The sequence below is a fragment of the Winogradskyella marincola genome (genome assembly GCF_029624125.1).
Taxonomy (GTDB): domain Bacteria; phylum Bacteroidota; class Bacteroidia; order Flavobacteriales; family Flavobacteriaceae; genus Winogradskyella; species Winogradskyella marincola.
In genome coordinates this window covers 1-57,671 of the sequence record NZ_JARSBN010000004.1, presented here as the reverse complement: position 1 = coordinate 57,671, position 57,671 = coordinate 1, and the positions used below count along the sequence as shown (strand labels likewise).

51 protein-coding genes and 1 riboswitch (1 of these 52 running past the window's edge) are annotated in these 57,671 nt (G+C 33.7%); of the genes, 30 read left to right on the top strand and 21 right to left on the bottom strand.

From position 1 onward, the window contains the following. Positions 1 to 2,865 carry the 3' portion of a choice-of-anchor I family protein gene (locus P7122_RS08135; RefSeq protein ID WP_278005293.1) on the top strand. 1,485 nt of this gene lie to the left of the window's left edge, so the window shows 2,865 of its 4,350 coding nt (coding positions 1,486-4,350); its start codon lies beyond the left edge, outside the window; its stop codon occupies positions 2,863 to 2,865. Positions 2,866 to 2,936: 71 nt separating this feature from the next. Continuing rightward, positions 2,937 to 3,935 carry an App1 family protein phosphatidate phosphatase gene (locus P7122_RS08130; RefSeq protein WP_278005292.1) on the top strand — a complete coding sequence of 333 codons (999 nt, stop codon included), beginning with the start codon at positions 2,937 to 2,939 and terminating at the stop codon, positions 3,933 to 3,935. On the opposite strand, the gene P7122_RS08125 is transcribed toward P7122_RS08130, so the two are convergent. The 4 genes from P7122_RS08125 to P7122_RS08110 form a co-directional block, all read right to left on the bottom strand. Next, entirely contained in the window at positions 3,932 to 4,546 is a 615-nt protein-coding gene (locus P7122_RS08125) for a deoxynucleoside kinase (protein ID WP_278005291.1), read from the bottom strand. The genes P7122_RS08130 and P7122_RS08125 overlap by 4 nt on opposite strands. Before the next feature lie 3 nt (positions 4,547 to 4,549). Then, a complete protein-coding gene (locus tag P7122_RS08120) occupies positions 4,550 to 5,332 on the bottom strand; it encodes a hypothetical protein (RefSeq protein ID WP_278005290.1) in 783 nt (260 codons plus the stop codon). Positions 5,333 to 5,469: 137 nt separating this feature from the next. Beyond that, positions 5,470 to 6,153: a response regulator transcription factor gene (locus P7122_RS08115; protein WP_278005289.1), complete on the bottom strand. Its 684-nt coding sequence runs from the start codon at positions 6,151 to 6,153 to the stop codon at positions 5,470 to 5,472. Then, on the bottom strand, positions 6,146 to 7,708 hold the full coding sequence (locus P7122_RS08110; protein ID WP_278005288.1) for a sensor histidine kinase: 1,563 nt from the start codon (positions 7,706 to 7,708) through the stop codon (positions 6,146 to 6,148). The genes P7122_RS08115 and P7122_RS08110 overlap by 8 nt, the downstream gene beginning before the upstream one ends. A gap of 134 nt (positions 7,709 to 7,842) precedes the next feature. On the opposite strand from P7122_RS08110, the gene P7122_RS08105 reads away from it, so the two are divergent. The 3 genes from P7122_RS08105 to P7122_RS08095 all read left to right on the top strand — a co-directional run bounded on the left by P7122_RS08105 (position 7,843) and on the right by P7122_RS08095 (position 12,508). After that, positions 7,843 to 8,691 (top strand): GLPGLI family protein, encoded by an 849-nt coding sequence (locus tag P7122_RS08105; protein ID WP_278005287.1) that lies wholly within the window; start codon positions 7,843 to 7,845, stop codon positions 8,689 to 8,691. A gap of 112 nt (positions 8,692 to 8,803) precedes the next feature. Beyond that, positions 8,804 to 9,703, top strand: coding sequence for a GLPGLI family protein (locus tag P7122_RS08100; RefSeq protein WP_278005286.1), 900 nt, complete (start codon positions 8,804 to 8,806; stop codon positions 9,701 to 9,703). A gap of 21 nt (positions 9,704 to 9,724) precedes the next feature. Beyond that, on the top strand, positions 9,725 to 12,508 hold the full coding sequence (locus tag P7122_RS08095) for a carboxypeptidase regulatory-like domain-containing protein (RefSeq protein ID WP_278005285.1): 2,784 nt from the start codon (positions 9,725 to 9,727) through the stop codon (positions 12,506 to 12,508). A 78-nt stretch (positions 12,509 to 12,586) separates the two neighbouring features. Here P7122_RS08095 and P7122_RS08090 read toward each other — a convergent pair whose 3' ends face one another. The 3 genes from P7122_RS08090 to metK all read right to left on the bottom strand — a co-directional run bounded on the left by P7122_RS08090 (position 12,587) and on the right by metK (position 17,771). Continuing rightward, on the bottom strand, positions 12,587 to 14,407 hold the full coding sequence (locus P7122_RS08090; RefSeq protein WP_278005284.1) for a peptidase associated/transthyretin-like domain-containing protein: 1,821 nt from the start codon (positions 14,405 to 14,407) through the stop codon (positions 12,587 to 12,589). 138 nt (positions 14,408 to 14,545) lie between these two features. After that, the gene (locus P7122_RS08085; RefSeq protein ID WP_278005283.1) at positions 14,546 to 16,369 is read right to left on the bottom strand and encodes a carboxypeptidase-like regulatory domain-containing protein; all 1,824 of its coding nucleotides are present in this window, start codon (positions 16,367 to 16,369) and stop codon (positions 14,546 to 14,548) included. A gap of 148 nt (positions 16,370 to 16,517) precedes the next feature. Next, a complete protein-coding gene (gene metK / locus P7122_RS08080; RefSeq protein ID WP_278005282.1) occupies positions 16,518 to 17,771 on the bottom strand; it encodes a methionine adenosyltransferase in 1,254 nt (417 codons plus the stop codon). Positions 17,772 to 18,144: 373 nt separating this feature from the next. Beyond that, positions 18,145 to 18,269: riboswitch (SAM riboswitch) on the top strand. A gap of 283 nt (positions 18,270 to 18,552) precedes the next feature. Between metK and P7122_RS08075 the strand changes: the two genes are divergently transcribed. The 9 genes from P7122_RS08075 to P7122_RS08035 all read left to right on the top strand — a co-directional run bounded on the left by P7122_RS08075 (position 18,553) and on the right by P7122_RS08035 (position 30,043). Next, positions 18,553 to 19,845, top strand: a complete 1,293-nt coding sequence (locus P7122_RS08075; protein WP_278005281.1) for an O-acetylhomoserine aminocarboxypropyltransferase/cysteine synthase family protein — start codon at positions 18,553 to 18,555, stop codon at positions 19,843 to 19,845. Between the two features lie 96 nt (positions 19,846 to 19,941). Beyond that, positions 19,942 to 20,958 (top strand): alpha/beta fold hydrolase, encoded by a 1,017-nt coding sequence (locus P7122_RS08070; RefSeq protein WP_278005280.1) that lies wholly within the window; start codon positions 19,942 to 19,944, stop codon positions 20,956 to 20,958. Beyond that, positions 20,921 to 22,003, top strand: coding sequence for a homoserine dehydrogenase family protein (locus P7122_RS08065; protein WP_278005279.1), 1,083 nt, complete (start codon positions 20,921 to 20,923; stop codon positions 22,001 to 22,003). The genes P7122_RS08070 and P7122_RS08065 overlap by 38 nt, the downstream gene beginning before the upstream one ends. After that, positions 21,996 to 23,177, top strand: coding sequence for a trans-sulfuration enzyme family protein (locus tag P7122_RS08060; RefSeq protein ID WP_278005278.1), 1,182 nt, complete (start codon positions 21,996 to 21,998; stop codon positions 23,175 to 23,177). Before P7122_RS08065 ends, P7122_RS08060 begins: the two co-directional genes overlap by 8 nt. Then, the gene (locus tag P7122_RS08055; RefSeq protein ID WP_270005445.1) at positions 23,177 to 24,190 is read left to right on the top strand and encodes a homocysteine S-methyltransferase family protein; all 1,014 of its coding nucleotides are present in this window, start codon (positions 23,177 to 23,179) and stop codon (positions 24,188 to 24,190) included. The genes P7122_RS08060 and P7122_RS08055 overlap by 1 nt, the downstream gene beginning before the upstream one ends. Positions 24,191 to 24,193: 3 nt before the next feature. Further along, positions 24,194 to 26,881, top strand: a complete 2,688-nt coding sequence (gene metH, locus P7122_RS08050; RefSeq protein ID WP_278005277.1) for a methionine synthase — start codon at positions 24,194 to 24,196, stop codon at positions 26,879 to 26,881. Between the two features lie 81 nt (positions 26,882 to 26,962). Continuing rightward, positions 26,963 to 27,916 (top strand): methylenetetrahydrofolate reductase [NAD(P)H], encoded by a 954-nt coding sequence (gene metF / locus P7122_RS08045; RefSeq protein ID WP_278005276.1) that lies wholly within the window; start codon positions 26,963 to 26,965, stop codon positions 27,914 to 27,916. A 250-nt stretch (positions 27,917 to 28,166) separates the two neighbouring features. Further along, complete coding sequence (locus P7122_RS08040; protein ID WP_437130087.1) at positions 28,167 to 29,261, top strand: acyloxyacyl hydrolase; 1,095 nt, start codon at positions 28,167 to 28,169, stop codon at positions 29,259 to 29,261. Positions 29,262 to 29,299: 38 nt separating this feature from the next. Then, positions 29,300 to 30,043 (top strand): head GIN domain-containing protein, encoded by a 744-nt coding sequence (locus P7122_RS08035; RefSeq protein WP_278005274.1) that lies wholly within the window; start codon positions 29,300 to 29,302, stop codon positions 30,041 to 30,043. Between the two features lie 58 nt (positions 30,044 to 30,101). Here P7122_RS08035 and P7122_RS08030 read toward each other — a convergent pair whose 3' ends face one another. The 3 genes from P7122_RS08030 to P7122_RS08020 form a co-directional block, all read right to left on the bottom strand. After that, entirely contained in the window at positions 30,102 to 30,536 is a 435-nt protein-coding gene (locus tag P7122_RS08030; protein WP_278005273.1) for a hypothetical protein, read from the bottom strand. A 69-nt stretch (positions 30,537 to 30,605) separates the two neighbouring features. Then, a complete protein-coding gene (gene gldA, locus P7122_RS08025; protein ID WP_278005272.1) occupies positions 30,606 to 31,499 on the bottom strand; it encodes a gliding motility-associated ABC transporter ATP-binding subunit GldA in 894 nt (297 codons plus the stop codon). Between the two features lie 221 nt (positions 31,500 to 31,720). Continuing rightward, on the bottom strand, positions 31,721 to 32,452 hold the full coding sequence (locus P7122_RS08020; RefSeq protein ID WP_278005271.1) for a T9SS type A sorting domain-containing protein: 732 nt from the start codon (positions 32,450 to 32,452) through the stop codon (positions 31,721 to 31,723). Between the two features lie 326 nt (positions 32,453 to 32,778). On the opposite strand from P7122_RS08020, the gene P7122_RS08015 reads away from it, so the two are divergent. Genes P7122_RS08015 through P7122_RS08000 form a run of 4 tightly spaced genes read left to right on the top strand, consistent with a single transcriptional unit; the run spans position 32,779 to position 36,713 of the window. Then, entirely contained in the window at positions 32,779 to 33,606 is an 828-nt protein-coding gene (locus P7122_RS08015; protein ID WP_278005270.1) for a prephenate dehydratase, read from the top strand. Continuing rightward, positions 33,603 to 34,745, top strand: a complete 1,143-nt coding sequence (locus P7122_RS08010) for a pyridoxal phosphate-dependent aminotransferase (RefSeq protein ID WP_278005269.1) — start codon at positions 33,603 to 33,605, stop codon at positions 34,743 to 34,745. The genes P7122_RS08015 and P7122_RS08010 overlap by 4 nt, the downstream gene beginning before the upstream one ends. Positions 34,746 to 34,749: 4 nt before the next feature. Beyond that, positions 34,750 to 35,601 (top strand): prephenate dehydrogenase, encoded by an 852-nt coding sequence (locus P7122_RS08005; RefSeq protein WP_278005268.1) that lies wholly within the window; start codon positions 34,750 to 34,752, stop codon positions 35,599 to 35,601. 29 nt (positions 35,602 to 35,630) lie between these two features. After that, positions 35,631 to 36,713 (top strand): bifunctional 3-deoxy-7-phosphoheptulonate synthase/chorismate mutase type II, encoded by a 1,083-nt coding sequence (locus tag P7122_RS08000; protein WP_278005267.1) that lies wholly within the window; start codon positions 35,631 to 35,633, stop codon positions 36,711 to 36,713. Between the two features lie 52 nt (positions 36,714 to 36,765). Here P7122_RS08000 and P7122_RS07995 read toward each other — a convergent pair whose 3' ends face one another. Beyond that, complete coding sequence (locus P7122_RS07995; protein ID WP_278005266.1) at positions 36,766 to 37,254, bottom strand: hypothetical protein; 489 nt, start codon at positions 37,252 to 37,254, stop codon at positions 36,766 to 36,768. An 81-nt stretch (positions 37,255 to 37,335) separates the two neighbouring features. Here P7122_RS07995 and rsgA point away from each other — a divergent pair, with 81 nt between their 5' ends. The 8 genes from rsgA (at position 37,336) to rlmN (ending at position 46,675) form a co-directional block, all read left to right on the top strand. After that, complete coding sequence (gene rsgA / locus P7122_RS07990) at positions 37,336 to 38,286, top strand: ribosome small subunit-dependent GTPase A (protein ID WP_278005265.1); 951 nt, start codon at positions 37,336 to 37,338, stop codon at positions 38,284 to 38,286. Then, entirely contained in the window at positions 38,283 to 38,735 is a 453-nt protein-coding gene (gene dtd / locus P7122_RS07985; RefSeq protein WP_278005264.1) for a D-aminoacyl-tRNA deacylase, read from the top strand. Before rsgA ends, dtd begins: the two co-directional genes overlap by 4 nt. Positions 38,736 to 38,869: 134 nt before the next feature. Further along, positions 38,870 to 40,777: a DUF3858 domain-containing protein gene (locus P7122_RS07980; protein ID WP_278005263.1), complete on the top strand. Its 1,908-nt coding sequence runs from the start codon at positions 38,870 to 38,872 to the stop codon at positions 40,775 to 40,777. Between the two features lie 2 nt (positions 40,778 to 40,779). Then, complete coding sequence (locus P7122_RS07975) at positions 40,780 to 42,726, top strand: DUF3858 domain-containing protein (protein ID WP_278005262.1); 1,947 nt, start codon at positions 40,780 to 40,782, stop codon at positions 42,724 to 42,726. Continuing rightward, positions 42,726 to 43,052 carry a nucleotide pyrophosphohydrolase gene (locus P7122_RS07970; protein ID WP_278005261.1) on the top strand — a complete coding sequence of 109 codons (327 nt, stop codon included), beginning with the start codon at positions 42,726 to 42,728 and terminating at the stop codon, positions 43,050 to 43,052. Before P7122_RS07975 ends, P7122_RS07970 begins: the two co-directional genes overlap by 1 nt. Before the next feature lie 30 nt (positions 43,053 to 43,082). Continuing rightward, a complete protein-coding gene (locus P7122_RS07965) occupies positions 43,083 to 44,324 on the top strand; it encodes a 3-phosphoshikimate 1-carboxyvinyltransferase (protein WP_278005260.1) in 1,242 nt (413 codons plus the stop codon). 151 nt (positions 44,325 to 44,475) lie between these two features. Then, positions 44,476 to 45,525: a tRNA preQ1(34) S-adenosylmethionine ribosyltransferase-isomerase QueA gene (gene queA, locus P7122_RS07960; RefSeq protein WP_278005259.1), complete on the top strand. Its 1,050-nt coding sequence runs from the start codon at positions 44,476 to 44,478 to the stop codon at positions 45,523 to 45,525. A 103-nt stretch (positions 45,526 to 45,628) separates the two neighbouring features. Then, complete coding sequence (gene rlmN, locus P7122_RS07955; protein WP_278005258.1) at positions 45,629 to 46,675, top strand: dual-specificity RNA methyltransferase RlmN; 1,047 nt, start codon at positions 45,629 to 45,631, stop codon at positions 46,673 to 46,675. A 42-nt stretch (positions 46,676 to 46,717) separates the two neighbouring features. Here the strand turns inward: rlmN and P7122_RS07950 are convergent, their stop codons facing one another. Continuing rightward, positions 46,718 to 47,971: a T9SS type A sorting domain-containing protein gene (locus tag P7122_RS07950; protein WP_278005257.1), complete on the bottom strand. Its 1,254-nt coding sequence runs from the start codon at positions 47,969 to 47,971 to the stop codon at positions 46,718 to 46,720. Positions 47,972 to 48,102: 131 nt separating this feature from the next. On the opposite strand from P7122_RS07950, the gene P7122_RS07945 reads away from it, so the two are divergent. The 4 genes from P7122_RS07945 (at position 48,103) to P7122_RS07930 (ending at position 51,727) form a co-directional block, all read left to right on the top strand. After that, complete coding sequence (locus P7122_RS07945; protein ID WP_278005256.1) at positions 48,103 to 49,080, top strand: polyprenyl synthetase family protein; 978 nt, start codon at positions 48,103 to 48,105, stop codon at positions 49,078 to 49,080. A gap of 120 nt (positions 49,081 to 49,200) precedes the next feature. Beyond that, on the top strand, positions 49,201 to 49,764 hold the full coding sequence (locus tag P7122_RS07940) for an RNA polymerase sigma factor (RefSeq protein WP_278005255.1): 564 nt from the start codon (positions 49,201 to 49,203) through the stop codon (positions 49,762 to 49,764). Continuing rightward, complete coding sequence (locus P7122_RS07935; RefSeq protein WP_278005254.1) at positions 49,751 to 50,539, top strand: hypothetical protein; 789 nt, start codon at positions 49,751 to 49,753, stop codon at positions 50,537 to 50,539. The genes P7122_RS07940 and P7122_RS07935 overlap by 14 nt, the downstream gene beginning before the upstream one ends. An 87-nt stretch (positions 50,540 to 50,626) precedes the next feature. Next, positions 50,627 to 51,727, top strand: coding sequence for a hypothetical protein (locus P7122_RS07930; protein ID WP_278005253.1), 1,101 nt, complete (start codon positions 50,627 to 50,629; stop codon positions 51,725 to 51,727). Positions 51,728 to 51,972: 245 nt separating this feature from the next. Here the strand turns inward: P7122_RS07930 and P7122_RS07925 are convergent, their stop codons facing one another. The 9 genes from P7122_RS07925 to P7122_RS07885 form a co-directional block, all read right to left on the bottom strand. Beyond that, a complete protein-coding gene (locus tag P7122_RS07925; protein WP_278005252.1) occupies positions 51,973 to 52,365 on the bottom strand; it encodes a hypothetical protein in 393 nt (130 codons plus the stop codon). Positions 52,366 to 52,532: 167 nt separating this feature from the next. Next, on the bottom strand, positions 52,533 to 53,285 hold the full coding sequence (locus tag P7122_RS07920; protein ID WP_278005251.1) for a DUF7079 family protein: 753 nt from the start codon (positions 53,283 to 53,285) through the stop codon (positions 52,533 to 52,535). Positions 53,286 to 53,420: 135 nt separating this feature from the next. Then, positions 53,421 to 53,780 (bottom strand): hypothetical protein, encoded by a 360-nt coding sequence (locus P7122_RS07915; protein ID WP_278005250.1) that lies wholly within the window; start codon positions 53,778 to 53,780, stop codon positions 53,421 to 53,423. 137 nt (positions 53,781 to 53,917) lie between these two features. Beyond that, the gene (locus tag P7122_RS07910; protein ID WP_278005249.1) at positions 53,918 to 54,829 is read right to left on the bottom strand and encodes a hypothetical protein; all 912 of its coding nucleotides are present in this window, start codon (positions 54,827 to 54,829) and stop codon (positions 53,918 to 53,920) included. A gap of 97 nt (positions 54,830 to 54,926) precedes the next feature. After that, positions 54,927 to 55,232 carry a hypothetical protein gene (locus tag P7122_RS07905; protein ID WP_278005248.1) on the bottom strand — a complete coding sequence of 102 codons (306 nt, stop codon included), beginning with the start codon at positions 55,230 to 55,232 and terminating at the stop codon, positions 54,927 to 54,929. Then, entirely contained in the window at positions 55,233 to 55,604 is a 372-nt protein-coding gene (locus P7122_RS07900; RefSeq protein WP_278005247.1) for a hypothetical protein, read from the bottom strand. It abuts the gene before it with no gap. A gap of 189 nt (positions 55,605 to 55,793) precedes the next feature. After that, positions 55,794 to 56,291, bottom strand: a complete 498-nt coding sequence (locus tag P7122_RS07895) for a hypothetical protein (protein WP_278005246.1) — start codon at positions 56,289 to 56,291, stop codon at positions 55,794 to 55,796. 133 nt (positions 56,292 to 56,424) lie between these two features. Continuing rightward, positions 56,425 to 56,895 (bottom strand): hypothetical protein, encoded by a 471-nt coding sequence (locus tag P7122_RS07890; protein ID WP_278005245.1) that lies wholly within the window; start codon positions 56,893 to 56,895, stop codon positions 56,425 to 56,427. A gap of 154 nt (positions 56,896 to 57,049) precedes the next feature. After that, positions 57,050 to 57,463, bottom strand: a complete 414-nt coding sequence (locus tag P7122_RS07885; protein WP_278005244.1) for a hypothetical protein — start codon at positions 57,461 to 57,463, stop codon at positions 57,050 to 57,052. Positions 57,464 to 57,671: the final 208 nt, after the last annotated feature.

Here is a 57,671-nt window from a genome sequence, read left to right as displayed (position 1 = left end):
GATGCTGTAACGTTGTGGATGGGAGATCCATTAACTACAATGCCAGTAGCTTCAGGTTCGTATCCAGATACAGCTTCAAACGACGGACAATCTTACGACTTAGAACTTTCTGAATTTAGTATAGTTGGCAATGCAAGTTTTGCAGTAGAAACGATGGCTTTAGGTGGAAGCGCAAGTGATGTTCCAAATATTGCTTCGCCAGGTAATGTGCCACCTGCAGCGCCAAATTTAGTGATTACAGAAATTTTCTCGGGTCAGGAAGGCGATGATTTAACAGCAGACTGGTTTGAGATTTATAATACAGGTACTGTTGCTTGGACGTCTGGTATAAATGACGATTTGTACTACGATGACGATTCGGCTGATGCTAGTGCTGCAGACCTTATTCAAGGTGTTTCGGTTATTCCACCAGGTGGATATGCTATTGTATTAATTACGGACAATACTGGTGGAGAGGTTGATACTTTTATTACCGTTTGGAGTGAAGTTTTAGACCTTACAGGTGTTGAAGTGGGTTATACTGATGGTGCTGGCCTTGGTGGAGGAGGTGATGCGGTTAACTTATGGTTAGGAGACCCAACATTGTCTATGCCAATAGATACGGCTTCTTATCCAGATACAGCTTCAAACGATGGTCAAACTTACGATGTACAGCTCAATGCGTTTAGTACAGTTGGAAACGCCAACAATGCTGTAGCAACAAACGCTTTAGGTGGAGATTTAATGGATGTTCCTAATATTGGTTCGCCAGGAAATGCTTCAGCAACAGGAACGTCTATACAAGTTGAATTTACAGAAGTTTACGATTCTGTTATGGAAAATGATGGTAGCATTACTTTAACGGTTTCAATTTCTGAAGCACCAACAGCAGATGTTACTGTAGATGTTGATGTAATGGTTGGTGGCACAGCAGTTGAAGGTGCCGATTTTACCTTAGCTTCTGCACAAACTTTAACTTTCCTTTCAGGAAGTACAGATAACCAAACTATAACAATTCCTATTTTAGATAATACTGAAGATGGAAGCGATTTATACTTTATGGTAAATCTTCAAAATGCTGTAGGTGCTTCCATAGGAAGTGAATCAGAATTTTCAGTTTATATTTTAGATGATGATACGGTTGTGCCAACCGAAAATACTTCAGTTTTAGATGCTAATTATTTAACAAGCTATTTGGTTGATGCAAGTGGTACAGCAGAAATTACAGCTTACGACCCAACGTCTCAGCGTTTGTTTGTAACTAACAGTTCTAGTATCGAAGTTCTGGATTTTTCAGACCCAAGTAATATTTCTTCAATTTCATCTATAAGCTTACCACCAAATACAAGTGGAGTGCAAAGTGTAGCGGTTAGTAATGGTATATTGGCTGCGGCAATTTCGGCAAATCCTACAACAGATTCTGGTTTTGTAATGTTTGCAGATACAGATGGTAACAATCAAGTTATTGTTACAGTTGGTGCTTTGCCAGATATGATTACGTTTACACCGGACGGCACAAAATTACTTTCTGCCAATGAAGGTGAGCCAAATGGTGACTATTCAATAGATCCAGAAGGAAGTGTTTCAATTATTGATGTTACAGGTGGTTTAGCTGGTATAGACCAAAGTGATGTAACAACGTTAAACTTTAATGCTTTTGATGCTCAATTGGCAACATTATTGGCAGATGGTGTTAGAATTTTTGGACCAGGTGCAACAGTATCTCAAGACTTAGAACCAGAATATATTGCTGTTTCAGATGATAATTTAATGGCATATGTTGCGCTTCAGGAAAACAATGCGTTAGCAACTGTGGATCTAACTACAAATACAATTGTAAGTGTGTCCTCTTTTGGTGTAAAAGACCATAGTCTGGTAAACAATTCCTTAGATACAAGTGATGAAACCGATTTCATCTTTAATGCTTCCTGGCCAATTTATGGTGTGTATATGCCAGATGCCATCGATTATTTTAATATCGGCGGAACAGGTTACATCATCACGGCAAACGAAGGAGATGCTAGAGAGTATAACGGATTTGAAGAAGAGCGTAAGCTAGGTGATGGCGATTATGTTTTAGACCCAACAATTTTTAGCAATGCAGATATACTTGCCATTGACACCAATCTTGGAGATATAGGAATTACAAATGCATCTGGTAATACGGATGGCGATTCTTATTATGAAGAAATTCACGTATTTGGTGGTCGTTCTTTCAGTATTTTTAATGCGAGTACAGGAGATATAGTTTCCGATAGCGGTAATGATTTTGAAGTCATTACAGCAGCACATCCTACTTATGGTGCAATTTTTAATGCAAGTAACAGTAACAACGGATTTAAAAACAGAAGTGATAACAAAGGTCCAGAGCCAGAAGGTGTTTTGGTAAAGGAAATAGATGGTTCTTATTATGCATTTGTGTTGTTAGAGCGTGTAGGAGGAGTTATGATTTACGATGTTACAGTACCAACAGCACCAGTTTTTCTTCAATATCTTAACAATAGAGATGCCGTTGCTGGTGGTTCAGAAGGAGGAGATTTAGGACCAGAAGGCATTGTGTTTGTAGATGAAAGCGATAGTCCTACAGGTACAGCGCTAATCATTGTATCTAACGAAGTAAGTGCAACGTTGTCTATCTATTCTTTAGATAATGTTACTTTAGGTTTAGAAGAACACAACTATAATAATAACTTTAGTATGTTCCCAAATCCTGCAAATACGAAAGTGAATTTTAGTAAAGCAGATGATTACAAACTTTACGACTTTTCTGGTCGTTTGGTAAAACAGGTTAGCAATGCTTCATCAATTAATGTTGAAGGGTTAGCACCAGGAATGTATATGATCAATAATTCAAAAGGCTTATCTAAAAAGTTATTGGTAAAATAAAAACAAGAAATTTTAAGCTTAAGCCTCATCAATTGATGAGGCTTTTTTATTTTTACGTAACAAGATTATTGATGTTTAAGAAAGATCCATTACAAATCATTGCATTTCAGGGTTATGGCACAGATACGCATTTTTATGCGCGTGGCAGAGCATTAGAAGATGAGTCTATTGATCTCGAAAATCAAAATACTTGGCATCTTATTATTAACACCTGGAAACGGTTTGAAACAGATGAAATTAAGAACGTAGGCATCAATATAAAGTTACCTGACGGAAAGATTTTAAAAGGACAAACTGATAGAGATGGTTATTATAAAGTAGAAGCTAATTTAGATGCATTGGCAAAGCTTGCTAATGATGAAGGTTGGTTGCCTTTTGAATTATCTTACAGCGATGTCAATATCAAGAGAACCATTCAAAACAATAATAGGTTTCCTGGCGAAATATTAATACCATCAACCAAAGCTCAATTTGGTGTTGCCAGTGACATAGATGATACTATTTTGCATACAGGAGTGGTAAGCACTTTAAAATGGAAAGTGATTTATAACTCTGTATTTAAGCACGCCAAAAACAGAATCCCTCTAGAAGGTGCTGCGGATTTCTATCATAAATTACACAGAGGTGCATCTGGTAAAAATGCCAATCCAATATTTTATGTAAGCCATAGTCCTTGGAATCTCTATCGCTATCTTGAATTATTTTTAAAGCAAAACAACTTTCCAAAAGGCCCAATTTTATTGAGATCTATGAGTAATTTGCTAAAACGTAAAAAGCAAGATGAAAAGCCTCAAAAACAAAAAGAGATTCTTAATCTGCTAAAAACCTATCCAGATTTACCATTTATACTAATTGGAGATAGTGGCGAGCACGATCCAGATATCTATATGGAAATAGCAGAAGAATTTCCTGATAGAATTTTAGCCATATATCTGCGTAGCGTTAAGCACAAAAAGCGAATGCTTCGTGTAAAAGGGCTTATAGAAAACTATAAAACAACAGAAGTGTTATTGGTAGAAAGTAGCGATCAGGCGACTAAACACGCTAAAAAACACGGATTTATCTCTTAAAATAATCCGTTAATTTCAGCATCAATTTTATTGATGATACCACCTAAATCTTCAGGATTAGCCACAAAGTCTAAATTATCAACGTCTATAATTAGTAAGTTGCCTTTGTTATATTTTGTAATCCAAGCTTCATAACGTTCGTTAAGGCGGCTTAGATAATCAATACTAATCGTGTTCTCATAATCACGACCACGTTTATGAATTTGAGCTACTAAATTAGGAATAGAACTTCTTAGATAAATTAGTAAATCCGGACCTTTTACAAAAGATTCCATCAATTCAAACAACGATGAGTAGTTCTCAAAATCGCGATTGGTCATTAAGCCCATAGCATGCAAGTTAGGAGCAAAAATATGAGCATCTTCATAGATAGTTCTATCTTGAATGATGTCTTTGCCACTATCATGGATTTGATTTACTTGTCTAAATCTGCTGTTTAAGAAATAAACTTGCAGGTTAAAGCTCCAGCGTTCCATCTGGTTGTAAAAATCGTCTAAATAAGGATTGTCTACAACGTCCTCTAATTGCGCCTCCCATTTGTAATGTTTAGCCAATAATTTTGTGAGCGTGGTTTTACCAGCACCTATATTTCCTGCAACAGCAACATGCATAATTTATTCTTGTTTTAGTTGGTAATGACGTAGAATTTTGTCGTGGTAAAGATACAAGGTTTCATTGGTTACCAAAAACTGATTTATTAACAAATTTGGATGTTTTAAAGGTAGTATGTCATCACTGTTTTTAGATAATAAAAAGAGATTGTTCTCCTTTTTTAAAACCAGGTGAGCCTTACTGAATGCTAGACTTTCATAACCAATATTAGGATGCTTCGAAATTAAACTTCCAAAATAATTATAGATATAAAGATACTTTTCTGTAAGCATGTAGCAGTTGTTGTAGTCGCTTTTTAAATCTAAAACTTCAGACTGCACAGGTACTGTTTTCTGCTTTAATTTATTGGTTTTATAGTCGTACAATTCTAATTGTTGTAAATCTTGATTAAAAATCCAAAGCGTATTATCATATCCAGTAGATACAAAACTTACATTCTTATAATTTTGAAGCGTATTAAAGTCTATTTTATAAACCTCTGCCAAACGATTATCTAAGATTACAACAGTATTAAAATCTTTGTAAAAAAGATTTATTTTTAAAGGATTAAAGGTGTTGGCTGTTGTAATTTCTCCAAGCTGGAAGTTGGCGTAAGTAATCGTAGTATCCTTAGCTTTTTTGTTAAAGGTGTTGTTGTCTGTGGCATAATACAACGTGCCAAAAGTGTCTACACCAAAAATGGTTTTAGCTTTTAAAGCTGTAGAATCTTTTAAAACAGCTTTTACCTGGTTTTGCGAATGTGACGCAATACCAATAAATAAAAAAATAAAAATCAATCTTTGCATATTGATGTTGAAATTACAAAAATTGAACCAATGAATATAGCATTCTGAACATGTTTCAGAATCTTTTTGATAATTTAAGTTTGAAAGTTAATTGAGAAGTTGAAATCTATTCAATAAAACAAAAAAGAGAAAAGACTTTAATCTGTGAGTTTATAACCAAATCCTCTAACATTTATAATCTGAATTTTTTCATCCTTTTGAAGTTTTTTACGGAGCTTGGTTATAAAAACATCCATGCTTCTGGCAGAGAAAAAATCGTCCGTTCCCCAAAGTTTATTAAGAATTAAAGAACGATCTAAAACTTGATTTTTGTTTTTTATTAGGTGAAATAATAGATGCGCTTCTCTGTGTGTAAGTTGTGTTGGTTTCTCGTTTTTAAAAGCAAGTTGTTGCTTAGGAAAATCAAAAGTATATGCACCAATCGCTAAACTTTCTGAGGTTTTCTGAACTTTTGTTCGGTTTAGTAAATTATGAATTCGTACTATGAGTTCTTCCATGCTAAATGGTTTCTTCAAATAGTCATTTCCACCAATAGAAAATCCTTCTACCACATCTGCTGTCTGAGATTTTGCTGTTAAAAAAATGATCGGAATAGCATCGTCAATGGCTCTAATATCTTTAGCTAAGGTAAAGCCGTCTTTCTTTGGCATCATAACGTCAAGCACTAATAGATCTGGTTGGTCAGATTGGTATTTTTCAAATGCTTTTTCACCATTATCACAAAGTGTCACTTCAAAATCTCTGGTTTCTAAGCTTTCTTTTATAATTTGTCCTAGAGCCGCCTCATCCTCAGCCAGAAGTAGTTTTATTTTTTCAGCCATTGGGTAATGTAATTTTAAAAGTGGTAAGGTTTTTACTAAGGTTTACATCTATGCTTCCACTATGTTTTTCAATAATAGATTTGGTGTAATATAAGCCAATACCAAATCCTTTAATGTCGTGTGTGTTGCCTTTTGGGACGCGGTAGAATTTTTCAAAAATACGTTCTTTATTGGCTTTAGATAGTGTGTTTCCGTTGTCCGAAATTAGAATTTCAAAGTTTTTTTCCTTCGGAATTAAATCGATAGAAATAATATCTCCTCCATATTTAACGGCATTGTCTAAAATGTTATTTATAGCGTTTTCAAAATGAAAACTATCGACTTTAGTTTCTAAGAGTTCAACTTTAAGACTTGTGTTAAATTCTTTTTCAGGATATTGAATTTTATAACGTCTAGATAGGTCATTTAAAAGCGTTACAACGTCAATGGTTTCTGTATTAAGCTCTAGGTTATTACTGTCTAAGGTTGCTGTTTCTAGTAGTTTTTCAACCATAAGATTTAGTTTTTCTAACTGTTGCGAAGACATGCTTATGTAGTTCTTTGTTTTTTCTTTGTCTTCAATAGCGTTAAAATTGCTAATGCTTTCTAGCGCTACTCCTATGGTAGCAATAGGTGTTTTAAACTCGTGAGTAATATTACTGATGAGGTCGTTTTTTACTTCTGCGAGTTGTTTTTGGTGTTTTATAATTTTTAGAAGATAGAAAAGACTGCATATCACAGCTGCTATTAGTAATGTTGAAATAAGAATACCACCAAGACTTCGTTTTAAAACTAACGCAGTTTCATTGGTAAAGCTAATATCTAATGTGCTTCCTTTTGGTAAGAAGGTAGATTTTGAAGTTGTTTTTAATCTTTTTGATGGATGCTGAATAGAATCTGTTGTATTTTTCTTTCCATTATCGAAATGTAAATCATAATCTAGGAAAAGCTTCTTTCTCAATAATTCTATACCAACCAAACTATCTAGCTCAACCAGGTCTAAACTATCGTTGTTGATGGATACCACAATTTTTGAAGTTAGCATTTCAATTTGATAGGCGTTTGTTAGGGTTTGAGGATTTTTAATGCTATCAAATTTACTTTTAAATTGAAAAGCTTGATTTGCTCCTTTTACTTTTTTTAGACTATCAATTTTAAGGTTAAACTCTTTGAACTCCATGGGCTTAAGTTGTCTATCAATAACCTCAGACATAGAGTCGGCACTAAAACCTCTCATTACTGTAATACCTTCAATTGAATTAACATCAATACTATCTATGTTTTTAAAGCCAAAAGAATCTTCATCGATTTGTTTTAAGAGTTTTTGGATATGACCACCTTCTTTTAATGGATCTTTCTGTTCATCTCCTTCTAAGAAAATTCCAATTGTAGTGCGTTCGGCTAAAGCAGTATAATAATCATCAACAGCTTTGTCTAAACTTACCTGAACATCGTTAATAAGCTGCTGTTTGTTAGATTGATAATTTTTATAGTTCCAAAACAGTTGTATTCCAATCGTAACTGCAATTACAGCAACAATGGTATATAAAATCCATTTATATCTTTTATCGTTCATACTTCAAAAGTAAATGTAAAAAACTAGTTAGCATCAATCGGTTAACACACGTTAACACTAGTTAACGCAAATGCTGAAAATTGATGTTGATATTTGTGGTGTTAGAATTTAGAAATAAAAAAATCAATCAAAAAATGAACACAATTATTAGAGTTTTAGTTATGGCGTTAACGGTAGTTTTTTCTACCGTTAGTGCTCAAGAATTTCAAGGTGTAGCAACTTACAAAACCCAACGTAAGGTCGATATTAAGTTAGATAGTACGCAGATGGATTCTCAAATGCAAGAGCGCATGTTGGCTATGATGAAAAAGCAGTTTCAAAAAACTTACCACCTTGCATTTAATAAAGAAGTTTCAACCTACAAACAAGAAGAAGAGTTAGATAAACCTCAGGTAGGAGGTGGAGATTTTCAGGTAATGGTTGTTGGCAATGGAGGTGGAGATGATGTACTTTATAAAAATACCAAGGAAAGCAAGTATTCTGAAGTTAGGGATAGCTTTGGTAAAATTTTTCTTATTCAGGACGAATTAGAACCAATTGAGTGGAAATTAGAATCTGATACAAAGTACATAGGCGAATATCAGTGCTATAAAGCAACCTATACTAAAGAAATAGAAAAAGCTAAGGTATTCTCTAATATTGAAGAAGATAAAGAAGATGATACTGAGCCAGAAATGGAAGAGCGTACAGTTACGGCTTGGTACACGCCTCAAATCGCTGTAACTAATGGGCCAGATAAATATCAAGGACTGCCAGGTTTAATCTTAGAAGTACACGATGGAGACTTAACTGTGATTTGTAGTAAAATTGTTTTAAATCCGCAGGATAAGGTAGAAATAGAAGAGCCTACCAAAGGAAAGAAGGTGAACAGGGATGAGTACGAGAAAATCATGGAGAAAAAGGCTAAAGAAATGATGGAGCGTTATGCACCTAGAAAAGGAAGAGATAACGGTGAGACTATAGAGATACGAATTGGCGGCTAGATCATTAACATAAGTTTAACGCAATTAAAATTAACAAATAGCATCTAAAAAAGTCTAAGTGAGCACTTAGAACAATAAATTTACATTTGTTAATCAAGATTAAACTTATACGATGAAAAAATTACTTCAAAATTTTACTGCCTTAGTTTTATTCTGTTTTTGTGCTGTTTCATTTGCTCAAAAAGACTTTCAGGGCAAGGCTTATTACATGTCTAAAACCACAATGGATTTAGATGAATGGGGAGGACGAGAAATGACTCCTGAACAAAAAAAGCGAATTGAAGAACGCATGAAAAGCTTCCTTGAAAAAGAGTATATACTAACCTTTAATAAGGAAGAATCCATATACAAAGAAGACGAAAAGCTAGAAGCGCCAGGCTCTGGAAGAGGTTGGGGAGGTTTTTCTGGTGGTTTTACTGGAGGGCCAAAATATAAAAACGTAAAGTCTAAAGAATTACTACAAGATCAGGAATTCTTTGGGAAGCAATTTTTGATTAAAGATGAGCTAAAGTCCTTAGAATGGAAAATGGGCACTGAAACCAAGCAAATAGGTCAGTACACATGTTTTAAAGCTACAGCAATAAAAACTGTTGATGGATTTGATTGGAGAAGTATGAGACGAAGAAGGGATAACGATGATAAAGACAAAAAAGAAGGCGAGAAGAAAAACGATTCTATAAAAAAGGATGATGACCCAATGAGTGAAATTGAAGTGCCAAAAACTATAGAGGTTGTGGCATGGTATACTCCTCAGGTGCCAATTAATCAAGGTCCAGATGATTATTGGGGTTTGCCAGGTTTAATCTTAGAAATCAATGCAGACAGAACCACTATTCTTTGTACTAAAATAGTTATGAATCCTGATGAAAAAGAGGAAATAGAAAAACCTAAAAAAGGAGACGAAGTAACTAAAGCTGAATATAACGAGATTATCACAAAAAAAATGCAGGAAATGCGCGAAATGTATGGTGGTCGTCGCGGGAATCGTGGCGGAAGAGGCAGAAGAAATTAATAATATACTAACAACCAATTTATGAAGAAAATACTAATGCTACTTTGTTTAGTAGCAGCAGGAAGTTCCTTTGCTCAAATCAAAATGCAAGGGGTTGTAAAGGATAGCATAGGCGCACCGCTAGAGTTAGCTAATGTTATTGCAATTAATCAAGAAACTAATGGTTTAGAGTCTTATGCTGTAACAAACGATCAAGGTAAATATGTTCTGTCTTTAGGGAAAAACGGTAAATACAAGTTACAAGTAAGTTACATTGGTTTAAAGTCTTATGAAGAGGTTATTTCAACAGCCGAAGCAGATATTACAAAGGACTTTACTTTGATGCCAGATAATTCTCTTGATGCAGTTGAGCTAACTTATGAAATGCCAGTTACTGTAAAAGGAGATACTATTGTATATAACGCGGACTCTTTTAAAAACGGAAGTGAGCGTAAGCTAGAAGATGTTCTGGAAAAGTTACCAGGAGTAGAAATCAATGACGATGGACAAATTGAAGTAGAAGGTAAGACGGTAAGCAAGCTTATGGTAAATGGTAAAGATTTCTTTGATGGAGATACCAAATTGGCTACTAAAAATATACCTTCTAATGCTGTAGATAAAGTTCAGGTATTAAGAAACTATGCTGAAGTTGGTCAGCTAAGTGGTGTGCAAAACAATCAAGATAATGTAGCTATTAATATAAAACTGAAAGAAGGAAAAGAAAACTTTTGGTTTGGAGATATTACAGCAGGTACAGGTACAGCACCTTCACCAAACGACGAACTTTATTTAGTACAACCCAAATTGTTTTATTATAGTCCAAAGTACAGTATTAACCTCATTGGTGATATGAATAATATTGGAGAGGTAGCACTAACCAATAGAGATCTTCGTGGTTTTGGAGGTGGTTTTAGAATGCCAAGTAGAACCAGTGGAACAAGTATAAACCTTGGGGATAATGGGCTTGGAGGTCTAACAAGTATTGCCAATGCACAAGAAGTAGTAACAAAATTAGCATCAGCTAACTTTAGTTACTCACCTAATAAGGCTTTAGATTTAAGTGGTTTCTTAATTTTTAATAGCAGTCGTTTAAGAACCAGAGAAGAGAGTTTTATAGATTATATTGAATTAGAAGATGATCCTTCAACTACAGATATAGATGAATCAACAACGATTCCGCCAGATGAAGAAACATTATCTACAGGTAGAGAAGCCACCAATCAGTTTATAGCCAAATTAAGTGCATCGTATAAGCCTAACGTTAATAATCAATTAGATTATGATGTTTTAGCACGCTTATCAGATGATGAAGAACGTCAAAACCTTTTTTCTTCAGTAGTAGGAAATACAAATCAGTTGGATGAGGTGAAGCCTTTCAGTATCAATCAAAATTTAAACTACTATTACACACTTAACGAAAACAATATTTTTGCCTTTGAAGCACAGCATTTAATTAAAGATGAAGATCCTTTTTACAATGCCTTGCTGCAAAATGACCCAAATAATAATGATGATGAAGATAATGATGCTTTTGATGATACAGCTTCAGGTTTAGGGTTAGATTTAGATCAGTTGAGTTATGATTTAAACCAAGAAAGACGAGTGAAAAGTAATCAGTTAGATGCTAAGGTAGATTACTTCAATATCTTAAATTCTAAAAGCAATATCAACTTTACTTTAGGAACTATATTTAGCAATCAAAAGTTTAATTCTAATATCTTTCAATTTTTAGATGATGGTACAATCTTAGATCCTACTCCGACTATAACAAACGAAGGCGAGTTGCTTACTGCTGAAAATGATAATGTAGAATATCGTTTTAGCGATGTGTATTTAGGTGTACACTATAGATTTAAAACAGGTAAATTTACCTTTACTCCAGGTGTGTCTTTTCATGCGTATAGTAACCAAAACACACAAAATGGCGACACGTTTAAAGATAATTTCTTAAATGTGCTACCAGATTTTGAAGCACGAGTTCAATTTAAAAAGAGTGAGTCATTGCAATTTAATTATAACATGACCAATACCTTTACGGATATTACAAATATTGCTGAAGGTTTAGTGCTCAATAACTACAACAGCATACAATTTGGTAATCCAGAATTACAGAATGCATTGTCGCATAACTTTAGATTATTCTACAGTAGCTTTAATTTATTTAACTACACCAATGTATTTGCAGGAGCAAACTATAGTAAAAATGAAGACCAAATACGTGGATTAACTAATTTTGAAAGTGTAATAAGAACAAGCACATTCTTTAACTCGCAGTTTGCAGATGAGAGTGCTTCGGTTTTTGGTAGAGTAGAGCGCACGTTTGGTAAGTTTAGAGCGCGTATGGGAGCTAATTTTAATTATAGTAAGTTGAATCAGTTTGTACAGGGAGCGCAATCTTTAAATGAAAGTTTTACACAATCCTATTCTCCTGAGTTAAGAACCAACTTTAGAGAAGCACCAAATGTGAGGTTACGTTACAGATATACAGTTAGAGATAATGAACAAGGAGATAATACAACTAAGTTTATAACCAGAGCACCATCTGTAGAGTTTGATGCTTACATTTGGGATGCATTATCGTTTGTAACAGAGTTTACTTATAACGAGCAAGAAAGCGATGGACAAACACAAGTTTTTAAAACTTGGGACGCATCTTTACGTTACAGAAAAGACAGAGATACTAAATGGGAATACTCATTAAGAGCTTCTAATATCTTAGATATAGATTCTAATATCAGTAATGGTGCAGGTACTATTTCAGTCTTTAGTTCAGAGACGTTTATACAACCACGATTTATTACGTTTAGGTTAACGTATACTTTATAGAATAACAGCCTTCTGGTTACTGAGTTTACCTGTGCTTAGCACAGGTAAACTCAGTAAAGTATAGAAAGCTTTTTCTAATTAATGCTTCTTAATATGTGCGGATCCAACAATTGTTCTTGTAGGGTTTCCATAATATGAAAAGTCACCGCTAAAATTGACATCAATATAGTCTCCAACATATTGAGCAGCTTTATTTACATTTATTGTTATATTATGTTCTTCAGGACTATCTAAATCATAAAGGGAATTGTTACCATTTTCTATGAAACGTAACCATATTTCAACAACCTCATCATTATAGCCAAGATTATCACCAACATTATAACTTCCCAATTCGTTAGGAACATTTATAGTAATTTTGTCAAATACTAAACCTCCAGGACCTCCATGAAGCTGAATTTTATAAGACCATGATCCAGTAGCCAAGTCTTCACTATCTATATATAACTTTTGAACTGCTCCATCATCAATACTATAGGTAATAAACTCGTCAATAGTATTACATGTATTTATTTCTCTAATATCGGTCAAAGAAGATGTGAAGGTGTAATATATTTCCCCAGTGGTTTGTAAATTATTAAAATCACTTCCTATAAGGCTAAATGTATTTTCTTCAAAGCATCTCAGCATAATAATTTCAAAAGATCCATCATTGTTTACTGCATCTGTAAACGTTGTTCCACCATAAGTGATTTGTACATAACCTTCTGTGATTGGGTTGCCGTCACAATTATTGAATGTACCAATAACAGTTTCTTCAATAATACTAGGGTTTTCAGGTACGATAACCGAAATGCCTGAGTCCAAAGAAAAAGGACCAATTGTTTCGATATGTAAAGGTGTATTTCCACAAATAGCATAATTGTAAATATTAAGAACTAAACTTTCATTACTTGGAATGTAACCACAAACTTGACCTATTTCATTAGTATATCCATAGGTTGTTCCAAAAGTATTGCTAGTTATTGATATAGTTAGATTATTTAGTTCTTTCCCATCTTCATCTAAAACTTCCACGCAAAGCATAATAGCTTCGGCAGGAATATCGCAATTCCAAAAAGAGAAATGAGATACGGTACCAACATACATATTACCTTGTAAAGTAGCAAAGCCTTCTTCTTTCCAATAACCATTAACTTCATCAAAATACCAAAGTGGAATTGTGGCAGGTGCTATGCTCATTAAACTAGCATCAACAGGAACTTTAATTTCAGAGGTTGAGCCTTCTGCTAAATTTAAATCCTCACCTCCAGAGCCTCTTAACTCTACAGCAAGCATGCCTAAGGTTTGTAGCATACGCTCTGCGCCATCTTCATTTTCGGCATATAACATTCCTGGCATTTGCATTGACATATCATTATCTGTTGGGTCTAGATGATGTATTATGACATCTACTGAGCCATCATAAGCAGTGCCATCTTCTTTTGTAAAGTTGCCGTCAAAACTTACAGAGCTTCCACCGTCAATAGTTACAGTGCTAGAGCTTCCACTAGATACTGTACCTACTACCATTTCCTCGAGCATCATAATAGTCACTTTGTTTGTTCCATTAGAAGGTACAACACTTCGTGAGGCATGGATGTATCCAGGCTTTTCAGCTTTTACGTACCCAAAACGTTCATTTACGTTGGCATCTCTAATAATAAAAATACCATTGGTATCAGTAGTCGTCGTTTCATTGCCAATGGTAATGGTTACACCTTCAATAGGATTATGGTTTTTATCGATAACTGTTCCTAAGAAGTCACGAGAAATTTCATTTCCAAAATATTCAGAAAAGGTGTTAGGAATATTTTCTTGTGGATTATTGTTTCCTGAAGGACCATCATCTTTTTGGCACGAAAAATTACTTATAAGAAATACAAATATTAGTAATTGAAAAAGTTTAGTTGGTTTCATAGCGATTGATTTTTAGCATTTTTTAATAGATGCCAAAATCAACAAAGGGTTGCGTGAAAATTTTTACAAATAAAAAACTCTCAAATCATAAAGTTTTGATTTGAGAGTTTTTATTTAAACCCTATTATGGATAAATTATTAGTTATCTCTCAATACATGTACAACTCCATTTATGGTATGAGCATTGCCTTGGTAATCTTCATAAGAACCACTAAAGTTAATGTCAATGTATTCGCCAACGTTACCTAAAGCGGTTAGGTTGTAAGTGATATTATTGTTTTCGTCAGACATGTTAAGACACTCTCCAATAATGAAACCTGTGTCACCCACTGTACCGTTAAAGCTATAACTATCATATGTGCCTAGATAGTCAGGGTCATTAAGTGCGCCATACATATAATAACAATTTCCTTGATCATTACTTGACGCAAATATATCTAGCGTTGGATCAGGATAATTAGGGCTATCTGTGTAAAAGTTAGCAGAAATATTTTCAAAAATAAAAGTACTCTCACCATCGTCTATAGTATATTCTATAAACTCAGTTACAGCATTACAAGCACTTATGGTTCCTATATTGGTTATAGGTGTTGCAAAAGTATAACTTATACTATCTGTAACCTGTAAGTTAACGTAGTCACTAGCTTCTATAGTAAATGTGTTATTATCACTACATCTTAAAAGATTAATTTCAAATTCACCATTAGTTACAGTATCAATAAAGGTTTGGTACCCATAGCTTAATTTTACATAACCATCTGTTACAGCATTTCCATCACAGGTATTGAAGGTTCCTACTACAGTTTCTTCGATAATATCAGGATTATCTGGTACTATAACTGTAATGTTAGAATCTACTGTAAAAGGACCTACGGTTTCTGTGTGTAATGGATTATCTCCACATACATCGTAGCTATATACGTTTAACTCTAAGCTTTCATTACTTGGTACATAACCACAAACTTCACCATTCTCATTGGTGTGGCCATACGTAGTGCCAAAAGTAGCACTTGTAATAGATACATACATATTTGCTAAAGGAACATTATCTTCATTTGTAGCTGTAACACAAAGCGTAATAGCTTCCGTTGGAATATCGCAATTCCAAAAGCTAAAGTGAGATACTGTACCAACATACATATTACCTTGCAAGGTTGCTTGTCCTTCTTCTTTCCAATAACCATTGGCTTCATCAAAATACCAAAGCGGAATAGTGTTAGGTGCAATGCTCATTAAACTAGCATCAACAGGAACTTTAATTTCAGAAGTAGAACCTTCTGCTAAATTTAAATCTTCTCCACCAGAACCTCTAAGTTCTACAGCAAGCATACCCAAAGTTTGAAGCATACGTTCTGCACCATTTTCATTTTCAGCATATAACATTCCTGGCATTTGCATTGGCATATCGTCATCTGCAGGATCTAAATGATGTAAAATAACATCTACAGAGCCATCATAAGTTGAGCCGTCTTCTTTGATGAAATTTCCATCAAAACTTACAGAACTACCATCGGTTGCTGTAACGGTTCCAGAAGAGCCACTTGTTACAGAGCCTACAACTGTAGCTTCTAGCATCATAATGGTAACTTTATTTGTTCCGTTAGAAGGTACTACGCTACGTGAAGCATGAATGTATCCGGCTTTTTCGGCTTTTATATAACCAAAACGTTGTTTAACCGTAGCTCCGTTAATCATAAAAACACCATTGCTGTCTGTTGTTGCGGTTTCGCTACCGATAGTAATGGTTGCTCCTTCAATAGGGTTATGGTTTTTGTCTATTACTGTTCCTAGGAAGTCACGAGAAATTTCATTTCCAAAATATTCAGAAAAGGTATCAGGAATATTTTCTTGAGGATTATTATTGTTAACAGAACTATCATCATCGTTTTGACAAGCTGTTACTACAATTAGCGATAACAAAAGTATTAAAATAAGATTTGGGAAGTTTTTAATTCTTTTCATAATGGGTTGATTTAGTTAAAAGTAAGTCTCGTTGAGACGTTGTGTAGATATAACAATTATGATCCTCAAACTCCTACCTTTTCTTATAAACAAAAAACTCTGACTAAATTAATAATCAGAGTTTTTAAAATTTTATAATGTTTGTTCCTTACAGGCCAAATGCAGATTTAACCTTATCTACATAATCGAGCTTTTCCCAAGTAAATAATTCTACTTCTAGAGTTTTTGGCTCTCCATTTAACTTTTCAAAAGTTTTCTTTACAACTTCATTTTGTCTTCCCATGTGTCCGTAAGCAGCAGTTTCGCTGTACATTGGTTGGCGAAGTTTTAAACGCTCTTCTATGGCGGCTGGTCGCATATCAAAAATTTCAGAAACCTTTTTAGCAATTTCGCCATCTGTAAGATTAAATGGGCAAGTGCCATAAGTATCTATAAAAATTCCCATAGGCTCTACAACTCCAATAGCATAAGATACTTGTACTAAAACTTCTTCACAAATACCTGCAGCCACTAAGTTTTTTGCAATATGTCTTGTTGCGTAAGCAGCACTACGATCTACTTTACTTGGGTCTTTTCCAGAAAATGCTCCACCACCATGTGCACCTTTTCCACCATAGGTGTCTACTATAATTTTTCTGCCTGTTAGACCTGTATCTCCGTGTGGTCCACCTATTACAAATTTACCTGTTGGGTTAATGTGATATTTAATATCATCATTAAATAATGGCTTTATATGATCTGGTACTTTAGCAACAACACGAGGGATTAAAATCTCAACAATATCTTTTCTGATTTTTGCCAGCATAGCATCATCAGTATCAAAATCATCATGTTGTGTAGATACCACGATAGCATCGATGCGCTGAGGTGTGTTATCGTCACTATACTCTATAGTTACCTGGCTTTTAGAATCTGGTCTTAAGTACGTAATATCTTTGTTTTCGCGACGAAGCGCAGCTAATTCTTTAAGAATAAGATGAGACAGGTCTAATGCTAAAGGCATGTAGTTATCTGTTTCATTAGTAGCATAACCAAACATCATACCTTGGTCGCCTGCACCTTGTTCTTCTTTACTGGCTCTGTCTACACCTCTGTTAATGTCTTCAGACTGCTCGTGTATTGCAGAAATTACTCCACAAGAGTTACCGTCAAACATGTACTCACCTTTAGTGTAACCAATCTTATTAATTGTGTCTCTTGCTATTTGTTGTACATCGAGATACGTGTTAGACTTTACCTCTCCAGCTAAAACAACCTGACCAGTAGTTACTAAGGTCTCACAAGCTACCTTAGACTCTGGGTCAAAGGCTAAAAAGTTATCAATCAATGCATCGCTAATTTGGTCTGCAACTTTATCCGGATGTCCTTCTGATACACTCTCAGAAGTAAATAAATATGGCATAAATCCTATATTTTAGTTTGTTATTATGAAAAATATGAGATTGCTTGGTCGCTAGAGAAGTCGTAAACTAACTGCTTTAGCATTTTTTAACGAGGTTGCAATCAGACAAATTTTTCCTCTTTGTAAATCTTGGCAAAAATAGAGATTAAATTTAAGATAGCACATCTTCAAATTATAATGAAATCTTAAAATCCTAACGATGTCTAAAGTTCAATGAAGTTTGTTTTTTAATAAATTGTAGTGTTTATGGTGTTTTCAGAAGTTTTTTATGTGTTAACTTTTGTTAAATTTTTAAAAAAAGTTAGAAATTATTTTGAAATTAAATTTTTGTAACGCAATATTTGTGCTCACAAAGTTCAATACACTTACTGAAATGTTATCAAGAAAGGTGGAGGGAATAGACCCTGTGAAGCCTTAGCAACCCTTAGACTTACTAAGAAGGTGCTAAATTCTACTTGAACGCGCAAATCATTTCTTGCCAGTTCGGATAGATAACTCAAGACCAATTACCCATTTGTAATTGGCATTTTCTTTATAACATTTTTCTATTAAGTACGCCTTACGAAAAGGCTTATTTGGCTTTTGGTTTAATCGTGCTATTTGCTGAATGGGATTGATGATAGGAAGTAGATAGATTTTTTGATTAGACGAGAAATAAAAATTTAGCATAGCCTTAGTTATGGTCAATTTTTATTTTGAAGTATTAGTGAAAAAGAAGCTTCTTACTCCATTAATCTCGTTCTGCAAATAGCACTCATTATTAACTCAAAAACTTAGAAAAATGAGTACACAAAAATTTGCAACGCAAGCGTTGCACGCAGGACACGATGTAACAAACAATGGCGGAACAAGAGCAGTTCCTATTTATCAATCTACAGCTTATATCTTTAACGACTCAGATCATGCTGCTAATTTATTTTCTTTAGCAGAGCCTGGGAATATTTATTCCAGAATTAATAACCCAACAAACGATGTTTTAGAGCAGCGTCTAGCAGCTTTAGAAGGAGGTATTGCGGCTGTGGTAACAGCATCTGGTACTTCTGCTATAGCAACATCGTTGCTTACACTTTTAAAGGCTGGAGATCATATTGTAGCATCAAGCAGTTTGTATGGCGGAACCTATAATTTGCTGAGTGTAACATTGCCAAGACATGGCATCACTACAACTTTTGTAGATCCATCAAATCCAGAAAGCTTTAAAAATGCTGCTCAAGAAAATACCAGAGCATTCTTTATAGAATCTTTAGGAAATCCGAAGTTAGATGTTTTAGATATCGAAGCAATTTCAAAAGAGGCACAAGCATTTAAAGTGCCATTAATTGTAGATAATACGGTGGCAACACCTTATTTGTTAAACCCAATAGAATATGGTGCTAACATCGTTATTCATTCGTTAACTAAGTACATCAATGGTAATGGAACTGCACTTGGAGGTGTAATTATAGATGCTGGTACTTTTGATTGGACAAACGGAAAATTCCCAGAATTTACAGAGCCTTCACTTGGTTACCATGGTTTGGTGTATAGCGAAGCTTTAGAGGCAGCTGCATTTATTGCAAAAGTTAGAATTGAAGGTTTAAGAGATTATGGTGGAGCGTTAAGTCCGTTTAATGCATTTCAAATCATTCAAGGTTTAGAGACCTTAGAATTACGAATAAAAAAGCATAGCGAAAATGCTCTTCAACTTGCAAAATGGTTACAGGAACAACCAGAAGTTACGTGGGTGAATTATCCTGGTTTAGAAAGTAGTAAATACAAAGCTCTGGCAAAAAAATACTTACCAAAAGGACAAAGTGGAATTGTAACTTTTGGAGTTGATGGTGGATTTGAATCTGCAAAAACGATAGCAGATAAAACAAAATTATTTTCACTATTAGCCAATATTGGTGATACAAAATCTTTAATCATTCATCCTGCAAGTACAACGCATCAGCAATTAAGCGATGAGGCGCAAGAAAGCACAGGAGTAACAAAAGACCTTATAAGATTGTCTGTCGGAATTGAGAATGTTGAAGATCTAAAAGCCGATTTAAAAGAAGCATTTCAATTAATTAAGAAGCCTCAATTAGCTTAATCTCTTTTTGTATTAGTGTTGTTTAATTAAGCTGGGCGACGAGGCTTTCGCTCAGCTTAATTTAAAAATTTTCAGAGAAGAAATAAAAATACAATTATGAGTGTGCTTAAGTTTATTGAAATAGATCATTTTGAGTTGTGCAGTGGCAGAAACATTAGCCTTAGATTGTCGTATCAGGTATTCGGAAAGCCATTAGGAAACAACCCAATAGTGTTGGTAAATCATGCTTTAACCGGAAATTCTCAAATAACCGGAAAAAATGGCTGGTGGAACGATATTGTTGGTAAAGACAAAGTCATAGACACAGATATTTATACAGTTTTAGCGTTTAATGTACCAGGTAATGGCTTTGGTGGATTAGAAGAATCCTTTCTAGAATATTATAAAGAGTTTACTGCAAGAGATGTAGCTCGTATTTTTTCTGAAGGATTAAACCGTTTAAAGATTAATGATTTGTATGCTATCGTTGGTGCGTCAGTTGGAGGCGGTATTACTTGGGAGTTGGCAGCATTACGACCAAACTTGGCAGAATATGTAATACCAATAGCTACAGACTGGAAATCTACAGACTGGGTAATTGGTAATTGCTTCATTCAAGATGAAATATTAAATCATTCCTCTCAACCTTTGTTTGATGCCAGATTGCATGCTATGACGTTTTACAGAACGCCAGAATCTTTTGCTTCAAAATTCAAAAGAGAAAAACAACGAAAAGATGCTTTTAAAATCGAAACTTGGTTAGAGCATCATGGCGAAAAATTAGAAGGAAGATTTGAATTGTCTGCTTACAAAATGATGAATCAAATTTTAAAAACTATCGATATTACACAAGGTAGAGGCACGTTTACCGAAGTGGCAAAACATATTGCTTCTCACATTCATATTATAACAATTAATTCAGATTTACTATTTAAATCAGACGAAAACTGGAACACGTTTGTAGAGCTAAAATCCGCAAAAGAAAACGTTACTATAGGTGAACTAAAATCTAATGATGGCCACGATGCTTTTTTAATAGAGTATCAGCAGCTTATTAAGCTATTAAAACCAGTTTTTAATTTAAAATTAAAAAAGCATGACAACGATACATCTTGCCATATTCGGAATTGGTAATGTAGGTTCTACGTTAATAAATCAAATTCAAAACATCAAGTCAAAATTACTAACCGAACAAGGATTAGATATACAAATACCAGTTATTACAAACTCGACTTTAGCATTTTTTTCAAATGACATTAGTGGGCAATGGGAAGTAGATTTTGAAAATTTTTCTGAACCTTACAATGTAGAAGATATTATTCGTCATTTTAAAGCAATAAATGTAGAAAATGCTATAGCGATAGACGTTACAGCTAGCCAGAGTTTTATTGCGCATTACGAGACGTTGATAGAAAATGGTTTTCATATCATTTCTGCAAATAAAGTAGCTAACACATTGAGTTTTAATTATTATAAAAAATTAAGGAAATTGTTAGATGAAAACAATAAAACTTTCCTTTACGAAACCAATGTTGGTGCAGGATTACCAATTATTGAAACTATAAAAAACTTACATCAGTCTGGTGAGAAAGTTGAAAAAATAAAAGGTGTATTCTCAGGCTCGTTAAGCTATATTTTCAATCAGTTTTCAGAAGGATCTTTGCCATTCGACCAAGTATTAAATGATGCGGTAAGTCAAGGTTTAACAGAGCCAGATCCTAGAGAAGATTTGTCAGGAAAAGATGTTGCCCGAAAGTTACTGATTTTAGCCAGAGAACTCGGTTCTGATGCAGAATTGAATGATGTAAAAATTGAATCTCTTGTGCCAAAACAACTTAACGGAGCTACAACATTACAAGAGTTTAAACAGCGTTCACACGAGTTAAATAGCATTTTTGAAGCCAATAAATCTCAACAGAAAGAAGCGTCTGTGTTGCGTTATGTTGGTCAATTAGATGTTCTAAATAATGTTTTAGAGGTAAAATTAATATCAGAACCCAAAGCGTCACCTTTAGGACAGTTAAAAGGATCGGACGCCATTTTTGAAATTTACACAGAGTCCTACAACTCGCAACCTTTGGTTATACAAGGTGCAGGCGCAGGAGCTCAAGTAACTGCTCGTGGTGTTTTTGGAGATATCTTACGCCTTTCTAATACTTTAATTAAGAAAAATGCATAATAAAACAAGAACCAAAAATCACATAGAAACAGAAGCAATCCGTACACAAATAGAGCGTTCACAATTTTTAGAACATTCTAATCCATTGTATTTAACATCGAGTTACATTTTTGAAGATGCTGAAGATATGCGTGCTTCATTTGCAGATGAAAAACAGCGAAACATTTACAGCAGGTACACAAATCCTAACAACTCAGAATTTGTTGATAAAGTATGCCGAATGGAAGGAGCAGAAAACGGTTACGCTTTCGCAACAGGAATGTCTGCTGTATTTTCAACATTTGCAGCTTTGTTAGATTCAGGAGACCACATTGTGTCTTGTCAAAGTATTTTTGGTTCTACACAAACCTTATTCAACAACATTCTTCCAAAGTGGAATATTTCAACAAGCTATTTTAGAATTAATGAAATAGACCGTATTGAAAGTTTAATTCAACCTAACACCAAGATTCTTTATGCCGAAAGTCCTACCAATCCTGCGGTTGATATTTTAGACCTAACATTATTAGGTGATTTAGCCAAAAAACATAACCTCATTTTTATAGTCGATAACTGTTTTGCAACACCATATTTGCAACAGCCAATTAAATTTGGCGCACATTTGGTCATTCATTCAGCAACAAAATTGATGGATGGACAAGGTAGAGTTCTTGGTGGTGTAACGGTTGGAAGTTCAGAACTTATTCAAAAAATCTATTTATTTTCAAGAAATACAGGTCCTGCGCTTTCGCCTTTCAATGCTTGGATATTATCAAAAAGTTTAGAAACACTTCCTGTTAGAGTAGAAAAACACTGTGATAATGCCTTGAAAATTGCTGAATTTTTAGAAGGTCACGACAAAGTGAATTTCGTAAAATATCCATTTCTAAAATCGCATCCTCAGTATCAATTGGCTCAGAACCAAATGAAACTTGGTGGCAATGTCGTTGCTTTTGAAATAAAAGGCGGCATTGATGCAGGACGAAATTTTCTCAACGCAATACAGCTTTTATCATTGTCAGCAAACCTTGGTGATACTAGAAGTATTGTTACGCATCCTGCTTCTACAACGCACGCTAAGCTGTCGGAAGAAGACCGACTTAAAACAGGAATCACAGGTGGACTTATCCGTGTTTCTGTTGGCTTAGAACATCCTGAAGATATTATTAATGACCTAAATCAAGCTCTAAACTAATGTCAGACATTTTCAAAATATTACAACACCGAATTTTAGTTTTAGATGGCGCAATGGGAACCATGTTGCAGCGCTATAATTTTACTGAAGACGATTTTCGTGGTTCAAGATTCAAAGATTTTAAACATCCATTAAAAGGAAATAATGATTTATTATCGCTAACACAACCAGAAGCTATTGCCGAAGTACATAGAAAGTATTTTGAAGCTGGTGCAGATATAGTAGAAACCAATACCTTCTCTGGAACAACCATTGGTATGGCAGATTACCATATGGAAGATTTGGTCTACGAGTTAAATTTTGAATCGGCTAAAATCGCAAAACAAGTTGCAGAAGAATTTACAAAAGCCAATCCTGAAAAACCACGTTTTGTGGCAGGAAGTATCGGTCCAACAAACCGTACCGCAAGTTTAAGTCCAGATGTAAACAGACCAGAATATCGCGCAGTAACCTTTGATGAATTACGCATTGCTTACAAACAACAAGTCGAAGCTTTAATTGATGGCGGAAGTGATATTTTGTTAGTCGAAACTATTTTCGACACACTAAATGCCAAAGCAGCATTATTCGCTATTCAAGAAGTTAAGGAAGAACGTAATATTGACATTCCGGTTATGGTATCAGGAACCATTACTGATGCTTCTGGTAGAACATTATCTGGTCAAACTGTAGAAGCATTTTTAATTTCAATATCACATATTCCGTTGTTAAGTGTTGGTTTTAATTGCGCACTTGGTGCAGACCAATTACAACCGTATTTAAAACGTTTATCTCACGAAACCGATTTTTATACATCAGCACATCCAAACGCAGGGTTACCAAATGCATTTGGCGAGTACGACCAAACTGCCAAACAAATGCAGCAGCTTATAGAAAACTATCTAAAAGATGATTTAATAAACATCATTGGTGGTTGTTGCGGTACAACACCAGAACACATAAAAGCAATTGCCGAAGTTGCTTCAAAATATAAACCTAGAACTGTCGGTTCGAGCGCAGTCGAGAACTTTTAATGTATGAAAGAGAACAAAAACCGATATCTAAAATTATCAGGTCTAGAACCATTAATAATAACGCCAGAAAGTAATTTTATAAACGTTGGCGAGCGCACTAACGTTACAGGTTCGCGTAAATTTTTACGATTAATAAAAGAAGAAAACTATGCCGAAGCATTAGATGTTGCGAGAGACCAAGTGGAAGGTGGCGCGCAAATCATAGATGTCAATATGGATGAAGGTATGCTTGACGGAAAACACGCAATGGTAACCTTCTTAAATCTTATCGCATCAGAGCCAGATATTGCACGATTACCCATAATGATCGATAGCTCAAAATGGGACATTATCGAAGCAGGTTTGCAAGTCGTACAAGGTAAATCGGTTGTAAATTCTATCAGTTTAAAAGAAGGCGAAGCGACTTTTATTCATCACGCAAAACTTATTAAACGTTATGGTGCAGCTGTGATTGTTATGGCGTTTGATGAAGATGGGCAAGCCGATACCTACGAGCGCAGGATAGAAATCTGTAAACGCTCTTACGATATTTTGGTAAATCAAGTTCATTTTCCACCAGAAGACATCATTTTCGATCCTAATATTTTTCCTGTAGCAACCGGAATGGAAGAGCATCGTTTAAATGCTTTGGACTTTTTTAATGCTACAAAATGGATTAAAGAAAATCTACCTTATGCCAGCGTTTCTGGTGGCGTAAGTAACGTGTCATTTTCTTTTAGAGGAAACAACGTTGTGCGTGAAGCTATTAACGCAGCATTTTTATATCACGCGATTCAACACGGAATGAATATGGGAATCGTAAACCCAACAATGTTGGAAGTGTATGACGAAATTCCGAAGGATTTATTAGAACACGTTGAAGATGTACTTTTTGATAAACGAGACGATGCAACCGAACGTTTACTAGAATTTGCCGAAACCGTAAAAGGGCAGAAAAAAGACGATGTAGCAAAGGTACAAGAATGGCGAAGCGAACCTTTGCAAGACCGTATTACGCACGCTTTAGTAAAAGGTATTGATGCCTTTATTGTTGAAGATGTAGAAGAAGCAAGACAAGCGGTAAACAAACCTATTCAAGTAATCGAAGGTCACTTAATGACCGGAATGAATGTAGTTGGCGATTTGTTTGGAAGCGGAAAAATGTTTTTGCCTCAAGTGGTAAAATCGGCACGTGTGATGAAAAAAGCAGTTGCTTATTTACAGCCTTATATTGAAGCAGAAAAAGACGATTCGCAACGTTCAAACGGTAAAATTTTAATGGCAACTGTAAAAGGCGATGTGCACGATATTGGTAAAAATATTGTGAGTGTTGTTTTGGGTTGTAATAATTACGAGATCGTGGATTTAGGCGTTATGGTTCCGCCAGAAAAAATCATTGAAACTGCCAAAAAGGAAAACGTCGATGTTATTGGATTAAGCGGTTTAATTACACCATCGTTAGACGAGATGGTTTACGTTTCGCAAGAAATGGAAAAACAAGGATTTAATATTCCGTTGTTAATTGGTGGCGCAACAACATCTAGAGCGCATTCTGCGGTAAAAATTGCACCACATTATTCTAATACTGTAGTGCACGTTAACGATGCGTCTAGAGCTGTAACGGTTGTTGGAAATCTGTTGCAGAAAGACAATAATGTTTACAAAGAACAAATTCGTGAGGAATATGAAAAATTCCGTGAGCAGTTTCTAAAACGTGGTAAACAAAAAGAATATGTGACTATTGAAGAAGCGCGTGAACGAAAGTTTAAAATCGATTGGAAGACAACCGACATTGTAAAACCAAAACAATTAGGAATACAAGATATTCAAGATTTTGATATTACGATTTTAGAAGATTATATCGATTGGTCGCCATTTTTTAGAAGTTGGGATTTACACGGAAAATATCCAGATATCTTAACCGACGATATTGTTGGTAAACAAGCAACCGAATTGTTTAAAGACGCTAAAGTCTTACTTCAAAAAGTGTTTGATGAAAAGCTATTGAAAGCCAAAGCGGTTTTTGGATTATTTCCTGCAAATACTGTAAATGATGATGATATTGAAGTAACGGTTGAAAACCAAACACCAAACACCAAACACCAATTCCTAACACTGCGTCAGCAACTCAAAAAACGAGAAGGCGTTCCAAACTTTGCATTAGCCGATTTTATCGCGCCTAAAGACACAGGAATTCAAGATTACATCGGTTGTTTTTGCGTAACTACAGGTTTTGGAACTGAGCAATTAGCAAAAGAATTTGAAGAGAATCACGACGATTATAATTCCATAATGATAAAAGCGTTAGCCGATAGATTAGCTGAAGCTTTCGCAGAATATTTACACAAAGAAGTAAGAACCAAACATTGGAATTACGTTTCTGAAGAAAACTTAACCAACGAAGATTTAATTGCCGAAAGTTACAAAGGTATTCGTCCTGCGCCAGGTTATCCAGCCTGTCCAGATCATTTAGAGAAACAAACCATTTGGGAAATTTTAAAAGTCGAAGAAACTATTGGTGTAAAACTAACCGAAAGTCTTGCGATGTGGCCAGCAGCAAGTGTTAGCGGTTATTATTTTGCAAATCCAGAAGCTAAATATTTTGGATTAGGAAAAATTACCGAAGATCAATTAGACGATTACGCCAAACGAAGAGGTATTAGCAAAGAAGACGCTGCAAAATGGTTAAATCCAAATTTGAGCCCATCCTAGCCTTCCCAAAGGGAAAGAGCTCTCAACAGTTTAAAAAATTATATTAATATTTAAAAAAGTCCCCTTTGGGGATTCAGGGGGATGAAAGTAACAGAACACATAAAAAACGCTAACGGAAAAACTTTGTTTTCGTTTGAAATTATTCCGCCAAAAAAAGGTAACAGCATACAACAATTGTATAATAATATTGATCCTTTAATGGAATTTAAACCGCCTTTTATTGATGTAACAACGTCTAGAGAAGAGTATGTTTATATCGAGAAAGAAGGGCTTTTGGACCGAAAAATTACACGTATGCGACCAGGAACGGTTGGTATTTGTGCAGCGATAAAACATAAGTACGATGTAGATACGGTTCCGCATGTATTGTGTGGCGGATTTACAAAAGAAGAAACCGAATACTTGCTTGTAGATTGTCATTATTTAGGGATTGAAAATGTAATGGCGTTGCGTGGCGATGCGATGAAACATCAGCAGTATTTTGAGGCTTGCAAAGGCGGACATCAATTTGCTAAAGATTTGGTAGGGCAAATTCAGAACTTGAATAAAGGTAAATATCTTCATGATGTTATCGAGGTTGATGATAAAGCAGATTTTTGTATTGGCGTTGCTGGATATCCAGAAAAACATATTGAAGCACCATCTTTAAAAACCGATTTAAAACGTCTTAAAGAAAAAGTAGATGCTGGCGCAGATTACGTAGTTACACAAATGTTTTTTGATAATAAAAAGTATTTTGAGTTTGTAGACGCTGCAAAACAAGAAGGTATAAATGTGCCTATAATTCCCGGTATAAAACCTATTGCAGTAAAACGCCATTTACAGTTGTTACCACAAGTGTTTAAAATAGACTTGCCAGAAGATTTAATAGATGCAATTGATAATTGTAGCACTAACGAGCAAGTAAGACAAGTTGGTGTAGAATGGGCTATACAACAATCTAAAGAGTTACAAAACGCTGGCGTACCTGTTTTACATTACTATTCTATGGGAAAAAGTGATAATATTAAAGCGATTGCCAAAGCGGTATTTTAATAAATCTCTTTACTTACATTGGGATAACATTTCTGTAATTGAATAATAATTTCTTAACCTTTTGTTGCTGTATTGCTAAGCTTCATAAGTACGATATTACAGAAATTTGCACCAAAACCAAATCTCATGAAAAAGTATAGATTAGAACTCGGTTTTGCATTGAAGTTAATGGCAATAACACTGTTATCTTTAGTAGCAACGTTGTTTTTAAATTAAATATTCTGTTACTTTTGCCAGTAACCATATGAATATGAAGTACTGGCTTACAAGTTTTACAGTTTTGTTTGGGCTATTGATGTTTTCTCAAGAAAAGGATAACTCAAACTCCTACTTAGATGTTAATTATTTCTCTGGAAATATAGCACTTCATAACAACGATATCCTTCATCTTATTAAAGGCCATCCTGAAGGTGTAATTCTAAGTTGGAACAAAAAAACCTTTGGAGAGGAAGCCTGGCAACAACGTTTTAATTATCCAGACTATGGTGCTTCCTTTATTTATCAAGATTTAAAGAATGATGTGCTTGGTGAAATTTTTGGGCTTTATGCGCATTATAATTTCTACTTTTTTAAGCGCAATCTTATGTTTAGGATTGGGCAAGGTTTTGCCTATAATACCAATCCGTATCATAAGATAGATAATCACAAAAACGTAGCATTTGGTTCTCATATACTCAGCTCTACTTACCTAATGCTTAATTATAAGAAAGAACGTATTTTTAATAGGTTTGGTTTGCAAGGAGGTTTGTCTTTATTGCATAATTCTAATGCTAATGTAAAAGCACCAAACACAAGTGTTAATACGGTGTCTTTAAGCTTGGGTCTTACCTATAATTTAGATGAAGAAACTGTGGAGTATAGAGATGATCTTACCGATGAAAAAATCACAGAACGTATTAAATACAATATCGCTTTTAGAAGCGGTATAAACCAAAGTGATGTTATTGGGAGCGGACAGTATCCTTTTTATATTTTGTCGGCTTATGCAGATAAACGATTGAGCAATGTTAGTGCTATTCAGTTAGGTGCAGAGGTGTTCTTTTCTAACTTTTTAAAAGAACTTATTTATTATCAATCGGTTTCTTTTCCTGAATTAGATGTTACAGGAGAAGAAGATTATAAACGAGTAGGATTGTTTGTGGGTCATGAGTTGTTTATCAATAAAATGTCTGTAGAATCTCAAGTTGGTTACTATGTGTATTATCCTTACGATTTTGAAGGAAGAATGTACTTAAGAATTGGTTTAAAACGCTATTTTGGTAAGAAATTCTTTGGAGCTGTAACCTTGAAATCTCATGGTGCTAAAGCAGAAGCTGTTGAATTTGGAATTGGAGTAAGATTATAAATTTGTCATTCCTACGAAGGCAGGAATCTATTTTAGATATGAAGAAAATAGTTTATTTATTGGTTTTTCTAGTTTTTGCTTGCAACAGCGAAGACGCTAATGATTGCTTTCAAACATCAGGAACTATAGTGCAACAAGATGTTGATGTTGTTGGTTTTGAAAGAATCTTAGTGAATAGAGATATAACGTTAATCATCACTGAAGCACCAGAATATAAAGTTACTATTGAAACAGGTGAAAACTTAATCAATGATGTAAAGGCTGAGGTTATTGGCGATAGATTAGTGCTTATGGATGATAATAATTGTAATTATGTAAGAGATTATGGCATTACAAAGATTTATGTAGAAGCGCCAAATCTTACAGAAATAAGAACATCTTCGCAGTATGAAATTTCATCCAATGGAGTGTTAACCTATCCTAGTTTAAGATTACTGTCTGAAGATTTTAATGAAGCCACAGATTTTACCGTTGGTGATTTTAGATTGTCTATAAATTCAGAGAGTTTAAATATAACTTCAAATAATATTTCATCATTTTATATCAATGGTGAAGTAGAAAATTTGTTTATTGGTTTTTTCTCTGGTTCTGGACGTTTTGAAGGTGAAAATTTAATCGCTCAAAATGTAGAAGTAAATCACAGAGGTAGTAATGATATGGTTGTAAATCCACAAGCATCACTCACGGGAATTTTAAGAGGTACAGGCGATCTTATTTCTGTGAATGAACCACCAATTGTAGAGGTAGAGCGTGTTTATACTGGTCAGTTGTTTTTTGATTAGTGTCCTCTAAATCCTCCTTGATATTAGGGTGGGAAATTTTTGTTTTCAGATAGGTGTCTTATTCAATTAAAGTTATTTTTTTATTTTCCACTGTTACGATAACTGATTCTTGTTCATGATTAAAAATGTTATTCCATTTTATATTTATTTTTTGAACATGAGTAGTATTCTTTAATATTATTATCTGTAAATCTTCAATGTTAAAACCATCTAACTTTTGATGATACCCTTGTCCATATTTTAACGGATTGTGGCCAATAAAAAGTCCTGTAATAATATCGTCATAATCAACAATAATATTTTTGTCTTTTAATTTATCGTTTGTGTTGTTAACCAATTTGTCCTTATTGATTATAGAGTTTAATTTTTCTGAATCTTTAGAGTGTATAGCATAAACAAACTCATAACAGAAGTTGTTAATTTCATTGTCACTTATCTTACTTTCACAAGAAAGGAAAATGATAAAAACAACTAATAGAAATTTTTTAATCAATTAGATTTGATTTTTGAATAGTACTTTGAATTTATTTTCTTTAGGAAGTTAGTTCAGGTTGGGCTCTCTTTAACTCGTCAATTCCCTAAACAAACTTTCTAAACTTGCATTTTTTTGGTTAAGCTGAAGAATTTTCAATTCGTTATCGTGGGCAAAATCAAAAACATGAGAACGCATATCTTCTTTAGTTGAAAATGTGATTTCGTAAACAAACTCATACGTGTTTTTTACAGAGGCAACCTTAGGTAAACGCAATAGAAAAGCATCCTCAACACGATAATCAAATTCAACAATAATAACCTGTTCTTGCCCTTCTCTAAGGTCTTTAAGGTATTTGTCAGCAACCACTTCTCCTTTGTTGATTATTATAACGCGATCGCACATGGCTTCAACTTCTTGCATAATGTGTGTAGAGAGGAATACGGTTTTTTCTTTGCCAATAGTTTTTATAAGGTTTCTAATATCTACCAGTTGGTTTGGGTCTAAGCCTGTTGTTGGTTCATCTAAAATTAAAACATCAGGATTGTGTAGTAGCGCATTTGCTAGGCCAACACGTTGTCTGTAACCCTTAGAAAGTTGCCCTATTTTTTTGTGAGCTTCTGGTGTTAGTCCTGTAAGTTCAATAACCTCATTAATTCTGGACTTTGGTGTGTCATACACATTGGCATTAAAGTTTAAATACTCTTTTACATACAGATCTGTGTAAAGCGGATTGTGTTCTGGTAAGTAACCCACACTTTTCTGTACGCTTTTTTTGTCCTTAGAAACATTAAATCCGTTAACGTTAGCATCGCCTTCAGAAGCTTCAATATACGTGGTAAGAATCTTCATCATGGTTGATTTTCCGGCACCATTTGGACCAAGGAAACCAACAATTTCGGCATCTTTTACTTTAAAAGAAACGTTGTTTAATGCTTTTTGATCTTTATATAATTTTGAAATATTATGGACTTCAATAGACATAATTCAGAATGTTTGAATTTCTTTTCCCTCGTTAAAAAACAGGTTTGTAGTACAATTTTAGTTATAAATTAATTAAGATAACGCTCTTTTATCATATTAATTATAAGATTAAAGTTAACGAATTTACCTTAGTAACAAACTTTAAAAAAATAAGGGTAGATTAGTCTAAAACTTAATCTACCCTTATTGTGGTTATATAATGTTAGCAAACAATAACTTGTTTATTCTTTTATAAATTTTGTTGTGTTGCCGTTGTCAAACTTTAAAAAGTACATTCCATTAGCTAAGTTTTGGATGTCTATTTTGTTGTCGCTAGTTAAAGCAGCGCTTGTAATTTTTGCACCTAAACTATTATAGATACTATAATTTTTTAAGTCTGATGCTTCTTTGATATAAATAAAGTCAGAAGATGGAATTGGGTATATAGTTGTATTGTCATAGCTAAACTCATTAGTGCCTAATGTAGAATCTGTAAATACAATATCATCAAGAGCAAAAGAGTCAGATCCAATGCTACTTGTTATGGTAAATGAGGTTACGTTAGTCCAGTTTAAAGTTATGGTTGCTCCCGTTCCATATGTAAGATCTTGATCAACACTAGAGTTGCTGCCACCTGAAGGAGTAAAGGTGTAAGTGCGAGTTCCAGAATAGGAATAAGCTGCAAGTGTATATACAGAAGTTATATCAATAGGAGAGCTAAACGTAACTGTTGCAGATTCTCCAGAATCGGTTTGGTATGTGTATACAACATTACCTGAAGAGCCCGAAAATCCTCCGCCATCAATAAGCTTTGCGTCATCTGCAGAGTATGATGAGGTAAATGTAGCAGTGATACCAGAGACAGTTTGGGTTATCCCGTTACCAGTATCTGTAGCACTTTCCCAGTCAAAAGTTTGAGCAAAAGAAAAGATGCTAATTAGTAAAAAACAATAAGTAAAGTAGATTTGTTTCATTTGTAAAATAAATTAATTGATAGTATTTAGGGTTTGCTAACTTGCTTGAAATAAAAAATGAGTAAAATTAAATAATATCTAATTTTAGAATAGTTTTTATTAAAGAAACTTTAAAACTTTGTGTGTAATTCAAAAAAGATTTCTCAACAATTTTGATTTGTGAAAATATTATTTACTTTAGCCTCATAGAATTATGACAAACACATCTAGAGCATATTATAACTGGTTTTATTTCTTTTTTAACGAAAGAAACGAGGCTTAGTATGTTTTAGTGAATAAAATATAAGTTTAAAAAAGTCTCGAATTATTCGAGACTTTTTTTTGTTATGACAAAACCAATAGCCATACAAGGAATAAGAGGGTCGTTTCATCACGAGGTGGTTCAGAAATACTTCAGTGCAACTGCAGAAGTCATTGAGTGCATGTCTTTTGATAGCGCAGTAGACAACTTGTTGCAAAAGCAAACAGATAGCATGGTTATGGCATTAGAGAATTCTATCGCAGGTTCTATAATTCCAAATTATGCACTTATAGATTCGCACAATCTTAGTATTGTAGGTGAGTATTATTTAGATATTCAGCATAATTTATTAGCCTTAAAAGGCGAAACATTAGCCACTATAAAAGAAGTGCACTCGCATCCTATGGCCTTGCTACAATGTAAAGTGTTTTTTAAAGATCATCCACATATTAAATTGGTAGAAGCAAAAGATACTGCAGATGTTGCTAAGAAAATTGCAGAAGAAAATAGTAAAGGAATCGCAGCAATAGCAAGCAAAAATGCAGCAAATTTATATCAGTTAGAGGTTTTGGCAGAGAGCATACAAACCATAAAGCATAACGAAACTCGCTTTGTTATTGTTAAGCGAGAAAATAACGGACTTAAACGAAAAGAAATCAATAAGGTATCCTTAAAGTTTGAATTAGATCATAAACGTGGTAGTTTAGCTACAATACTCAATGTATTGAGTGATTGTAAATTAAACCTAACTAAAATTCAATCCTTACCAAAAATTGAGACTCCTTGGAAGTACGCCTTCTTTGTAGATGTTACTTTTGAAGACTACAAAGATTACCAAAAGGCACATGCTATTATGCATATTATGGCAGAGAATTTTAAAGTGTTAGGTGAATATAAAAATGCAAAAACATGATTGAAGTAGCCAACCGTTTAAAACATGTCGAAGAATATTACTTTTCTAAAAAGTTAAGAGAAGTCGCTTTTCTGCAATCTCAAGGAAAACCAATTATAAATTTAGGTATTGGTAGTCCGGATTTAGAGCCGCCTTTTAAAGCCACAATGCTCTTAAAAGATAGCTTAGATGAAGAAGGGGCAAATAAGTACCAAAGTTATCAAGGCTTACCAGAGTTAAGAGATGAGATCGCCAGGTTTTATAAAAAAAGATATAAGGTAAACCTTAGTGGTAAGACAGAAGTGTTGCCACTTTTAGGAAGTAAAGAAGGCATTATGCATATCTCAATGGCTTTTTTAAATCCAGGTGATGAAGTACTTATTCCAAATCCAGGATATCCAACATATTCTGCGGTGACTAAATTGTTAGAAGCAAAACCAGTTTTTTACGATTTAAAGGAAGAGAATCATTGGTTGCCAGATTTTGTTGCCTTAGAACGTTTAGATCTCAGTAAGGTAAAAATTATGTGGATCAGCTATCCGCATATGCCAACAGGAGCTAACGCACCAAACAAGTTTTATGACGAAGTTATAGCCTTTGGAAGACGACACAATATTTTAATAGTAAACGATAATCCGTATAGTTTTATTCTAAACAAAAAACCTATCAGCATCATGCGTTATAACCATGCTAAGGAGGTTTGTTTGGAGTTAAATTCATTTAGCAAAACCTTTAATATGGCAGGTTGGCGAGTTGGTATGCTTGTGGGAAGTTATGAGCATCTTAATGCAGTGCTAAAGGTAAAAAGTAATATGGATTCCGGAATGTTTTATGCTGTTCAAAAAGGAGCGATAGAAGCCTTAAAATGTTCAGATATGTGGTTTGTAAGTTTAAATAGTGTATACGAACAAAGACGAGAACTTATCTGGAAACTTGCAGAAGCTTTAAACTGTACCTATGATGAGTATGCAACAGGTATGTTTGTTTGGGCAAAGTTGCCACCACACTTAAAGTCTGAAGAATTTACCGATTTAGTATTAAAAGAACATTCAATATTTATAACACCAGGAACGGTTTTTGGAAGTAATGGAGAAGGCTATGTGCGTTTTTCATTGTGCTCTCCAGAAGAACAAATAAAAGAAGCGATAGCGCGAGTTTAGATAGATGAAACAGGTATTTATCATAGGAGTAGGATTAATAGGTGGAAGTTTTGCCTTAGATATAAAAAAGCAAAATCCAGAATGTCTTGTGTATGGTATAGACAAGAGTGAAGCGCATTTAGATAAAGCAAAAACTCTGGGTATTATAGATAAAAAGGCTACTTACGAAGATTTAAGTACAGCAGATGTTGTTATTGTGGCCATACCTGTAGATGCTACTTTAGAAGTGTTACCAAAAGTATTAGATCTGGTTTCGGATGAGACCGTTGTGTTTGATGCTGGTTCAACCAAAGAAGATATTTGTCTTAAGGTAAAAAATCATCCAAAACGTAGAAATTTTTTAGCAGCACATCCTATTGCTGGTACAGAATTTTCAGGGCCTGATGCAGCAATTCATAATTTATATAACAACAAGACAAATATTATTTGTGAAGTTGAAGAAACAGCTTTCAAGCTTCAGGAAAAAGCATTAAAACTGTTTACTGATTTAGGAATGCGTATTCGTTATATGAATCCTAAAGCACACGACAAACACATTGCCTATGTGTCGCATTTGTCGCATATAAGCTCTTTTATGTTGGGTAAAACAGTAATAGAAAAAGAGAAAAACGAACGCGATATTTTTGATATGGCTGGCAGTGGTTTTGCGAGTACAGTACGTTTAGCAAAAAGTTCACCAGCTATGTGGACACCAATTTTTAAACAAAACAAGGCTAATGTTATTGAAACTTTAGAGGAATATATAGATAACCTTAAGCATTTCAAGAAATTAATGTTAGAAGATAACTTTGAAGCAGTTTTTAAAGAAATGGAAACCACCAATCACATCAAAGATATTTTAAGCGGAATAGAATAAAAATTAAGAAAAAGAAGATTAATAGTAAGATGGAAAACAAGAAAGAATTGAGAAATTGGTTAGATGCTTTTAACTTAGATCATCCTTTAGTTATCGCAGGACCATGCAGTGCAGAAACAGAAGAGCAGGTTTTAAAAATAGCGCATCAGCTTAAAGATAGTGATGCAACGGTATTTAGAGCAGGTATCTGGAAACCAAGAACACGTCCAGGTAATTTTGAAGGAGTAGGAGCGCTTGGGTTAAAGTGGCTTCAAAAAGCAAAAGAAGAAACAGGCATGCTTATTACTACAGAAGTAGCAAATGCTAACCATGTAGAATTAGCTTTAAAGCACGATGTAGATATCCTTTGGATAGGTGCTCGTACAACTGTGAGTCCTTTTATAGTACAAGATATTGCAGATGCATTAAAAGGAACAGATAAGCCTGTGTTAATTAAAAACCCAGTAAACCCTGACTTGTCATTGTGGTTAGGAGCAGTAGAGCGTTTTTATACAGCTGATGTTAAGAATTTAGGTGTTATTCACAGAGGATTTTCAACCTACGAAAAAACGCGTTATAGAAATAACCCAGAGTGGCAAGTAGCTGTAGATTTACAAAATCGTTTTCCGGATTTGCCATTAATTTTAGATCCATCGCACATTGCAGGACGAAGAGATATTATTTTTGATTTAAGCCAAACAGCATTAGATCTAAATTACGATGGTTTAATGATAGAAACACATCACGATCCAGATAATGCATGGAGCGATGCTGCTCAGCAAATAACACCAGAAACTTTAATAAAGTACACAGAAGATCTACGTATTAGAAAAGAAGTAGGTGAGGCAACAGAATTTAAGAATAAGATAAATACACTAAGAACTCAGATTGATGTAATAGATCATCAATTAATAGAAATGCTTGGGAAACGAATGACAGTAGCAGACGACATAGGTCAACTAAAAAAGGATCATAATGTAGCAGTGTTACAATCTAAGCGTTGGAATGAGATTTTAGGGAAAATGATACTTCAAGGGGAAGAGAAAAACTTAAGCGAAGAGTTTATACTTAGAGTATTTAAGGCTATTCATCAAGAATCGATTAATCATCAAGAGAAGATAATTAAATCTTAGGTTAATCTACCAAATAAAAAAGGCTCGCTATTGCGAGCCTTTTTTATTGTTGTTAAATGCTGCGTTTAAAAATATATCTGGTTACAAAAATACCTTGTCCATCATCCTTGCCAGCATCACTTTCAGAAGAGCTAACTACAAAGGCTAATTCCCATCCTTCAGTAGCCATTGCTGTTAATTTGGAAGAAACAAGAGCATCATTGGCAACGATATTTTGAAAACGAATTCCGCCTAGATTGTAGAAATTAAGGAGCTTGGTTTCTTCAAAATCTTTTACACGAATATCCTTACGTTTCGATTTATTTCTTGTGTTGTCATCTTCAGTTTGCTCAGTAGTAAATTCAGAATAATCTCTATCTACATTAGAAGATATAAGTCTAGAACGTCCTAGTCCATTCGGGACTATAGACTCTACACTTGTAATGACTTTGTACTCAATTTGATTAGTTGGTTTTTCATCTTTTGAATTTTCTTTATTGATAAAAGAAAACGAAATAAAGCCAATTACAATGGCTAGGGCTAATAAGAAATTTTTTTTCATTGTGTTAGTTTTTTGATTACACATAAAATTAAAGACTATTTTAGTTAAAAGTTGTTACTTTGCTATTATTTTAATTACTGAATGACAGGAACAGTTTATAAATCTACCGGAAGTTGGTATACCGTTAAGACAATGAACGGTAAATTTTATGAGTGTAGGATAAAGGGCAGGTTTAGAATTCAAGGTATAAAAAGTACCAATCCTATTGCTGTTGGAGACAAAGTAGAGTTTGAGTTAGAAACCAAAAATAATACAGAAACAGGTGTTATACATCGCATAGAAGAGCGTAGCAACTACATTGTTAGAAAATCAGTAAACTTATCTAAGCAAACGCATATCATTGCAGCAAATGTAGACCAAGTGTTTTTATTGGTTACTATAGATAATCCACCAACGTTTACCAGTTTTATAGATCGTTTTTTAGTGACTGCTGAAGCATATTCGGTAAACACAGTCTTGGTATTTAATAAAATAGATACTTACGATAACGAAAAGATGTTAGAAGTAAAGTATCTGCAAAGTATCTATAAAAAAATAGGATACGAGTGTATTGAAATATCAGCTGCTACAGGACATAATATTGAAAAGATAAAAGCCTTAATGATAGGTAAGGTGAGTATGTTTTCTGGTCATTCTGGTGTGGGTAAATCTACTCTGGTTAATGCAATAGAGCCATCTTTAGACCTTAAAACCAAAGCCATTTCAGAACAGCATATGCAAGGACAGCATACAACTACTTTTGCAGAGATGTTCGATTTAAGTTTTGATGCTAAAATCATAGATACACCAGGTATTAAAGGTTTTGGTGTTGTAGATATGGAAAAGGAAGAGGTAGGTGATTATTTTCCTGAGTTTTTTGCTTTAAAGCAAGATTGTAAATTCAATAATTGTTTGCACTTAAAAGAACCAAAGTGTGCGGTTAAAGAGGCCTTAGAAAATGATGAAGTGTCTTACTCCAGATATCGAAGTTATATTCAGATTTTAGAAGGAGATGAAGAGCATTACAGAACAGATAATTGGGATAACGAATGAAAATAGTAATTCAAAGAGTTTCAGAAGCTTCAGTAGTCATTAACCAAAAGCAAGTTGCTTCAATAGAGCACGGTCTTTTAGTTTTATTAGGTATTGTTGATGAAGATACCCAAGAGGATATCGATTGGTTATGTAATAAGATTGTAAACCTTCGAGTATTTCCAGACGAAAACGGTGTTATGAATACGTCGCTACTTAATGCTGATGGTAACATTATTGTGGTTAGTCAATTTACACTTCATGCTAGCACCAAAAAAGGAAACAGACCAAGTTATATAAAGGCTGCCAAGCCAGATGTTGCAATTCCGCTTTATGAAAATTTCATTTCAACCATCCAAAATTCTCTTGGAAAACCTGTGCAAACAGGTGAGTTTGGTGCAGACATGAAAGTGCAACTTATTAACGATGGTCCTGTTACAATTATAATAGACTCTAAAAACAGAGAGTAGTTTCTAGTTTTTTTTAAAAACTAAAACAGTTTGTCGAATATTACTTCGTTGTAAGGATTTTAATACATGAAATATTTGAGGAACTGATTTTACTTTTTATATTGTGCTGCCAATCAATTCAATATAAATACTGCATGAAATATATTTCCACAGCAATATTCCTATTCATTACTATTGCTGGTTTTTCCCAATCCGAAGATTTATATAAACTTGAATCCATTCCTGTTGATTTAAAAACAAAAGCAAATGCTGTTGTAAGACTTAATGATGTTAGTGTTGTTATAACATCTAAAGATGAGTTGAGTATTAAAGAAAAGCGAATTGTTACTGTTTTAAACGAAAAAGGGAATTCTGCTATAGGTGCTTATGCCAGTTATGATAAGTACAATAAGATAAAAAAAATTGAAGCCAGAATTTTTGATGAATCTGGTGAAGAAATAAAAAAGTTTAAGAAGCGAGATTTTATAGATAGAAGTGCTGTAGATGGTGGTACATTATATTCAGATTCTAGAGTGCTTTTAATGGGATACACGCCAGCAACCTACCCTTATACTGTAGAGTTTTATTATGAGTTAGAGTCGTCCAATACTGCTGCGATACCAACATGGAGACCTATAACAGGTTATTACGTAGGTGTAGAAAAAGATATCTATAATTTACAGGATAATGAAGATTTGGGATTAAGGTTTAAAGAAAAAAACCTTCAAGATTATAATATAACAAAGAGTAATTCTTCTACATCTTTAAGTTATACTTTAGAAAATGCTTTGCCTATAGCTCCAGAGGATTTAAGTCCTTCGTATTATAATTATTACCCACAGGTATTAGTTGCAATGGAGAATTTTTCATTTTATGGTGTAGAAGGAAAAGCAAAAAACTGGTTAGAATTTGGAGACTGGATAAATGACGCCTTGCTAAAAGGAAGAAACGAAGTTACAGAAGAAACAAAACAGGAAGTTTTAGGTATAACAGCAAACCTTGATGATCCTATAGAAAAAGCTAAAGCAGTTTTTCAATTTGTTCAAGAAAATACCAGATATATTAGTGTACAAGTTGGTATAGGTGGAGTGCAGCCCATACCAGCATTAGAAGTAGATCAATTAAAATACGGTGACTGTAAAGGATTAACCAACTATACTAAATCGCTGTTAGAAGTTGTGGGAGTTACATCCTATTACTGTATTGTAGAAGCTGGTAGAGAAATTATAGACTTGGAGGATGATTTTGCATCTTTAGAGCAAGGAAATCATATCATTTTAGCAATACCTACAGATGGAGATACCGTTTGGTTAGATTGTACAAGTCAATTGCATCCTTTTAATTTTATTGGAGATTTTACAGACAACAGAAATGTTCTTGTGGTAAAGCCAAGTGGTAGTGAGATTGTAAAAACACAATTGTATGTAGATAGTTCAAATTATCAGTTAACTACTGCAGATATCAAATTAAAAGCTGATGGTAGTTTTGCATCTAAGATTAATAGAAAAACAAGAGGCTTACAGTACGATGATAGATTTTATATAGAACGAAGAGCAAACGACAAGGTTAATGAATATTATAAATACCACTGGAGTTACATTAATAACTTGGAGATTTTGGGTTATAAGTTTCATAACAATAAAGTTGACGTAGAATTTACAGAAGATGTAGATGTAGAAGCAAGTGCTTATGCTTCGGTTTCTGGAGATAGATTACTCTTTAAGCCTAATGTGTTCAATCAAAATTCTTATGTGCCAACAAGATATAGATCCAGAAAAATGCCAATAGATATTTCCCGAGGCTATTTAGACGAGGATATTTTTAAGGTGGAGATTCCAGAAGGTTTTGAAATAGAGGCTTTGCCAGAAAATATAGAGATTAACAACAAATTTGGCGAATACCACTTTGAAATCAGTACTTCAGACAATATAATTACTTACAAAAGAAAGTTGTTCTTAAAAAAAGGACAATACCCTAATACAGATTACAAAAATTACAGAGACTTTAGAAAACAAATCTCAAAAGCCGATAACTCTAAAATAGTACTAAAATCAATCAAATAGTCATGATCAAAAACATTTATTTACTGCTGTTTATTCTAAGTTTTACACAAGTTTCATTTTCACAAGAGATAGAATTTGGAGAAGTGTCTAAAGAAGAATTATCAGAAAAATTTTACGAAAAAGATTCTTCTGCCAATGCAGTAGTACTCTATAAAAAAACAAGAACGTTTTATGGAGCTAACGCATCTTCTGTAGAGTTGGTTACAGAGGTTCATGAGCGAATCAAAATCTATAATAAAGAAGGATTTGATAAAGCAACAGTAACCGTAAATTTGTTTAAAAGCAGATCTAGCAAAGAACGAATCGGAAAGTTAAAAGCTTATACCTATAATCTGGAAAACAATAAAATTATTGAAACAAAACTAGATAAGGATCAGATTTTTGAAAATGAATATAGCTATAACTATAAGCAAGTTAAGTTTACAATGCCAAACGTAAAAGAAGGTTCAGTTATAGATATAACCTACAAGATTACATCGCCTTTTGTATTGTCAATAGACGAGTTAAGGTTGCAATCTGATATTCCAATTAAGCACATTGAGGCAGAGGTGCAAACGCCTGATGGATATAATTTTAGAACAAAAACAAAAGGAAATATTAGCTTTTTTCCTCAGCGTTCTAGAAAAAGATCTTCAGCCTTAGATAGAACTATGGATATACTCAATTATACATTAAACGATGTGCCAGCGCTAAAAGAAGAAGCCTTTGTAGATAACATTAATAATTACAGAGCAGGTGTTATGTTTGAGCTGATATCTATCGTAACTCCATCAATCAATAGGTATTATGCCCAAAATTGGGGAGATGTTGCAAAGACTATTGGTAGTGATGATGATTATAAAAATGAATTGGATAAAACCAATTCTTTCGACGATGCATTAGATGAATTAATTTCAGACAACCAAACAGAAGTAGATAAAATGAAATCTATTTTTAAGTATGTAAAAGACAATATTCAATGGAATGGTATTGATGGAAAATATTTTTACAATGGCATAAGAAAAACTCTAAAAGAGAAAAAAGGAAATGTAGCGGACATTAATCTAACACTTGTAGGAATGTTGAGGTATGCAGGTATTGATGCAAACCCGTTAATTATTAGTACAAAAGAAAACTCAATTCCTTTTTTTCCAACTGTAGATAGATTAAATTATGTTTTAGCCTATGCAGTTATAGATGAAGAGCAATATTTCTTAGATGCTACAGACGAGTTTAGCGATGTTAATGTCTTGCCTTTAAAAGATTACAATTGGCAAGGAGTTTTGGTAGATAACAATAATATGGTTTGGAAAAAAGTAGCCATAAGAGAACCAGAAGCCGGAATAACCCAATACATGGTTAATGCCAGTGTAAGTGAAGATGGCGTTTTAGAAGGAAACCTTATGTCTAGACACACAAATCACAAAGCCTATAGTTTTAGAAATAAATACAATAGCGAAGATTTAGATGCTTACCTAACTGAGAAGGAAGAAGGATTAGAAAACATTGAAATATCTAATTACAAAGCTCAAAATGCAGAGACTTATGAAGGTTTTGTTTCAGAAACGTATGATTTTTATAAAGAAGAAGGAGCCGATGTTATCAATGATAAGTTATACATTGCGCCTATGTTATTCTTAAAATCCACAGAGAACCCTTTTAAGTTAGATGAAAGAGAATACCCAATAGATTTTGGTTACCCATTAAAGGAACGTTATATGGTTAATATTTCTATTCCAGAAAATTATACGGTAGAGTCTAGTCCAGAGCCTTTAATATTAAAACTGCCAGAAAACCTTGGGTCATTCCAGTTGTCTAATAAGATATTAGGCAACAAAATACAGCTGTCTGCTTCAGTAGAGCTAAATAAAGCATTAATGGGACCAGAAACTTATGTATATTTAAAAGAGTTCTTTAACCAAATGATTAATAAACAAAAAGAACAAGTAGTATTAACAAAAGTGAACTAATGAACATTAAAGACGCACAAAAAGAAGTAGATAATTGGATAAATGAACATGGAGTAAGATACTTTAATGAGCTTACCAATATGGCGCAATTAACAGAAGAGGTTGGTGAGGTTGCGCGTATTATAGCAAGACGTTATGGTGAGCAAAGCGAAAAAGAAAGTGATAAGGACAAAGATTTAGGAGAAGAACTGGCAGATGTTGTATTTGTTGTCCTTTGCTTAGCTAACCAAACAGGTATAGATTTGCAAGCTGCTTTTGATAAGAAAATGGATAAAAAAACAAAACGAGATCACGACAGACATCATAATAATGAAAAATTGAAGTAGTTTTGTTTTTGCTAAAAGAAGAAAAACTACATGAATATTCAAATTCTCAAATCATCTAAGACAAGTCCAAAATCCTCGGTAACAATAACAGGATCTAAAAGTGAGTCTAACCGTTTGCTTTTACTAAAAGCACTATATCCTGAAATAGATATAGAAAATGTATCTAACTCAGACGATTCTGTGTTGATGCAAAAGGCGCTTCAAAACTCAAATGCACCTGTAATAGATATACATCATGCAGGTACTGCAATGCGTTTTTTATCGGCATATTTGTCTATTCAAGAAGGTAGAGAGGTTATTCTAACAGGATCATCGAGAATGAAGGAGCGTCCAATAGGAATCTTAGTAGATGCACTAAGACAACTAGGAGCAGATATTCAATATGTAGAAAATGAAGGTTTTCCGCCACTTAGTATCAAAGGAAAAAAAATAAACAAAACTAAGGTTTCTTTAAAAGCTAACGTTAGTAGTCAGTATATCTCAGCATTGCTGCTTATTGCTTCAAAATTAGAAAATGGATTAGAACTAACCTTAGATGGAAAAATAACTTCTGTTCCATATATAGAAATGACGTTAGGTTTATTGAGAGAAATTGGAGTTGAAACTACGTTTGAAGCTAATGTAATTACTGTAAAACCAATAGCAATCAAGCCTGAGTCTAAGACGTTAGTGGTAGAATCAGATTGGTCCTCGGCATCTTACTATTTTAGTATTGCTGTGTTAAGCGATATTGGTACAGAGGTAAGGCTGTCTTCGTATAAAGAAAATTCACTTCAAGGAGATTCTGTATTATCAGAGTTATATAAAGAGTTTGGTATAGAAACGAGTTTTGAAAATAACTCTGTAATCTTAAAGAAAGTTGAAAAAGCAGATAGCAACAAAACCATAGAGTTCGATTTAAGAAATGCGCCAGATATTGCGCAAACTATTTCTGTAACAGCATTTGGTTTAGGTTTGGAGTGTAAATTAACGGGTTTACATACTTTAAAAATCAAAGAAACCGACAGGTTAGTGGCTCTTAAAACCGAGTTAGAAAAGTTTGGTGCAGAAGTTGCAATTACAGACGAGTCGTTGCATTTAAAATCTTCTGATAGCATTATGAGTGATGTGTCTGTAGATACTTACAATGACCATAGAATGGCAATGGCATTTGCGCCATTAGGACTAAAAACAACTCTGCTTATTAAAGATGCAGAAGTTGTAAGTAAATCCTATCCTCAATTTTGGGAAGACCTAAAAAATATAGGGTTTCAATTAGAGGAGAAGAAATAAAATCTTAGTCATAATTGTAAGTTGCATAAGAAGCTGTTTTTTGGTTTTAAGGGCTGTTAAGATGAGGAATTCCAAAATAAACCGCTAATTACTTGACAAGGCCTATCTTGAGATTGTATATTTGCAACTTCAAAAAAATAAAAAATAATACATGAAATTATCAAATTTTAATTTTGACCTTCCAGATGAATTATTAGCTGAACATCCTGCAGAACACAGAGACGAGTCTAGGCTAATGGTTTTAGACAGAGCTAATCAAACTATCGAACACAAACTTTTTAAAGATGTTATAGATTACTTTGATGAAGGTGATGTAATGATAATGAATAACACTAAGGTTTTTCCTGCCAGATTATATGGTAATAAGGAAAAAACAGGTGCTCGTATTGAAGTTTTCTTATTAAGAGAATTAAATCAAGAACAACGTCTTTGGGACGTTTTAGTAGATCCAGCTCGTAAGATAAGAATTGGTAATAAGTTATATTTTGGAGATGATGAAACGTTGGTGGCTGAGGTTATAGATAACACAACATCTAGAGGTCGAACATTACGTTTTTTGTATGATGGATCTTACAGCGATTTCAGAAGAAAATTAACTGAGTTAGGAGAAACACCACTTCCTAAGTATATAAAAAGAGATGTAGAGCCAGAAGATGAAGAGCGCTACCAAACAATCTATGCTAAAAACGAAGGAGCTGTAGCTGCACCAACTGCTGGTTTACACTTTTCTAAGCATTTATTAAAGCGTTTAGAGATTAAAGGTGTAGAAACTGCAGAGGTTACGCTTCATGTTGGTTTAGGAACGTTCAATCCTGTTGAGGTAGAAGATCTTTCTAAGCACAAAATGGATAGTGAAGAGATTTTAATTAGCCAAAGATCTGCAGATATAGTAAACAAAGGTATAGAGAACAAAAGAAGAGTATGTGCTGTAGGTACAACGTCTATGCGTACAATAGAAAGCTCTGTGTCTTCTAGCGGTAGACTAAACCCTTATGATGGATGGACAAACAAATTTATCTTTCCACCATACGATTTTAGTATTGCTAACTGTATGATTACTAACTTTCATACACCAAAATCTACATTGCTTATGATGATTTCAGCATTTGCAGGACACGATTTTGTAAAACGTGCTTACGAAGAAGCTGTAAAAGAAAAATACAAATTCTACTCTTATGGTGATGCAATGTTAATCATCTAATTAAGAATTTTGAAATATATAAAACCTCTACTCATATTATAAAGAGTAGAGGTTTTTTGTTTACAGAAACAGATGAAGTTACAAATGACTATTTTTGTACAATATGGATGTGAAAAAGAAAGACATAAGAGCCTTAACTAAAGACCAACTTAGAGATTTTTTTGTAAGTCAGGGAGATAAAGCCTTTAGAGGGAATCAAGTATACGAGTGGTTGTGGCAAAAGTCTGCTCATAGTTTTGAAGATATGACTAACATATCTTTACAGACTCGTCAAATGCTAACAGATAATTTTGTAATTAACCACATAAAGGTAGATCAGATGCAACGTAGTTCTGACGGAACTATAAAAAATGCGGTAAGACTACATGATGATTTAATTGTAGAATCTGTATTAATACCTACACCAACACGTACAACAGCATGTGTGTCTTCTCAGGTTGGTTGCAGTCTGGACTGTAAGTTTTGTGCTACTGCAAGATTAAAGCGCATGCGTAATCTAAATCCAGATGAAATTTACGATCAGGTTGTAGCGATTGATAATGAAAGTAGATTATATCATGGCAGACCGTTAAGCAATATAGTTTTTATGGGAATGGGAGAGCCACTTATGAACTACAATAATGTATTAAAAGCAATAGATAAGATAACATCGCCTGAAGGTTTAGGTATGTCTCCAAAAAGAATTGTGGTGTCAACATCTGGTGTGCCCAAAATGATAAAGAAAATGGCAGATGATGGAGTTAAATTTAAGTTAGCTGTTTCATTACATTCCGCTATTGATGACGTAAGAACATCTATAATGCCATTTAATGCTACATTTCCTTTGAAGGATTTAAGAGAAGCATTAGGGCATTGGTATGCCAAAACCAAAAACAGAATTACTTATGAGTATGTTGTTTGGAGAGGTATTAATGACAGAAAGAAAGATGTAGATGCCTTAGTAGAGTTTTGTAAGTTTGCACCAAGTAAAGTTAATCTTATTGAATACAACCCTATTGATGATGGTGAGTTTCAACAAGCAGATTATAAAGCATTGGATATGTATGTTAATATTTTAGAAGCTAATAATATTACAGTGACAGTAAGACGAAGCAGAGGTAAAGATATTGATGCGGCTTGTGGTCAGCTGGCCAATAAAAATAAAGCATAAAAAAAGCGGCTAAATGCCGCTTTTTTTTTGTTAAATAGAGTCTTATTTCTTTGTTACTTTAATTATTTCTGTTTTATCTCCAGAAGTAATTTGAACTAAGTATAATCCTGATTTGTAATCAGAAATATTGATTGAAGAGTCAACAATTTCATTGCCATTATAACTAGCAACTTCTTGACCTAAAATGTTAAATACTGTTACATTATCTATTTCTAGAGTAGTCTTAATATTTAATTTATCATTTGCAGGATTAGGATATATGCTAAAAGGAACTAATTGTTCATCAGTAATAGATAATTGAGAATCTGTAGTAAAACTCCAAACTGTAGATCCTGTAGTTACTCCAGCACAATTGGCTACATCAATACTCCAATAGTAAGTTGTGTTTATTTCTAATCCTGTAATCATTTCTCCTGGTTCTACACCAGATATTGCTTGAGTAGGAGGGTTTGCAATACCAATATTTAAAATATAGAAATCATTAGGGTCAGAACTTCCAGTCCAGTTAAAAGCCAAACCACCATCAGGACTTAGAATACTTACTGCTGTTGCAGCATCTGCAGGGTAAGGGTTGGTGGCTTGTACGCCAGGAGCTACAGTTTCAGTACATGATTCTGTTGTAAAAGACCACTCAGCACACCCAGTAGCAGCACTAAAACAATTAGTAGGTACTACAGACCATGTGTATGCTGTACCGTATTCAAATCCAGTAAATGTAATACCTGGTTGTCTCATACCTTGAGAAAATCCGTTGATAAATAATTCATAGCTCTCTGCATTTGGATCTGTATTCCAATCAAAAGTTACGGAACCTCCTGCACCGACAGTAGCAGAAAGATCATTGTTTACAGGTGTAATTTCAGTAACACAGCTAGGTGCTACGGTATAGGTACACGTACAAGTTGTACACTGTATCGTAGTCTGTGTGGAAGGTCCATTGTTTGTTCCACATGCAGCATCTAAATGCCAATATATTGTTAATCCTGTTACACCAGGAGCAGCTGTAAATGAAACACTGTCACTACCAGAAGTGATAACTGAATCATCAGCTGTATTTGTTACAGTGATGTACATTCCACTCCCAGCTACTGTATAATCAGATCCTGGTAAAACATTTTCAATAATTGAAAATTCTGCATTAGGCCAGTTGTTTGTTGCAATCGTTTCAACAGCCCCAGAATTAACTAGAGTAACCGTTGAAGTAGGCCATTGACCACCAGTTGTCGTTGTACACTGACCATAAATTAACGTGGTAGTAGCAAAAAGCATAAGGAATAATAAAGTAATTTTTTTCATAAAGTTTGTTTTTAGATTAATTGTCTAAAGTTACAAATATTTGCGTAGCTACCATGTTAAATTTACATTATTCGATTTATAATGATAAAAAGAGCCTTTATTTGTAATTTTGCAAAGTTTTAGATGTATTCATGAAGATAACTGAACAAATTAAACAACCAATAGCCTATGAGATGGAACTTTTTGAACAGAAGTTCCGGTTGTCTATGGCAAGTAAGGTAGCGTTACTTAATAGAATTACACATTATATAGTAAACAGAAAAGGCAAACAAATGCGTCCTATGTTTGTTTTTTTGGTTTCAAAAATGTTAAACAATGGAGAGGTTAGTGAACGCACTTACAGAGGTGCTTCGGTTATAGAATTAATACACACAGCAACTTTAGTACATGATGATGTTGTGGACGACAGTAACAGAAGGCGAGGCTTCTTTTCTATCAATGCATTATGGAAAAATAAAATAGCGGTTTTAATTGGTGATTATTTGCTTTCCAAAGGATTACTACTTTCCATAGATAACAATGATTTTGACTTATTAAAAATTATATCTGTCGCTGTGCGCGAGATGAGTGAAGGCGAATTGTTGCAAATAGAAAAAGCCAGACAGTTAGACATCACAGAAGAGGTGTATTATGAGATTATCCGTCAAAAAACAGCAACATTAATAGCGGCATGTTGTAGTTTGGGTGCTGCATCGGTAAAACCAAATTCGGCAGAGGTAGAAACAATGCGCAAATTTGGCGAGCTTATTGGTATGGCGTTTCAGATAAAAGATGATTTGTTTGATTATGGTGAAGAAAAAATAGGAAAGCCAACAGGTATAGATATTAAGGAGCAAAAAATGACCTTACCATTAATATATGTCCTTAATAATTGCTCTAAAAAAGAAAAATCCTGGTTAATCAATTCTGTAAAGAAACACAACAAAGACAAAAAACGGGTTAAAGAGGTTATTGCCTTTGTAAAATCTAATGGAGGATTAGATTATGCCATTTCAAAAATGAAAAACTTTCAGCAAGAAGCTATAAAATTGCTTAATAATTACCCAGAATCTCCTTATAAGTCTTCCTTAGAACTTATGGTTAATTATGTGATTGACAGGAAAAAATAATTTTTAAATATCTGTTTTTCAGTTTTTTAAAAATTATTTTTAATTTTTTTATACTTGCCATACAACCATTAGCAAGATATTTGCGTCTATGTAAATAGAAGAGCAATCGTAACCAGCAACATGAAAGTTATTCAGCTTCATAAAAACGAAACTAAACTTATACAAAAAGCCGCGAAAAATAATCGCGAAGCCCAACATGTATTGTATGAGTTGCACGCTCCAAAAATGTTAAGTATATGTAGATACTACATTAAGGATGTTCAAAAAGCTGAAGAAGTAATGTTGAACGGTTTTTTTAAAGTTTTTAAACATATAAAAACATTTAAAAACGAAGGCAGCTTTGAAGGTTGGATAAGACGTATTATGGTGCGAGAAGCTATTTCGTTTTTAAGACAGCAAAAGCATATTGAGTTTACAGCAGAAGATGAAATTTTAGAACAAGATTATACCAATAATATAAAAACCAATATTGAAGTAGCAGAAATTCAGCAACTAATAGATAGTCTGCCAGAAGGTTATAAAATGGTATTTGTTATGTACGCTATAGAAGGCTACAAGCATTATGAAATAGCGGAGCTTTTAAATATATCTGAAGGTACCTCAAAGTCACAATTGTTTAAAGCAAGGCAAATGCTTCAAAACAAAATAAAAGAATTAAATAACAGTAGTTATGGCACCAATTAAATTTGAAGAACAAATAAAAGACAAGCTGGAAAAGCGCAGTTTGCAACCGTCAGCAGAAAGTTGGGCAAAACTGACTGAACGTTTAGAAGCAGACGAAAAAAAATCAAAAAATCCTTGGTTTTGGTGGATGGGAATAGCCGCAGCAGTTATAATTACACTAGTCGTTGTTGTACAAACCTTAGGATCAAAAGATACAGAAGAAATCTTGCCGCAAGTTGTAGAACAAGAGAAGAAAGAAGATGCAAACAAAGTAGAAGAAGCTTTAATAATTGACATTAAAGAAACAGAAATGGTATCACAAAATAATGAAGATAAAAAGAGTTCTGCTTCTAAAAATGAAATCGAAAATAAACCTGAAAACATTAACTATAAGTTGGTTAGTAAGAGCAATACAAAAACACAATTAGTAGTTGATGAAAAATTAATGCAGAAGGATAAAAGTAGTGTTGAAGATTCTAATAACGATATAAAATTAATTACGGAGAAAGTTACAATTGATAAAGAAGCTTTTAACGAAGCTATGACAGAAGTTTTAAACGAAATAAAGCCTAATACTACAATTACAGATAGAGAAGTAGATTCACTTTTAAAGGTAGCAAGCAAAGAACTTTTTAAAGATAAGTTGCAAGACGATGCTCGAAGAACAGTAGATGCAAATTCATTATTACAAGAAGTAGAAGACGAAATGGGAGAGTCTTTTAGAACCAAAGTATACGAAGTTCTAAAGGATGGATACAAAACTGTAAAAACTGCAGTAGCACAACGCAACGATTAATATAATGTTGAGCCTTGTAACAATCTCTGCTTTTTTTGAAAAACGAATCAAAATAAACAATTATAAATCATCAAAAAACAAACAGTTATGAACACAATTACACGATTAGTAGTATATGCTATTTTAGCAATAACATTTACCACAGCAACAAACGCACAAGAAAAAGAAAAGGATAGTACCTCTGGCGAACTCAATACAATAAAAATAGAGTCGTTAAAAAAACTACGAGTTAGTATTGAAGAGCAAGAACGTGATTTTTTAAAGTCTGAAATCGAGGCTATAAACAGACGGCTAGACAACAAAGAAATTACAGCAGAAAAAGCTGAAGAGCTTAAGAAAGAAGTCGCTAAAAAAAGAGCTCTAAATATAGAGAATCGTATCGCTATAATAGATAATAAAATATCGTTATTAGAAAGAAATAATAACGGATATAATGCCAATGAAGGAAGCGGAGACGGATTTGTTTTTAGAATAGGAGGTGATGATGAAAGTAATGAAACCTTTATTTATTTTGGAGACAAAGCCAAAAACAAACCCAGACAATACGATAGACGCACAAAGTCTTATTTAGTATATGCAGCCGGATTAAACAACATATTAATAGAAGGGCAGAGCCTAAGCGATTCGCCATACAAAATCGGAGGATCTGGATTTGCTGAGCTAGGTTATATTTGGAAAACCAGAATCTTTGAGGACACTAATTTCTGGAGATTTAGTTATGGGTTATCTTTTCAATGGAACAAATTAGACATAAAAGACAACAACTACCTTGTTAATACAGATGGAGATATTTCTTTACAAGAATTTACAAGCGATTTGGATAAAGCGATGTTTAGATCTACAAATCTGGTTGTACCTCTACACTTAGAGTTTGGGCCTTCTAAAAAGATTGAAAAAGATACATATTTTAGATATTCAACATTTAGAAAATTTAAAATAGGAATAGGAGGTTATGCTGGTCTTAATATAGGTAATATGCAGAAACTAAAATACAAAGAAGATGGTAGCAGAATAAAAAATAAGCAAAGAGGTGGTTATGAAGTTAATGAATTTGTTTACGGTCTTAGTGGGTATATCGGTATTGGAAATATGTCTTTGTATGCAAAGTATGATATTAGTCCTTTGTTTAAAAACCAGGCTGTAGATCAGAATAATATCTCTTTGGGTCTAAGATTTGATATGGATTAAAAATAGAGTTTTCATCAATCAATTTTTTGAGTGTTAAAAGTCTTAATCTAGAGATAGATTAGGGCTTTTTCTTTACTAATTGATTTTTAATCTAGCATCTATGAGTTTTCTAATTTATTCAGATTAAAGGTGAAAATATAGAAAAACTAGGCTTTTTTTTTAACCACAATATTCCTCTGGCATTAAAGTTAACGTTGTTGTGCATCGTTATTTTCAAAATTTATTTAGTCGATAAGAATGTTTTTTTATTTGAAAAAACTAATGTAATAATCTACAATCGGTATTTCAATACGTTCATCATATTGGTAATTATAGTGAAATAATTCATCTTCAGCATTTTCAATACTTTCAGTACTAATCAACTTTAGACAGGTGTTTGCTAATTCAATGTCACTTTTAAATACAGAACCAATTCTTAACCTAAAAATATTCAAGGAATCTTTTTCGCCGAGCAGAACTCCTATAAGTGCAATAGTTTCAATTTCATTGCTAGGACATTTTTTTAAAATATCTCTTTCTAAATTATTGATACTTTTATTGGCTTTAAAATAATGCTGAAGAATAAATTTTTTCTCAAAGGTTATCATTTCATTAAGAAACATACTTTTATTTTCTTCTATTGAAATTTTTAAATCCATTTCATACTATTTTTTGAATATAAGATAAAAGGTATTTCATAGATTGTCTTTAAATTAGAGTTAACGGTCTCGGCTATGAGTAGTTGCGTGGGTTAGCACTTAACTTTGCAAGTACACACCAAACTGAAAATCCGCGAGGATTTTCAGAAGAAGGCGAGAACAAGCAATTACTTATAGCCATTGTTGTATGCCGTTTTTTTATTTTTTATCCATTTTTTGCAATTCAACTTTGCAATTTCTTTTTCTAAATACGGTTGATTCCTATCAACTGTCTCGATACAAAAATCTATAATTCCAGTTTCATTATTTAGTCCGATTAATTTATCCGATTCTTTCAATTCAAAATCTTCGAGTAGGTAATATGCAGTCCAAAGGTTTATCCAATATTGTCCTTCTTGCAGATACTGGTATAAGTCCGAAAGTTTATTACGATTCTTATGGCTTAAAGCAATCCTTTCAAGCTTATTTTGTAATTCGGGTTTATTTTCTAAATATTCAAAAGGCTCGATATTCGACTTCCATAATTCTTTACAGGTAACAATGTAAGATTCAGGATTAGATTTTAACTCTTGGTAAACTTTTTCCAGTTTTTCCCAATAATTTTTACACATCCATTTTAGTGTCAAAAACGAGCTTTCAATTCCGATTTTCTTTACTGCATTCCTTTTTGCAAGCGATTCCATTATACTATCAACTATCCATTTCTCATCAAAACCTGCCCATTCTCCAGCAACGCTCATTAAGTTCGCCTGTAAGACTGGAAAAATCTCATACTTATTAATTTCTTTGACTTTTTCAAAAGAGTAAGGACTTTCAATGATTTTAAACGCAATATGTCTGAAATCTGATTCTTGAAGCTCTGTGTCAAGATAAAAATCAGACAATGCAATCCAAATTGGTTTCCTTTCTTCTATGTTCAAAGTTTCGTTCATTCAAATGGCATACAACGGTTTCGACTATGATTTGTTGGGGAAAAATCCGCAGGATTCTTTCCGTCGTAGCCGAAAGATAGCAAATTGCAATGAAATTCCGATAGGAATTTCAGCCGCAATGGATTATAGCCGTTGTTGTGTGTAGGTTTTATTTTTATTTATCAATTCAGTTATTTTTTTCGCTTTTCCATAATTCGCATCGTTCAGCCATATTTTTAAATTCCGCTTTTCAGTTTTTAGAATTAAATTAGCTTTCGTTTTAAATTTCCCTCCGTTTCCACTTCCAGTTAAAAAGTCGACTATTACGCTCAAAATTGAAATAAGCCAATTAGTCCGTTCAGAGTTCAATTCCGCACTTTTTATTTCAGTGTATGAGTAAGTTCCGTTATTTTTCGGTTCGGAAGCATCAATCACATTAAATTCATCCGTATTCAAGATAAATTTTAATTCAGGTTTATTTCTCAATTCAACAGTTTCTGTCATTCAGCGTTCTGATTTTTTAACTTACACACAACGGTTCTAGTGTATGATTAGTTGCGTAGTTAAGCAACTAAGTTAGCAAACAAATCACAGATAGAAAATTCCAGCGGAATTTTCGTAAGTAAGCGATTAACAAGCAATTAATTATACACGGTGTTGGCAATAGTTTTTATTTCCTTCGCTTTTCTCAATCCAATATTTTGTTTTTGTTCACTTTCATAAATTCTAAAGATTTTTATTGGAAGTGTATCTCCAGGTGGTCTTGGAATAGGAATAGCGTCGTATTTATTATTTAGAAAAAAATTGCTTTTGACTGTTACAGCTAAATTTGCTGTTATAATCGAATCTGGAATTTTCTTGTCGGCGTAAACACTCAAATAAAACCTTTCTGTGCGCAAATCATAAGTTCCGAAATAAGATTCCAATTGCTTTTTAAATTCTTTTATGTCAGTTTCTAAGTTATTTAAAGAATTGGATAGTTCTGTTTTCGCAATGATATTATCATTTTTAAAATTCATAAAAATTTTCATTCCGTAGACTGGGTCAATTCTTTTTAATTCAATCGAATCGTTTTTAGGTAAAGTGAATTCGATTCCAAATTTTCTTTTTAAGTATTCAATGTAGTTTTCGGTTTTTAGCAAACTAAATTTATATTCACCATAATTGTTCTTTAAAGTTCCAAAAAGGCTGTCTTTTTTGTCAGAGAGATTGTAATTAATTAACACCTTATTAATTGTGTCAACTTTATTTCCAAGCGAATCAATACCAAATTCTCGAAGCTCAAATTCAATTTGAGATTTATTAGCACTCCATTCTGTTCTATCATAAATTCCGTTGGGATAACTTGGAATTTTAAGAACTAAACTGTCAGGATAAAAATGCCAAGTACTATATTCATTTTCTATTTCACGCCAATTTCCATTCAGTTCTTTTTCAGATGAATTTTGCCCGCAAGAAAAAACCAATAGAATTAGCAGAAAGTTCGATATGTAAACGGATTTTTTCAAATTATTGCCAACGGTTGGGCTATGAGTAGTTGCGTGGGTTAGCACTTAACTTTGCAAGTATACTATAAGCTGAAAATTCCGCAGGAATTTTCAGAGTAAGCGAGAACCAGCAATTATTTATAGACATTGTTGTAACACGTTTTTATTCTTTTTCTTTTAGATATACTGAAACTCTAAAATTATAAGGCAAACTTTCACCCGTCAATGCCAAATCAATTCCGTAAGTCAAATGTAAATCTGAAGTTTCTTTTAAAATGCTAATTCTAGTATCAACGATTTCGTACATCTTACCTTCAACATCTACTTCACTAATATTAGTTTCGTATTCAGATTCTTCATCTATCCATAAAAATCTTTTTAGAACTTCATAATCTTCTGCGCTTGCAAACGGTTTAGCTTGTCCTTCAAAATGAAAATTCACTTTGGTTTTTATATTTTCAGGTTTCATTTATTTTAATATTGATAAGTTATATTCAGTATTAGGTAGCGCAACGTCAACACTAAAATTAATCCTAGAAATGGTTTGATTTTCTTCTGTTCCTTTTGACTTGGCACCTAAACCTATTCCATAAACAGAAATTCCAGCTTTGATTCCATTTTCTTCTTTTTCTGTAACGGTTACAGCTATATCAAAGTCTACTTTAGAAATTTTTACAGCTCCTTCTTCTGTGTTATAGAAAATATAGTTTTCATCAGAATTATTTTTGGGTCTAAACCTTGGATTTATTCTGGCATTGTGCTCAACCGCAAAATCTTTACAATCGTCTAAACCTTTGATTACAGATTTTATGGTTTCTGATATAAATTCATCTAGTTTCATTTTTTTAAGAGTTTTTGGTCAAAATGTGTTACAACGGTCTCGTATAACCGTCAGTTACGGGTTAAAGTACGCAAATTTTTCGGTTTAGCACTGACGTTAGCAATTCCGAGTGGATTCGGACGTAGTCGAATCCGCCGTAATTGCGGTTATACATTGTTACCCAACGTTTTTTATTCGGTTTCTGTATTTTCATTTGAGTTGGATTCTGTTCCAAAATGTGTTCCATTCGTGTCTTATTCCGCCAAGTTCCCAATTCACGTCATATTTTTTTGACTTGTCACTTGCATAAGGTGGAATTCCAACTTTACAATGTAGCATTGGTTCGTTATTTTTAATTTTCTCATAATGGTCAGATTCAAGTGCTGATTTCGGATAATACCGAATATCAACAATAGTTTTGTTTTTCCGACTTTTAAAAACTTCCAGATTGATGTCGTATAGGTTTTCGTAAATCGATTTTAATTCAGTTGTTGCTTTTTTCAGAGTTACAGGTTTCTTTTTCCGATTCGCTTTTTTCCTTTCAAGTCTCTGGATTTTAAAATTTCGAGAGTCATTTTTGATTTCCGAAATTATGTAGCTCGTATTTTCCGAAATGTTATTCCAACAAGAGTTTCTCGCCATTTCTAATAGAGTAGAAGTAGCCTCTTTTAAATTCAGTTCAAGATTATTTTTCGTGACGTTCTTCAAAATGTTGGGTAACGGTCTCGGCTATGATTTCGTTGCGGAAAAATCCGCAGGATTCTTTCCGCCGTAGCCGAAAGATAGCAAATTTGCGTTGAATTCCGATAAGGAATTCAACCGCAATGAATTATAGCCATTGTTACCTGCTGGCTTTTTTTACTTTAATTCCGACAGTATGAATGTCAATCGTTTCGAAAAAGTCAATTACATATCTGTCATCTACACGAAATAGTTGATTTCCGTTCTGTTCTACTTTTAATTCGACAAGATTTTCTTTTAATATCAGAGCCTCGTTAGGGTTCGTCAAAGTAAAATTCAAATCGTGTCCAATCCAAAGTGCTTGTCCGCTTTTCAATTCACACGTAATGATTTTATTTTTCGAATCAGTTTTAGGTTCAGTTTTGTATTCGTATGCTTTTTTTATTTCACGGGTTTCAAAGTTCGAGTCAAATTCCACAATTCTCGGGTCAGTCACGAAGGCTTTTCCGTTTGGTCCAGATTCGTACACAACTATAATCGGCTTATCGGTTGTATTGAATATATAGAAATCCGTGTTGTAAGAACAACTCGTTAAAGTCAATAATAAAATCAGTCCAATTATTTTTCGCATTTCTGTTTTCAGCTTGCAGGTAACGTGTTTGGCTATGATTTGTTGCGGAAAAATCCGCAGGATTCTTTCCGCCGTAGCCGAAAGATAGCAAAATTGCAATGAAATTCCGAAAGGAATTTCAGCCGCAATGGATTATAGCCGTTGTTACCTACAGTTATTTAATCTTTTTAAAATCAGTTGTTATTCCGTTCAATATTTTAGGATTAGTTCTTAATAACTCAGCGCATTCAGATATATAAATTTCAACAAACTCGCGTCCATTTTCCGTCATCATTTTCAATCCGCCAGTTTCGTCGAGATTGTGAATCCAATAAAAATTCGTCGGATAGATTTCGTGATTAAATTCAATCGGTTCAGAATGATTAGTGATTCCGATTATTGGTGCGTTTGAGTCAAATTTGAAAATTGTTGTTGAGAATTCAATCTCAGCTTTTTTTGTCGAAATTGAATATTCATCTTTAATCCACTTTTTCTTAAATTTCGGGAATCCAAATTCAGATTGCAGGAAAGAGAAATTAGCCAAAATCTCTTTTTCAGATACTTTCCATGTCGGTTTAAGAATGTTCATTTTTCAAATTGTAGGTAACGTGTTCGTATAACCGTCAGTTACGGGTTTAAAGTTAATGTTTTTCGGTTAAGAACTGACGTTAGCAATTCCGAGCGGATTCGGACGTAGTCGAATCCGCCGTAATTGCGGTTATACATTGTTGCCTACAGTTATTTTTATTCATTCTCAATTTTATTCAATTCCGCAATTCTGTTTTTATGCATTTCAA

Excerpts from the sequence above, each read along its gene's own strand:
- P7122_RS08130 (WP_278005292.1), top strand. The coding sequence starts at position 2,937 with ATGTTTAAGAAAGATCCATTACAAATCATTGCATTTCAGGGTTATGGC.
- P7122_RS08125 (WP_278005291.1), bottom strand. The coding sequence starts at position 4,546 with ATGCATGTTGCTGTTGCAGGAAATATAGGTGCTGGTAAAACCACGCTC.
- P7122_RS08120 (WP_278005290.1), bottom strand. The coding sequence starts at position 5,332 with ATGCAAAGATTGATTTTTATTTTTTTATTTATTGGTATTGCGTCACAT.
- P7122_RS08115 (WP_278005289.1), bottom strand. The coding sequence starts at position 6,153 with ATGGCTGAAAAAATAAAACTACTTCTGGCTGAGGATGAGGCGGCTCTA.
- P7122_RS08110 (WP_278005288.1), bottom strand. The coding sequence starts at position 7,708 with ATGAACGATAAAAGATATAAATGGATTTTATATACCATTGTTGCTGTA.
- P7122_RS08105 (WP_278005287.1), top strand. The coding sequence starts at position 7,843 with ATGAACACAATTATTAGAGTTTTAGTTATGGCGTTAACGGTAGTTTTT.
- P7122_RS08100 (WP_278005286.1), top strand. The coding sequence starts at position 8,804 with ATGAAAAAATTACTTCAAAATTTTACTGCCTTAGTTTTATTCTGTTTT.
- P7122_RS08095 (WP_278005285.1), top strand. The coding sequence starts at position 9,725 with ATGAAGAAAATACTAATGCTACTTTGTTTAGTAGCAGCAGGAAGTTCC.
- P7122_RS08090 (WP_278005284.1), bottom strand. The coding sequence starts at position 14,407 with ATGAAACCAACTAAACTTTTTCAATTACTAATATTTGTATTTCTTATA.
- P7122_RS08085 (WP_278005283.1), bottom strand. The coding sequence starts at position 16,369 with ATGAAAAGAATTAAAAACTTCCCAAATCTTATTTTAATACTTTTGTTA.
- metK (WP_278005282.1), bottom strand. The coding sequence starts at position 17,771 with ATGCCATATTTATTTACTTCTGAGAGTGTATCAGAAGGACATCCGGAT.
- P7122_RS08075 (WP_278005281.1), top strand. The coding sequence starts at position 18,553 with ATGAGTACACAAAAATTTGCAACGCAAGCGTTGCACGCAGGACACGAT.
- P7122_RS08070 (WP_278005280.1), top strand. The coding sequence starts at position 19,942 with ATGAGTGTGCTTAAGTTTATTGAAATAGATCATTTTGAGTTGTGCAGT.
- P7122_RS08065 (WP_278005279.1), top strand. The coding sequence starts at position 20,921 with ATGACAACGATACATCTTGCCATATTCGGAATTGGTAATGTAGGTTCT.
- P7122_RS08060 (WP_278005278.1), top strand. The coding sequence starts at position 21,996 with ATGCATAATAAAACAAGAACCAAAAATCACATAGAAACAGAAGCAATC.
- P7122_RS08055 (WP_270005445.1), top strand. The coding sequence starts at position 23,177 with ATGTCAGACATTTTCAAAATATTACAACACCGAATTTTAGTTTTAGAT.
- metH (WP_278005277.1), top strand. The coding sequence starts at position 24,194 with ATGAAAGAGAACAAAAACCGATATCTAAAATTATCAGGTCTAGAACCA.
- metF (WP_278005276.1), top strand. The coding sequence starts at position 26,963 with ATGAAAGTAACAGAACACATAAAAAACGCTAACGGAAAAACTTTGTTT.
- P7122_RS08040 (WP_437130087.1), top strand. The coding sequence starts at position 28,167 with ATGAAGTACTGGCTTACAAGTTTTACAGTTTTGTTTGGGCTATTGATG.
- P7122_RS08035 (WP_278005274.1), top strand. The coding sequence starts at position 29,300 with ATGAAGAAAATAGTTTATTTATTGGTTTTTCTAGTTTTTGCTTGCAAC.
- gldA (WP_278005272.1), bottom strand. The coding sequence starts at position 31,499 with ATGTCTATTGAAGTCCATAATATTTCAAAATTATATAAAGATCAAAAA.
- P7122_RS08020 (WP_278005271.1), bottom strand. The coding sequence starts at position 32,452 with ATGAAACAAATCTACTTTACTTATTGTTTTTTACTAATTAGCATCTTT.
- P7122_RS08015 (WP_278005270.1), top strand. The coding sequence starts at position 32,779 with ATGACAAAACCAATAGCCATACAAGGAATAAGAGGGTCGTTTCATCAC.
- P7122_RS08010 (WP_278005269.1), top strand. The coding sequence starts at position 33,603 with ATGATTGAAGTAGCCAACCGTTTAAAACATGTCGAAGAATATTACTTT.
- P7122_RS08005 (WP_278005268.1), top strand. The coding sequence starts at position 34,750 with ATGAAACAGGTATTTATCATAGGAGTAGGATTAATAGGTGGAAGTTTT.
- P7122_RS08000 (WP_278005267.1), top strand. The coding sequence starts at position 35,631 with ATGGAAAACAAGAAAGAATTGAGAAATTGGTTAGATGCTTTTAACTTA.
- P7122_RS07995 (WP_278005266.1), bottom strand. The coding sequence starts at position 37,254 with ATGAAAAAAAATTTCTTATTAGCCCTAGCCATTGTAATTGGCTTTATT.
- rsgA (WP_278005265.1), top strand. The coding sequence starts at position 37,336 with ATGACAGGAACAGTTTATAAATCTACCGGAAGTTGGTATACCGTTAAG.
- dtd (WP_278005264.1), top strand. The coding sequence starts at position 38,283 with ATGAAAATAGTAATTCAAAGAGTTTCAGAAGCTTCAGTAGTCATTAAC.
- P7122_RS07980 (WP_278005263.1), top strand. The coding sequence starts at position 38,870 with ATGAAATATATTTCCACAGCAATATTCCTATTCATTACTATTGCTGGT.
- P7122_RS07975 (WP_278005262.1), top strand. The coding sequence starts at position 40,780 with ATGATCAAAAACATTTATTTACTGCTGTTTATTCTAAGTTTTACACAA.
- P7122_RS07970 (WP_278005261.1), top strand. The coding sequence starts at position 42,726 with ATGAACATTAAAGACGCACAAAAAGAAGTAGATAATTGGATAAATGAA.
- P7122_RS07965 (WP_278005260.1), top strand. The coding sequence starts at position 43,083 with ATGAATATTCAAATTCTCAAATCATCTAAGACAAGTCCAAAATCCTCG.
- queA (WP_278005259.1), top strand. The coding sequence starts at position 44,476 with ATGAAATTATCAAATTTTAATTTTGACCTTCCAGATGAATTATTAGCT.
- rlmN (WP_278005258.1), top strand. The coding sequence starts at position 45,629 with ATGGATGTGAAAAAGAAAGACATAAGAGCCTTAACTAAAGACCAACTT.
- P7122_RS07950 (WP_278005257.1), bottom strand. The coding sequence starts at position 47,971 with ATGAAAAAAATTACTTTATTATTCCTTATGCTTTTTGCTACTACCACG.
- P7122_RS07945 (WP_278005256.1), top strand. The coding sequence starts at position 48,103 with ATGAAGATAACTGAACAAATTAAACAACCAATAGCCTATGAGATGGAA.
- P7122_RS07940 (WP_278005255.1), top strand. The coding sequence starts at position 49,201 with ATGAAAGTTATTCAGCTTCATAAAAACGAAACTAAACTTATACAAAAA.
- P7122_RS07935 (WP_278005254.1), top strand. The coding sequence starts at position 49,751 with ATGGCACCAATTAAATTTGAAGAACAAATAAAAGACAAGCTGGAAAAG.
- P7122_RS07930 (WP_278005253.1), top strand. The coding sequence starts at position 50,627 with ATGAACACAATTACACGATTAGTAGTATATGCTATTTTAGCAATAACA.
- P7122_RS07925 (WP_278005252.1), bottom strand. The coding sequence starts at position 52,365 with ATGGATTTAAAAATTTCAATAGAAGAAAATAAAAGTATGTTTCTTAAT.
- P7122_RS07915 (WP_278005250.1), bottom strand. The coding sequence starts at position 53,780 with ATGACAGAAACTGTTGAATTGAGAAATAAACCTGAATTAAAATTTATC.
- P7122_RS07905 (WP_278005248.1), bottom strand. The coding sequence starts at position 55,232 with ATGAAACCTGAAAATATAAAAACCAAAGTGAATTTTCATTTTGAAGGA.
- P7122_RS07900 (WP_278005247.1), bottom strand. The coding sequence starts at position 55,604 with ATGAAACTAGATGAATTTATATCAGAAACCATAAAATCTGTAATCAAA.
- P7122_RS07890 (WP_278005245.1), bottom strand. The coding sequence starts at position 56,895 with ATGCGAAAAATAATTGGACTGATTTTATTATTGACTTTAACGAGTTGT.
- P7122_RS07885 (WP_278005244.1), bottom strand. The coding sequence starts at position 57,463 with ATGAACATTCTTAAACCGACATGGAAAGTATCTGAAAAAGAGATTTTG.